Raw genomic sequence first — 52,476 nt, 5'->3', positions numbered from 1 at the left:
CAAATTCTTATTTTTCAATTATCCTTGCAATATCGTTAAAGCTTGTAAATGTTTTTTAACATGATTTTGTTTTCTTAATAGTATATTTTATATAAAAATAAATTAAAATCTTAAAGCAAATTTCAATAAAAGCCTTTATTGATTTTAGCACCCTTAATTCTTATAAAACTAGCAAAATTAAAATTTCAAATAGTGCAGGGTAAGAAGTATTGATTTTATTTCAGCCATTATGTCTTCTGAGTTGTATTTTATAATTTATATGTTGGGACTACATAACCACACCCATCTATATAATATTCTCTCTCTTCTTTTTCTTTTGTATGTGAGTTATATAACATTACTTGCATTTCATCTCCATCTATAAATTGAAATGAATTTTTATCAAAAAATCTTTTTTCAAAAAATACTAGATTATTGTTAAATTCATTAACTTCTTTAAATTCTAAATTATCTAGAGTTTTAAGAGATTTAACTTCATCAATGCTGTTATAATTTTGCACTTCATATATTTTTGCATTACTTAATTTAAAATAATTTGCAATTGCTCTTTTATATTTTTCTTCTTTTTCCAAATTACATTTATATCCGCTTTTAGAATAATCATGTTTATAATTTGTATACTCATTTTTAAAATCCCAAAATGATGTATAACCTTCTACTTCTAATTGCCTTTCAAGAGAGCAAAGCTCTTTTTTAGTTTTAAGAAATTTATCATAAGTTGAATTAAAATATTCACTATAAAAATCATTTAAAATCATAATGAGTATTGGAATGCCAACAAGGGCTAAAACCGAAAACGCCACACTCAAACCAACAAATAAAGATTTTTTTATTAATCTTTAATAAAAGAAAACATTTAAAGCCTTTTAGTGTTTTATATTTTATTTATTATATTTGATAAGGGTTATAAAATTTGTAGATATTTTAGAAGAAAGAACTTGAATTAGGTTTTTAATTCCTATTTCAAATTCTTTGAAATTATTATTGCTCCATTGCTTTAGCAACTTCTCTTGAGCTTTCTTTGATTTTATTCATGCAATCATTAGCTGTATTTGCTAGATTTACGCTTTCATTTACTTGAGCTATGCTTTTGCTAATGCTCTCAACCACGCTTGCACTTACATTTCTAATAGAATTAATAGTCATTGTAATTTCGTTAATTGATGTTGCTGTGCGTTCAGCTAGTTTTCTAACCTCATCAGCAACCACTGCAAAGCCGCGTCCATGCTCACCCGCACGAGCTGCCTCAATAGCAGCATTTAGTGCTAATAGATTTGTTTGCTCTGCAATATCTTTAATGGTTTGAATAACTGATACGATCTCATCTGATTGAATATTTAAAGAATGAACTAACTCGCTACTTTCATTCATAATCTCAGCTATTTCTTGAACGTTTTTAACACTTTTTGCTATTACTTTGCTACCTTCATCGGTGCTTTCATCGTTCTTTTGTGCTAGTTCGCTTACGATTTTGTTCTTATTCATATCTCTTATAACTTGTCTGCTAACATCGCTTGCAAACTTGATTACTTTATAAACCTTGCCTTCTTGATTATAAACAGGATTATAACTAGCTTCTAAATATACAGGGGTTTTATCCTTGCTATATCTAATGAATTGTCCTGATTGAAAAATACCATTTTTTAAGTCATCCCAGAATTTTCTATATGCACTGCTTTTTACATATTCTTCATCGCAAAACATTGAATGGTGTTTGCCTACAATTTCATTTTTTCTATAATGCATAGTATTTAAAAAGTTTTCGTTTGCATCTAGGATTTCTCCATTTGGATCAAACTCAATTAAAGCCATTGATTTGCTTGCGGCATTAATTGTATTTTTTAAATCTAAAAGCTCGTTTTCATGCTCTGTAACATCGGCTGCAAATTTTATAACCTTATAAACTTGATTATTTTCATCTGCTATTGGAAGATAGTTTGCTTCTAAATAAATTGCGTTTTTGTCTTTTGTAAATCTTTTGAATAAGCCACTTTGTGGAATATTTCTTGATAATTCTTGCCAAAACATAGGATAAGCACTTGAATTAACATAAGAGCTATCGCAAAACATTCTATGATGCTTTCCTTTAATCTCTGCTAAAGTATATTTTGTAGCCTTTAAAAAATGCTCATTTGCATCAACAATATTGCCTTTAACATCAAATTCTATAATAGCCATTTCGCCATAAATAGCTTTTAATATAGCTTGTTTATCTTTTAACTCAAGCGATAATTTTTCGGTATTATCCTTGTTATTTTTAAAAAACATATTTTTACTCCTATTTTAAGAAAAATGGGCGATTATATGTATTTTTACTTAAAGTTGTATAAAAAAATAATAATAATTTTTATTGTTTTTTAAATTTTGTTTTTATTGAATATTTTTTAATTTATTATTAGTTTTTATTGATAAATTTTTAGGAATTTGATAAAACAAATTCCTAAATTATCCTTTATAAACATCTTTGTATTTTTCTTTGATTGCGAATATTTCTTCTTTACAAGCAAAAAATGCTTCAACAACCTTAGGGTCAAACTGAAAACCTGAATTATCACTAATATATTTGCAAACTTCATCTAAAGGCCAAGCTTTTTTATAACATCTATCGCTTGCTAGAGCATCAAACACATCAGCTAATGAAACAATTCTTGCATAAATATGAATATCTTCACCTTTTTTACCCATAGGGTAGCCACCACCCGCAAATTTTTCATGGTGTTCGTGAGCTATGATTGCTGCTGCTTCCATGATTTTACCCTTAAATCTATGTAGCATTTCATAACCAATTTGAGCATGTTTTTGCATTGTTCTAAATTCTTGTTCGTCAAGTCTTCCTGGCTTATTAAGTATTGCATCAGGAATTCCTATCTTACCTATATCATGAGTAGGTGCTCCATAGCTTATAAGTGTTACTTCTTCTTCACTTAAGCCCATTTGTCTTGCTATTGCTTCGCTAATTTTTCCAACTCTTTTTACATGATTTCCTGTTTCTTCACTTTTGCTCTCTACCATTTCAGCGATTGAGTAGATTAAGTCTTTTTGAGCGTTTAGGATATCTTCTTGAAACTTCATACCTTCATAGATTTTGCCAGAATAATCAGCTGCAATTCTTAAATAATCTAAGTCATCTCTATCAAAGTTATTATTAATATTTGTTAGTTTATTTAAAGCTTGAAATACTCCTATTACTTCATGCTCGCTATTTAAAATAGGCATTGCTAGAATTGATTTAGTGCTATATTTTGTTCTTTCGTCGTTTGTGCTATCAAAATATGGATTACTCTTAGGATTATTTTCTAATATAGCTTCTTTTGTTTCAATTACACGACCAACAATACCTTTTCCAAAAGGAACTCTTATTTCATTTACGCCATCGGCGTGTAATGTGTAGTATTCTTTTCTTTCATTATCTATAAACCATACACTACATCTATCTGCTTGAATGTTTTGCTTAACCATTGTTCCTAAAGTATTTAGATTCGCTCTTGAGTCTGAATTCTTAGAAATTTGCGAAAAGCATTCAAGAATGGTTTCGAGTTTTTGTTCTTGGTCTAGATTATGTCTTTTTAATACATTGATTACGGCTTTATCGCTATTATAGTTTGTATTAAACTGCATAAACGAGCCGTTTTTAATAATCATTCCGTATTCTTTTAAAATATCTAGTTCTTTTAATTCTTCTTCAATTCTTTCTTTAAAACAATATTTAATGTGATAAACGTGGAAAATCACATCTTTTCTTGCTTCATCTTGGATTTTTTTAAGTAGCTTAGGGGTTAAATGTTTTGAATCTCTTGCTAGTTTTTCATAACTTGAATCAAAACTAACATCTGCAATAACTTGCTTAATATCTTTTCTTGAGTTAATTAATTCAACTATTCCTTCATGATAATAAGTATCTGAAGTAAAATATATACTATCATTTCCATAGCTCATAATAAAGCCATAGCTACCCTCTGAATGATAGCTCATAACAGGTTCAATATAAACATCATCTATTAATATTTTATCACCTATATTTATTTCTTTATAAGTGATTGCATATTTTCCATTAGCAAGTTTGATTTTAGAAAAATCAGGCCAAATTTTATTATTAAAAAAGTGATCTTTTAAGCTTTGTATGCTTTCTTTACTTGCATATAAACAAATACTATCTTGAAGTTTTAGAAAATAATTATCAACATATAAAGCAATAGCACAAATGTGGTCTAAATGAGTATGAGATATGAATACATGTTTTATAAAATTGTCATTTGTTGGTTTAGGTAAAAAACCTGCATCAATAACGCCACTTAAACTAAATTGAATACAAGTTAGATTATCGCTTAAATATTTACTAACAGATGAGCCTTCAAAAACTATTCTATGTGTGTTAAAAATATTCATTATTTAATCCTTATTATATACACTTGAAAACGCTATGAAAGGTTTGCAAGTAAAATTTGGTTTATTATAGTTTAATTTTTGTTTATCAAGACCTAACATAAGGCCACCACTTTGATTTATCAAAAAGTCCCCAGCAGCTAAATCCCAAGAATTAAGCATTTCATATCTTAAATATACATCAGCAAAGCCTTCAAGCAAAGCACAAAATTTTAAAGCCGAACCTATATTTAATGCTGTGTAGCCGTAGCTAAAAGGTATTTTTGCATTATTTTCGTTTTGATCTTTTCTTAAAGATACTAAAGCTTTATTAGATTCTTTTTTAATTTTATTTAAGATTTCTTGATTTTTATAAACTGGCATACCTTTAGCTGAATAATAAATATCTTTATTGCAAACATCATAAATTAAGCCTAAAATCGGTCTAGTCCCATCAATCAAACTTATGCAAATGCAAAAATTCTTTCTAGTTTTTAAATAATTAGTAGTTCCATCTAGTGGGTCTATTAGCCAAAATGGAGCTTTTTTTCTTTTTTCATAATCAAGTATTTGCTCTTCTGAACAAATACTAATTTTACTTTCTTTTAAAATATCACATATTATTTCATTTGCTTTTAAATCAGCTGAGCTTACTAAACTACCATCTGGTTTGGTTTTTATTAAAGGATGTTTTATGCTAAGCAGTTCTTCTCCTGCTAATTTTGCAGCTTTTTTTGCAAGAGTAAGTAAATCTTGCATTATTTTTCCTTAATCCAAGTTTGACTTCTTCCTATTAAAGAAAAGCCTATATATCCCCTTAAAATTAATTTATCATCTTTAAAAGTAGCATTAGCTCTATATAATTTACCGCTCTCAGGGTCAATTATATAACCACTTTTATATGTATTAGCACCTTCTTTTTTTAGTTTATATAAAAGTGGAGCACCTACAACTTTCATTTTACTAGCATCTTTTGCATGGGTAAAAAATGGATAAGTTTTCTCACAAGCATCGCAAATCTCACTATCAGGATATTCAAATAGTTTTACTACTTTACCAAATAATTCATTATTTTCTTCATAAATATGCCATCTTGCAGTTTGTTTTCCTTTTTCATCAACGCTAATGTAATAGCCATAATCTTTTGCGAATAATATTCCTATGAAACTTAAAATTAATAATAATTTTTTCATTATTTCTTATAACCTTTGAAAATTTTTTGATTTTGGATTTATTATATCATCACTTATATTTACGAAATCTTTATGTTTATATGCATTAATGGCTGCTCTTGCTATCATTAAAGCATTATCAGAACAATACTTTAATGGTGCTAAAAGTAGTTTTGAATTATGTTTTTTAGCAATTTTTTCTAATTCACTTCTAAGTAGCAAGTTTGCACTAGCACCCCCAACAACTCCTAAAGCTTTATAATGTCTTTTTGATAAAACTATATTTAATTTATTAATTATATGCTTACACGCAATTCTTTGAAATGCTGCTGCTATATTTGCCTTATCTTGCTCTAAAGTATTATTATCTATGCTATTTTGTATAGCTAATCTTACTTGGTTTTTAATACCTGAAAACGAATATTCAAGTCTATTTTTATTAGGAATTGGTAAAGAAAACTCATAAGTATTATTATTTTCAAGTTTAGCTAATTCTTCAATAAAAACTCCACCTGGATAACCTAAATTCATCATTTTTGCAACTTTATCAAAGCTTTCACCAAAACTATCATCACTTGTGCTTGCTAAAATTCCTATTTCAAATTCTTTTGAAATTTCAATTATCATAGTATGGCCACCACTTACTAATAAAACCAAAAAATCATTTTCTAATTCGCTATCTAAAAATAAAGAGCAAATATGTCCTTTTAAATGATTTACAGCTATTAAAGGTAGATTTAATGCTACACTTAAAGCCTTAGCCATAGCAACACCGCTTTGAAGTGATACTGATAAACCTGGTTCATTTGTAACTGCAATTGCTTTTAAATCATTAAAAAATAGCTTAGTTTTAGCTAGTATTTTAGGTAGGGCTTCGGTATGTAGTCTTGATGCAAGTTCAGGCACAACTCCACCAAAATCTGAATGCTCATCTTGAGAGATTTTTTCATAAAAAACACATTCATAAGTATTTACATCAATAACTGCGATGCTTGAATCATCGCAGCTACTTTCAATTGCTAATATTAGTTCTTTCATTTTGGCTTAATCATATTTGCAGGAACAACGAATTTATCAAAATCATCAGCGCTTAATAATCCTAGTTCTAAGCAAGATTCTTTTAAGCTTATTCCTTTTTTGTGAGCATTTTTTGCAACTTTTGCAGCATTTTCATAGCCTATGTGTGGATTTAGTGCAGTTACTAGCATTAAAGAATTGTTTAGATTATAAGTAATCTTATCAATATTTGGAGTAATTCCGATAGCGCAATTATCATTAAAGCTAATCATAGCGTCAGCTAATAATCTTAAGCTTTGTAAGAAATTATAAATAATTACAGGCTTAAATACATTTAGCTCAAAATTACCTTGAGAAGCTGCAAAGCCAATAGCTGCATCATTTCCCATGACTTGAACGCTAACCATTGTTAAAGCTTCGCTTTGAGTAGGATTTACTTTACCTGGCATAATTGAACTACCTGGCTCATTTTCTGGAATGCTAAGCTCACCTAAACCACATCTAGGACCACTAGCAAGCCATCTAATATCGTTTGCTATTTTCATTAAGTTTGCTGCAAGACCTTTAAATGCACCATGTAAAAATACTAAAGCATCGTGGCTTGTAAGTCCGTGGAATTTATTTGGGCTACTTATAAACTTAGTGCCTAAAAGCTCGGTTAATTTCGCTGATACTTTTTCACTCAGCTCTGGATGAGCGTTAATTCCAGTTCCAACTGCTGTTCCACCAATTGTTAGCTCTCTTACATCTTCAAGTGCTTTTAAGATATGTCTTTTTGAGCTTTGCAACATATATACATATCCGCTAAACTCTTGTCCTAAAGTAAGTGGGGTTGCATCTTGTAAATGTGTTCTTCCGATTTTGATTATATTTTCAAATTCTTTTGCTTTTTTATCTAGTGTTTTTTCTAGAATTTCTAGCGCAGGAATTAGTGTTTTTTCAGTTTCTAAGACTGCAACAATATGCATTGCTGTTGGGAATGTATCGTTTGAGCTTTGGCTCATATTCACATGATCGTTTGGATGAACGATTTTTTCTTTTGTAAAATCCATTCCATTTAGTTTAGTTGCAAGGTTTGCTATAACTTCGTTTAGGTTCATATTTGTTTGAGTGCCTGAGCCTGTTTGCCAAATAGCTAATGGAAACTCATCATTATGTTTGCCAGCAATTATTTCATCACAAGCTTTAACGATAGCATCTTTTTTAGCATTATCTAATTTACCTAAGTCGTTATTTACTAAAGCTAAAGATTTTTTAAGATACGCAAAAGATTGTATTAATTCTACTGGCATTTTTTCTGTGCCGATTTTAAAATTTTCCAAACTTCTTTGTGTTTGTGCTGCCCACAATTTATCTGCAGGAACTTTTACCTCACCCATTGTGTCGTGTTCAATACGATAACTCATTTTATTCTCCTTTTATTTGTAATTTTTAATTAAATCAAATGTTGCGTTTTTAATAACATCAATTGTGCTTATTTCGCATCTTTCATAAATACTATGTGGATTTAATATATTTGGCCCAATTGAAGCGCATAATAATTCATTTTGTTTAGTCTTTAAAACCCCACACTCAAGTCCTGCATGAATACTACTCATACTAGCTTTTGGATTATATTTTTGTAAAGAATTAAGCACTGCATAAGTAAAATCATTTGGCACAGGTTCCCAAGGCTCATCTTTTGCGATAAGCTTTACATTATCATTGTTAAAATGTGCTTTAGTTTTATAAAACACTTCATCTAAATCTGCTGAATTATCACTTCTTGCAAACATTTGCAGTTCTAATTCATCGTTATTTTGCTTGATAATTGCTAGATTTACGCTAGTTTTTACTATATTTAAATCTTTTGAATAAGACCAAACTCCGTGCTTATAGCTTGCAAGACGGCTTAAGATATCTTGTTCTATTACTTTTTCGCCTTTGCTTTCAAGCTTAATAATTTCTATATTTTCGCTTGATTTTAATTCAGCGTCGCTATAAAAAACAGCCTTTGCATTTACGCTTATGCTATTAGTTCTTTCGCCTCCATTAAAGCTTACTAATTCAGCATCATTTTTGTATAAAAATAAAGCCAAATCACTTATTGCGCTAGGAATATTTTTAACAATATCAATTCCACTATGTCCGCCTTTATAGCCTTTAGTGTGAGCTTCATATAGGTATTTTTTACTAGGATTTTTGTAGCTTAATTTGATATTTACATTCATCATTAAACTTGCCGCACAGCCTATAATAACTCTATCTACGCACTCACTATCAAGATTTAATAAATGCTTTGAGCTAATTTTTAGCTCTAAATTATTAGCTCCTATTAACCCCACTTCTTCATTAGCAGTAAATAAGCATTCAAGGTCGTTAAATTCATTCATAGCTTCCATCATAATGGCAATTCCTATTCCATTATCAGCGCCTAAGGTTGAATTATTTGCTTTAATAAAACCATCGCTTTCTATTATATTTATATTAGGTGCATCGCCTACACAAACCATATCATAATGACTTTGTAAGCATATATTAGGATTTCCTTTTTTGCATAAAATATTTTCTGCTTTATCAACTAGCACTTCAAAGCCTTTTGATTTAGCGTAATTAATTAAAAAATCTTTTAATTTCACCGCATCAAAACTACAATGCGGAATTGCTGCAATTTGCTTGAAATGTTCTAAAACACTCATTATTTCTCCTTAATTTTTTACGAAAACATTAGATTTTAAAGTTTAATAAAGAGTAAGTTTAGTGTGTAAATTAGTAATTTATTTTAAAGTGTGTAAAATAGTAATATTTTTAAAGAATTTGAAATAGGAATTTCAAATTCTTAATCTTAATATTTTTCAAAAATTATTTTGTCATTATTAGCATTAAAATAAGTATCAAATTTCACTTTAAAGCATTCTTCTAAAATATCTAATTTAAGTTCATTAACTTCTCCAAAAAAAGCACTCTTACCTTCTTTAAGCAATAAAATCTTATCAGCATATTTTAAAGCATGATTTATATTGTGAATATTAATAATTGCTGCGACATTGTAGAATTTACAATATTGCTTTATTAGTTCCATAATTTCCTTTTCTCTTGCTATATCTAAATTAGCAGTTGGTTCATCAAGGAACATTAATTTTGGCTCTTTTGCTAGCATTTGAGCAACTATTACTAATCTTTGCTGACCGCCTGAAAGTTCGTTAAAATTTCTTTTTGCTAAATGTTCAATTTTTAAATGACTTATTACATGCTCAACTCTTAATAAGTCCTTATCGCTTACTTTAAACCTTAATTCTCCTATTCTTCCTAGCAAAATAAATTCAAAAACACTCAAACAATCATTTGAAACAATATTTTGAGTCATATAGCCGATTTTTGTTGGTTTTATTCCTTCTAAATCTATTAAACCACTATGATTTAAAACACCAGCTAAGCATTTCATTAAAGTGCTTTTTCCAACTCCATTAACCCCTAAAACCATTATAATTTCGCCATCTTTTACGCTAAAATTAATATCATTTAAAATATTTTGATTTTTATAAGAAAAACTTAAATTGCTAACTATCATTTAATACCCTTTTTTAGCAAAATACTTAAGAAAAATATAGCTCCTATTAAAGAAGTAATAATTCCTATCGGAAATACTACTCCATCAATTACGCTTTTGCTAATAGAAGAAGAAATGAGTAATAACAAACTTCCAACAAGGCTAGAAAATACTAGGAAAAATCTTTGTTCTGAGCCTATTATTAATCTTGCAATATGTGCGCCCACTAAACCAACAAAACCTATAGTTCCTACAAAACATACGCAAATGGTAGTAAGAAAAGATATTAATACAAGCATTGAGATTTTTATTTTAAAAGTTTTTACTCCTAAGCTTTGAGCTTTTTCATCTCCTAATAACAAGGCATTTAATTCCCAAGATTTCATCAAAACTATTACTAAAACAATACTAAAAGCAATAAATAAAATTAAGCAATTTAAATAAGTAGCTCTTGATAATGAGCCAAAGGTCCAAAACACTATGCTAGATACTTCAATTTCATTTGCAAGATAAATTACAAAAGCTTGCAAACTTTGGTATATAAAAACCATAACAATACCTATTAAAACTATGGTTGAACCACCTAAAAATATCCTTTTACTTAAAAAATATATAGCTAGAATGCTAATGGTTGAGAATATAAAAGCAAGAGATGAAATCCCAAAAAAAGCTCCATCAAACAGCAATATTCCTAAAGCAGCACCAAAACTAGCAGCCGAGCCTATACCTAAAGTATAAGGAGAGGCTAGGGGGTTTGCTAGTATTGTTTGCATAATAGCTCCACTAAGCCCTAAAACTGCTCCAGCAATTATTGCCATTAGAGCTTGAGGAATTCTAATATCAAATAAAATAACTTTTATACTCTCATTGCTTTCATTAAAAAATATAGCATTTATTATAGTACTAGGTGAATATTTAGCAGGCCCTAAGCCTATATCTACTACTAAACAAATTAATAAAAGTCCTAAAGCAATTGCTAAATAAATTAGTCTTTTTAATACTAATTCTTTATAAAAACTACCTACTTTCAAAACTTAACCATCCAAGTTCCGCTTAGTGGTATAGGATAAAATTCATTGAAAAATAACTCTAATTCTTTTTTAGGGTCTATATCGCTAAATAATTCAGGATGAATTGCCTTAGCAAAGAATAAAATTCCTGCAAAATCAAATATATGCCTACTTAAATCATGATATAAAGCATACATATTTTTGTTTTTAACAGCATTGATTTTACTCCAGCCAAGTCTATCTTCATAAGCTTTTAGATTAAGCTTAGCTTGTTCTTCTGTTATGTTATAGCCTAATGGGATATTTTTAAAACTATTTTCAAAATAATTACCTGCAAATATTATTACATCAGGATTAGCTGATATTATTAGTTCTGGGTTTAATGGAGCGCTTGTTCCTTTTATTTTGCCTTTTGCGATATTTTCTCCACCAGCTAATTCAATAAAAGCTCCCCACATTTTATTATCCCAAGTTACGCCTATTTGCATAGCACCTGCTTTTTCACTAAATTCTGCATATACTTTAGGTCTTTTTAAATCTTTTGCATTATTAATTCTAGTTGTTACTAAATCAAACTTAGATTTATAAAAATTATTTATTTTTTCTACTCTTTCATTTTCGTTAAAAATCGCACCTAAAATTTGCATACTTTTTAAGTGATTATCTAAGTTTTCATCATGAAAATCTATAAAAACTGCAGGAATATTTGCTTTTTCTAATTTTTCTAAATTATTTTTTACATATTCATAATCTATCTTTGCAAATATTACTAAATCAGGTTGTAAAGATATTATTTTTTCAAAAGATATAGTTTTTTTAGGACCATAACCAATGTCAGGAATATCTAAAAGAGTAGGGAATTCTTTAGTAAAAGCATCCCAGCTAGCTTGTCTTCTACCATGCCAATATTTTTTAGACCAAGCAGCTATTTTTGATACACCTTGCTTACCTGTTGCGCTGAAATATTCTTCAAAATAAAAAGTTAAAGCTACTTTAGAAACATTATCTTTAATATTGACTTTGCGACCTAAAATATCTGTAACTTCTATTGAATAAGCATTAAGTAAAATAAACATTACAAATAAAACTTTTTTAAGCATAAATAACTCCTTAATAATTTAATTGATAATTTATATTAACTTAAAAATTTTAAGTAATTCTTAAACTTAATTAAGAGAAATCGTAATTCCTATTTCAAATTCTAGAAATTAATTTTATTTGTATAAACTAAAAACATTTTTTAATATTTAATAAAGGTTATTAATGAATTTTTTGCAAAAACAAGCTTTAAAATATACCTGTAATTTTTTAAATAAAGAACTAAAATCAAAATTCAAATTCCAAGAAGAAATCGTGTTAAATAATGCAAAAGACAACAAAAAGGTAATGCTTTATATTCATGTGCCGTTTTGTCACACATTTTGTCCATATTGTAGTTTTCATAAGTTTGCTTATGATGAAGAATTATGTAAGGAATATTTTAAAATTTTAAGAGTTGAATTGCAACAATTTAAAGACTTAGGATATGACTTCAATACGCTTTATGTAGGCGGTGGAACTACGCTTATAAATGAAGATGAGCTTATAAAAACTCTTAGTTTATGCAAGGATTTATTTAGTATTGAAGAAATTTCTTGTGAGAGCGATCCAAACCACATAAAACCAGAAGTTTTAAAAGATTTTAAAGGGCTTATTGACAGGCTTAGTTGTGGGGTTCAAAGCTTTGATAATGATATTTTAAGAAAGGTTAATCGCTTAGAAAAATTTGGCGAGCAAAAAGAATTAGTAAAAAAATTAGAATTAGCTAACGGAATACTTCCTACTTTTAGTATTGATTTGATTTTTAATTTTCCATCACAAACTAAGCAAATGCTAATTAAAGATATAGAATTAGCAAAAAGCATTGCTCCATCGCAAATAACCTTGTATCCATTAATGAAATCTAATTTAACAAAAGAAATAATCGCTGCAAAATTAGGAATAGATAAGCAAGACAATGAATATGAGTTTTATAAGATAATTTGTGATTATTTTAGTGATTATGAGCAAAATAATTCATGGAGTTTTTCTAAAGATAGAACTAATTTTAATGATGAATATGTAAGTACTCATCATGAGTATATTGGAGCTGGAAGTGGGGCGTTTTCTTTCACAGAAAACAAGCTTTTAGTAAATGCTTTTAAGCTTGATGATTATAAGGCAAAGGTGCTAGAAGGCAAGAATAAAAAACTAGCTCATATTGATTTTAGTAATGAAGATGTGATTAATTATATATTTTTAACAGAATTTTTTAAGGATAATTTAAATATTAATAATTTTAATCAAAATTATAATTGCGATTTAGAAAAACATTTAGGTTTTAGATTAAAAGCAATGAAAAGTGTTGGTGCAATTAACATAAATAATGGTATTATTCAAAATACTTTTTTTGGCAAATATTTAGCACTTACTTTAATGAAAGAATTTTATATAAATATGGACTTAGTAAGGGCGTTTTTTAGAAAGGATTTATGATTATGAAAAAGGGCTTTTTGCTTTTTATATCTTTATTTTTATTTGCAAGAGAAAATCCATTTGTTCCTATTGTAAATATTAATAATCCAAGTCCTATTGAAGAGATTAAAGAATTGCAAAAAATAGCCTTTAATGTCCCAAGTGATGCAAGAATTTTAAATAAAATAAAATTAATTTATACAAATGTAGATGGGACTTTAAAAGAATACGAAATAGATGTAAATCAAGGGCTTGATTGGCATAAAGTTTATATGCTACTTGATGCAAGAGAGCTTAGTATAAAAGAAGATAAAGAGCAAAAAACAGAGCTTAAAGTTGAAGATAAAATCAAATTAGCTTTAAACAAAGAAGAAGAAAAAGAGCAACCTATCAAAATACCAGAAATAGTAGAAGAAGTTAAGCAATATAAGCCTTTAGAATATACTTTTTCAAATGATTTTAATGTAATACTTGATAAAAAAAATATACATATAAAAACTCACAATAATTTACTTAGAGAATTTAGCCTAAAAAATCCAAATAGAATTGTAATGGATTTTAAAACCAATAATGTCCTACAAAACAAGCATTTTAAAATGGAAGCTGATTATGTTGATGAGATATATTCAGGGGTTCATAGAAATTTTTATAGACTTGTTATTAAATTAGATGGAATTTATGATTATGATATTCAAAAAAATGTAGGAGAATACATTATAAAATTAAAATAAAAGGAGTGTTATGAAGAAAATCATTTTTTTAGGCGCTGGATATGCGAATTTATCTTTAATCAAAAGTCTTAGTAAAGAAGATTTAAAAAAGGCTGAATTTTTATTAATAAATAATAATTCATATCACTACAAAACAACAGAATTACATAAAATTGCAGCAGATGAAAGCGAAAAAAATATTAAAATTGATTTAAAATCAATCATTCCAGAAGAAATAGTAATCATTCAAGACACAGCTATAAAAATAGAGCCTAATAAATTGTATTGCAAAAACACTGATTATGATTTTGATGAAATTTATATAGGTTTAGGAGCGAATAAAAATACTTTTGGCATTGAAGGGCTAGAAGAAACTTACGAAATAGGCGATTATGAAAACGCACTTAAAACAAAAGAAGATTTGTATAAAAACCTAGAAAAATCAGAAAGCATTTATAAAAATGTTGTAATTTGCGGAGCAGGTTTTAGCGGGGTTGAATTATGTGCTTCTATTGCTCAAGTTTGTAAGTCAAAAGATATAGACGCAAATATTTATATAATTGAGGCAATGGATGAAATTTTGCCTATGTATAACAAAGAATTAGCTAAAGTTGCTAGAAAATATTTAGAGAATTTAGGGGTAAAAGTCTTAAGCTCACATAAAATTATAAAAAAACAAGGCGATAGAATTTATTTAAATGATGAAGAAAATTATATAGATTCAAAAAACATTATTTTTACTGCCGGAGTTAAGGGAAATGCAGTTATAGGAAATAGTGTGTTTGAGAGCAAAAACAATAGAGTTTTAGTTAATGAGTATTTGCAAGCTCCAAATTATGATAATTGTTATATTTTAGGAGATTGTTCTTTGATTATGAATAATGATAGACCTTTTGCACCAACAGCACAAATTGCTTGCAAACAAGGAAATTATTTAGCAAAAAGTCTAAGCGCTAGACTAAATAATCAAAGTTTTAAAGAAAAATTTAGTTATAAAGACCAAGGAAGTGTTTGTTCTTTAAGTGAAAAATACGCAGTTGCAAGCGTGCAAGGTAGAGATTTTAGTGGCTTTTTAGCAAAAGTTTTAAAGAAATTTACCGAGATAAAATGGCAATATAAATTATTCGGCTTAAAAGGCTTATGATTTTTAGTATTCTTTAAGAATACTAAAAATTAAAACATAAATACACTAACTTTTTTTTACCTATTCTTAGTTTAAATTCCTATTTCAAATTCTTTTAAAAATTACTAGAATTTGAAATAGGAATTAGTAATTTTTATTCAAGATAATTTTAATAATTGTTTTAATTTTTGCTATGATATAAGTATTTTAAATTTAAGGCATTTAAATGTTTTTTTATAAAAAATGTGAAGTTTGTAAAAATAAAATTCCTTTACCTAAAACACATGTTTTTGATGATGATTTAGGATATATAATGAAATGTGATTATTGTGAAGCTATTTACAAACACCAAACAAGAGATATTTTAGGAATTTTGATTTTTATTTGCAATGTTTTTGCCCTTATTTTTAGTATTATTTTAATGTATGTGTTTTATTGTGTTATAGCTAACGAACTTATATGTTTTTTATCTTGTTGTTTTTGTATGGTTATTTTATGCATGTATTTCATATATTAATTATTGATAAATATGTTCTTGTTAAAAAGGATAAATAATGGCTTTTAAAAACGCAATTATTGATGATAGATTAGAGAAAAAATATTCTTTTGTAGATATTTGTATTAAGCATACTAATGATTGGTATCTCAGACAACATCATAAATTTCCTTTTGAAAAACGCATTGTAATAGATGAAGAATTAGACTGCTGGTTTATAAGATGTATGAATTTTGATGACCCTGAGCTAGACCATGCAAAGCTTAGTAAGTCTTTGTGGATTTTATATTACAAAGGCGAGCATATAAGGATAATTTTAGATTATGATATCAAACAAGAGATTGATAATGTAGTTTATAATAGAGTTTATAAAATTCTTTCTATAAGAGATAATAAAACATTAAATGAAAAAGAAATAATAGTCTTATTAAGAGAAATATTAGCTGTTTATAAATGGGACGGAAGCTTAAATAATGATAAAGAATTTAAAGCGTACATAATAGATGAAGTATTGGGGGAATACTTATAACAAAAGGAGATTTTATAATGGAAAAAATTGTGATAAAAATTGTAATTTTAATTGCAATATTGCCAATTTATTGTTTTTTGTTTATGATGGTTATTTTTGGATATTCTGCTCATGATATGTCTAATTTATCAATTCTACAAGCACCTTATGGAAGTTTGATTGGTTCAATATTTATTATACCTTTATGTTTTTTAACTCATATAATATATTTCACTGTATCAAAAGAATTATGCAAAGCGTTTTTAACTCTTGTGTTTTGCTTATCTTATATCCCTGTTTTGACCTTGTCAATAGGTGCAATAATAGCTTTGATTTTGCCATTTGTGTATTATTATTTGTTAGTAAAGTTATACAAGAAATTTTTTAAAAGTAAATCAAGCTTTATAGGTAATACTCAGCTTAAATTAGATTTTAAAAATATAGAAATTAATAACGAAATTTATGAAAAATATAAAATAAATGAAGTGCTTTCTAAATTCAATACACAAGATACTATATTTAATACAAAAACAATGCTAATTGATAAAGAGTTTGAATGTTTTTTCATAGATTGTGATTTAAATTCAAATAGGATAATTTGGATTTTAAACTATAAAACAGATATTATAAAAATAATTCTTGTTCATAAAAAACGCCTATCAAATGATAATACTATATTTGCAATCATAGATATTACCGGTAATAATTTGCTTAGCGAAAAAGAAGTGGTTCGCTTGTTAAAAGAAATCTTAGACATTTATAATCAAGATAAACAAGTAAAATACACATTATTAGATAAGAAATATTAAATGATTAAAGAGAATTTAAAATTTATAATCATACTTGCATTAACTCCTATAAATGCTGTTTTTATATATCTTGCAATTAAATCTTGTTTTATTGAAAATTATTTGTTTTTAATGTTTGTTTATATGTTTCTTCATTATTTTGTTTTATCAATGAAGTATTTTTATGATAAATCAAAACTTTTTGCTATTGTTTTGTTTAGTTTAATTTCACTTATTTTTGTAGTAGAAAATTGGCTATATTTTATGATTTTTATTGTTATTTATATCCTTGTAATTTATATATTAAGAGAAGTTGATACAAGCAATGCGATTTATGTGATTAATCCAAAAAGATTTGATTTAGCCCATATAACTTTTGGATTTTTAATGCTGCTTTCATTTATTAGTATTGTAAGCTTTTTAAAAGATGAATTAATTATTTATAAAATAATCGGCGTAGTAATTATATTATGCACTTTAATTATGTTTTGCGGTGTTAAAAGAGTGGTTTGCTATGAAGATTGCTTGGTATTTGTAAAAGGCTTAGGAGTTAGCAGAATAAAATATGATGATATTAAGGAATATTATTTTCTTAAAACAAATTTTAAAAATACTATAAGAATTTTTTTAAAGCGAAAAAGATTTAAGATTTTTTATAAATCTTATGAGCTTTCCTTTAATAAATTTAATAAAAGCGATTTAGAAAAATTAGAAGAATTAATCAATAAAAATGAAAATAAAAATAAAGGAAATATATTGAAATTAGTTTAAATAAAATTTATTCTAAAAACAATGCTATTTCATCACTTAATAAGTAGTTTTTATTAAATAATCTTCCATTTTTAATATATATTAATTCTTTTAAATCATCAAGTTTTGATAAATCCTTAATAAGTTCTAAGCTAACCCCTACATTTGATCTAAGACCTAAAAAAATGCTTTCTAATCTAATATCATCTAAGCTTAATATTTCTTTGCTTCTTTTTAATGGATTATTTATATATTCAGCAAGACTAGAGCTTGCATAATAGCGAATATTTTTGCTCGTTCCTACACTTGAAAGCCCAATGCCGATATAATCATCTTTATTCCAGTAAGCTTTATTGTGAGAGCATTCGTAATCACTTGAACTTGCAAAATTGCTTATTTCATAGGCTTTTAAGCCTATTTTATTGATTTGTTCGTAAAAATAGCAGTTTAGCTCATCATTTTTTTGTAAATAATCTATTTTATTAGCAAATGGAGTATTTTCTTCAAGTATTAAAGTATAAGCGCTTAGATGATTTAATTCTAAACTTTTTAATACATCAAGCTCATTATTTAACATAGTTAAATCGTCCATAAAAGTTCCATATATTAAATCAATACTATAATTTATCTTTTCTTTTTTAAGTAGGGCGATTTGATTTAGTGCTTCAAGTGATGAATGGCTTCTATTTAAGAATTTTAGTTTTTCATCATTAAAGCTTTGAACCCCAAGACTAATGCGATTTAGTCCATAATCTCTCATAATATTAAGCCATTCAAGACTTAAAGAATTTGGATTTGCTTCAGCACTTATTTCGCAATTTGCATTTAAAAATGGCTTTAGTAATTTAAATAAATTTTCATAATACTTTGCAGGTATAAAACTAGGCGTTCCACCCCCAAAATATATGCTTTTTATGTCTTTAGAAAAAGGCAAAAACCTTGATAAATCTAATTCTAAAGCCTTAAAATACTCATTTATTTTTTGCTTATTTGTAAAGCTAGCAAAGGAACAATAAGAACATTTGCTAGCACAAAAAGGAATGTGAATGTATATTCTCATTTTAAGCTTTTAAATTAAATATATTTTCGCCTAATTTTGCGATTTGTTCATCTATCATTTTAAAGGCATTTTCTAAGGTTTTATTAGCTAAGCTCATATAATCATCTTTAAAGCCAAACTTTTTAAACGCTTCATTAAAGCCATCTAGCAAACCATTTTTTGCTGTTTTTAATTTATCAACATCGTTATTTGCTAGTTCAAGAATACTATTTGCTATTTTTTGACCTGAGTTTTTAGCTCCAAATAAACCATTTTCGCTTATTAAGTCTTTTGCTAATTCCTGATTCAAATTCTTTAAAGTTAAATCCTTAAAATCATTTAAAAAGTTTTTGATATTTCCCCTATTGTTCGCTATTTCATGAAGATTACCTTGAATGCTAATTTCTGTAATGCTGATTTCAAAACTTAAAGCAAAAAAGCTGTCATTTTCTCCTTTTGCTGTTAGTTTTTCTAATTCTTTGTCGTTTAGTTCTACTCCGTAATTTTTTAAATTTTCTTTTATATTTTTTTGTGCTTCATCTTTACTTTTAAAGCTTCCTGCTGCTTGATAAGATAGGGTAATATTTTTTGCACTAATTTGCATTCAAACTCCTTAAATAAATTATGATTTTATATCGGATAAATTTAATTAATTCTTTAGGCAAAATGTTGCTTTCAATTAAATTTTTCTTGATAGTATCGTATGAAATTAATTTTAGGTTATTAGATGAAGAAAAATTACAGAAAAAATGTAGCAGCTATTGTTTTGTCTCAAGAATACCCACTAAATTGTAAGATTTTAGTGGCTTTAAGACTAGATATTGATGTTTGGCAGTTTCCACAAGGCGGAATTGATGAAGGAGAAAGCCCAAAAGAAGCACTTCTAAGAGAATTAGAAGAAGAATTAGGGACTAAAGAATTTGAAGTAATTGCAGAATATCCTGAATGGTTAAGCTATGAATTTCCTAATGAGGCTGTTAAGAAAAAATATAATTTTGACGGACAAACTCAAAGGTATTTTTTAGTTAAAATAAGGGATAATAACTTGATTAATTTAAATACCAATGAGCCTGAGTTTAAAGAGCATCTTTTTGTTGATTATAAGGACTTAAATCCTTATATTAATCATTTTAAAAGACCACTTTATACTAAAGTTTTAAAGTATTTTCAAAAAGAAGGATTTATAGGATGTTAGTTGTTCAAAAATATGGAGGCACAAGCGTTGGCAACCTTGAACGCATAGAAAATGTTGCAAATAGGGTGATTAAGTCAAAAAAGACTTATAAAGATATAGTTGTGGTAGTTTCTGCTATGAGTGGAAGAACTAATCAATTAATTGATAACGCTAATTTTTATTCAGAATTTCCGAATAAAAAAGAATTAGATATGTTGCTTTCTTGTGGGGAACGTGAGACTGCAGCACTTTTAGCAATTGCTTTGATTTCTAAAGGTTATAATGCAATATCGTTAAGCGGTAAAGAAGCAGGACTTTTAACTACTGATGATTATACAAATGCAAAAATTATAGATATTGATTCAACTAGAATTAAAAAAGAATTAAGTGAAGGCAAAATCGTAGTGGTTGCAGGTTTTCAAGGATATGCAGCTAATGGCAATACAACTACTTTGGGTCGTGGTGGAAGTGATTTAAGTGCGGTTGCTTTTGCAGGTGCATTAAATGCTGATTTATGTGAGATTTACACTGATGTTGATGGAGTATATACAACTGATCCTAGAATTGAACCTAAAGCTAAAAAACTTGATAAAGTTTCTTATGAAGAAATGTTAGAGCTTGCAAGTTTAGGAGCGAAAGTTCTTCAAAATAGAAGTGTTGAATTAGCAAAAAAATTAAATGTTAAATTAGTTACAAGAAGTAGCTTTAATGATAATAGTGGAACAATAATAACAAGCGAGGAAAAAATGGAACAAGCATTAGTAAGCGGAATAGCGTTAGATAAAAATCAAGCAAGAATTGTATTAAGAAGAATAGAAGATAAACCAGGAATTGCAGCAAGTATCTTTACAACTTTAGCGAAAAAAGACATAAATGTTGATATGATTATTCAAAACGTAGGTCATGATGGAACTACAAATCTAGGTTTTACCGTTCCACAAAACGAGCTAAAAAATGCTAGTGAAGCTATGAGAGAGCTTTTAGGTAGTGATGTTGTGATTGAAAGTGATAGTGATATTGTAAAGGTTTCTGTTGTTGGTGTTGGTATGAAAACTCATTCGGGTGTAGCAAGTGCTGCTTTTGAAGCATTAGCAAATGAAGGAATAAACATACAAATGATTTCAACAAGTGAGATTAAAATCTCTATGATAGTAAGCTCAAAATATGCTGAACTTGCTGTAAGAACTCTACATAAAGTTTATAAGCTGGATAATTAATGCAAGATTTTTTAGGCTTTGTAAAAGACTTTATTCAAAAAAAAGGCATTCAATATAGCTGGTTAGATAGCGAAAGGTTTAAAATAAGCCCTTTGCTATCTTCAAGGCTTAGCTCGTTATTAGATGGAAAAGCTTTTATTGTAGTTACTGATGATGAGAGAGCTTGGTTTGAAGATTATTTTTTAAGCTTAGTGAATGCTAAAAGCGCTAGACCTTTATTACCATTTTTTAGTTTAAAAGGCTTTAAGCTTGATAATTATGAGAAAAATGAAGATTTATTAGATGATGTTTTAAGCCTTTCTTATCCTAATGGATATATTTATGTTTATTTTGGTAAGGATAATTCTAAAATGGCAAAACTTGCTAAAAACAAAAAAGATAGTTTATTATTCATCTTAGATGAAGAATACGATAATTCTTTTTGTTTAAAGTCTAGCGATGAGCATTTGGATATCAAGCTAATTACGATAGCTCAATTAATTAACGCTTGTTTAGATGCAATAGTTTTTGCAAAGGTTAAGATTTGAGAAGCGAGATAATAATTACTCAAAATCCTGATGAATATATTAATGAGCTAAAACAATCGGTAAAAATTTGTAAAATTTATAAAGATGATGAGTTTTTACTAGATGATGCAAAAAGCATTATGCAAAATGCTTATTTGATAGAAGAATATGATAAGTATTTTGTATTATCTTATAAAGATTACAGCATTCAAGCTCAAAATTATATGTTAAAACTACTAGAAGAACCACCTGCTAAGGTTTATTTTAAAATCTTAGTAAGTTCAAAAAATATCTTATTACCCACTATAAAATCAAGATTAATTTCAAGAAAACTTGATAGCTATAAAAATGATTTTGAAATTAAAATTGATTTAAAAAATATGAATTATTTAGATATTGCAAATTACAATATAGATAAAGCAAATCTTAGCGATTTTATAAGTGCTTTAATAAAACAATGTTATAAAAATAATATCAAATTAAGCAAAGATTTGTTAGAAGAATTTTATAAATGTTATGAATTATCAAAGGTTAATTCAAATTCAAAAATTATTACTTCAAGGTTATTATTAGGAATAATGCGTGAAAGAAGCTAGTTTTTATATACTGGATGAAAACTCAGCTAAAGAAATTAATTCAAGTGAGTTTGCACTAGATAGGTTTTTAAAAAGAGCAAATAAACACATAATTTATATTAAAAATATAAGCACAACTGCTGCAAATATTTTAAAGCAAGACGCAATAAGCGTTGGCGCTGTGGTATTAAATCATAAAAACACTATTTTGGGTGGAGATTTTAAATACGATAGTATTTTATTAGTTGATGAAATTAATGCAAAGGATTTATCAAATAAGCTTAAATTACAGCAATTTTCTTGCAAAAGACTTGCTAAATTTTTAGATGAATTAAAAATTAGCAAAAAATATCCAAAAATTATGGGTATTATGAATATAAATGATGATAGTTTTTATGAAAGCTCAAGAATTAGTGAAAAAATATTTTTGCAAAAAGTTTATGAATTTATTGAAAATAACGCAAGTATAATTGATATTGGAGCAATGAGCTCAAGACCTAATTCAAATTACTTAGGAGCCAAATTAGAGTTAAACAGATTAAAGCCTATTTTTAAGCTTATAAAAGAACATAAATTAAATGAAAAAATTGAGTTTAGCTTGGATAGCTTTGATGAGCAATGCCATAAAAATGCACTTGATTTAGGCTTTAAATATGTAAATGATATAAGTGCAAATACTAAATTATCAAAACTAGCATTAAGCTATGATGCAACATATATTCTAATGCATTCAAAGAATAATTATATTGATAATTATATAAATAAATCAGGTTTAAAAATTTGTAATTCCGATTCTAAATTCTTTATTTTAAATAGCGTTTATGAGTTCTTTTTAGAAAAATTAAGCGAGATTGAGAGTAAGGTTATGATTGATGTTGGAATTGGCTTTGGTAAAAGCGAATATGAAAACTTAGTTTTAATAAAATATTTAAATCATTTCAAGACTTTAAATAAACCTATTTTATTAGCAGCTTCAAATAAAAAACTTTTTGGCACATATAAAGAGCCTTTAAGTCTTTTAGCACATGCAAACTCAAATGTTGATTATATTAGAGTGCATAATGTTGCCGAACAAAACGCAGTTATAAATTATCTTAAAAAAATGGATGAAATATGAAAGAATATTTAGAAAATATAAAATTAGCAAATACTTGGGCAAAAGCTTATTATTTAGGAGAAAACCCATTAGCAAGTGATGCAGAATATGATGAACTAATAAAAAAAATAAAAGAATACGAAAAGCAAAATCCAGATAAAATTGACGCTAATTCACCTACTCAAAGAGTATTTCCGATTAGCCAAATGCAAGTAAATGATGGCTTTAATAAATTAGCACATTTAAGCAAAATGTATTCTATGGAAGATGTATTTAATGAAGATGAATTAAAAGCTTGGATTAAAAGAGCAAAAGCTGAAAATGAAGAGTTTTTTATAGAGCCAAAATTTGATGGTGCAAGTCTTAATCTAATCTATGAAGATGGTAAATTAATTCATGCTATTACTCGTGGAGATGGGCAAATTGGCGATGATATAACTCAAAATGCTTTAGTAATTAACTCAATTCCAAAAACAATTTCTTATAAAGAACTCATTGAAATAAGGGGAGAAATCGTTATATTAAAAGATGATTTTGACAAATTAAATGAAATTAAACTAGCAAATAATGAAAGCTTGTTTTCTAATCCTAGAAATGCTGCAAGTGGTTCGCTAAGATTAAAAGAGCCAAGTGAAGTTGCTAAGAGAAATCTTCAATTTTATCCACATGGAATTGGTAAAAACTCATTAACATACAAAACTCATAGCGAAGCAATGGAATTTGTAAGAAATTTAGGCTTTTTAAAAGATGATTTTTGTAAGGTTGTAAGGGCAAGTTCTTTACAAAGTGAATACGAAAAATTACAAAGCGATAGAGCAAATAAAAAAATGATGTTAGATGGCTTTGTTTTAAGGATAAATGATTTAAGCAAATGCACTGAATACACTGCTAAATTTCCAAAATATATGGCAGCTTATAAGTTTGAACCATTAGAGCAAATCACAAAATTAATTGATGTTACTTATCAAGTAGGAAGAACCGGAGTAATTACTCCTGTTGGCACACTTGAGCCTGTAAATATTGATGGAGCGATAGTAAAATCAGTAACTTTACATAATTATGATGAAATTACTAGATTAAATCTTTTAATTAATGATAGCGTTAGCATTATTAGAAGTGGCGATGTTATTCCAAAATTAACTCGTGTTTATAAAGAAAGAAGAAACGGAAGCGAAATTGAAATAAAAAAACCTATAAATTGCCCGTCTTGTAATGAAAAATTATTAGATGACGGAGCTTTAATTAAATGTATTAATCTTAATTGTAAGGCAAAAATGCTAAATCAATTAATATATTTTGCAAGTAAAAAATGCTTAAATATTGAAGGATTAGGCGATAAAATCATTGAGCTTTTATTTAATTTAGGCAAAATCAGCACATTTGAATGTATTTATGAGCTAAAATATGAAGACTTTGAAGGTCTTGAAGGCTTTGCTAACAAAAAGATTTCAAATATTTTAACTTCAATTGAAAACTCAAAAGATTGTGAATTAAGTAGCTTTATAAATGCTTTAGGGATTGATAATATAGGAGAAGTTGCAGCTAGTAAAATAGCTAGTGAATTTGCTTATGAATGGTATTTAAAAGATGAGGCAGAGTTTTTAAAACTTGATGGATTTGGCGAAGAAATGGCTAAATCACTTGCTAGATTTTGTAGTGTTAATAAGGATTTGATTGTAAGATTTTATGAGATTTTAAGGCTTAAAAATACTAATATTAAATCAAGTGATAAATTTGCAAATACAACATTCGTAATCACAGGAACACTAAGTAATGCAAGAGAATATTACGAAAAAATAATAAAAGAAAACGGCGGAAAAGTAAGCTCAAGTGTTAGTAAAAAAACAAGCTATCTTTTATGTGGAAGTGATGCAGGAAGTAAGCTAAATAAAGCACTTGAATTAGGTGTAAAAGTAATTAATGAAGATGAGTTTAATAGTTTATGAGAGCTGATTTATTTGTTGCAAACGAGCTTAATATTAGCAGAAACAAAGCTAGCGAACTTTTATTAGAAGGTAAAGTTTTAATAGATGATGAGATAAAAAAACCAAGCGCAAACATTAACGAATTTGCAAAATGCACTTTGCTTAGTGATGTTTATGTAAGTAGGGCTGCATATAAATTAAAGGGATTTTTGCAAGAATTTGAATTAGGAATTTGCGGTGAAGATTGCTTAGATGTAGGTTCAAGCACAGGAGGATTTACTCAAGTTTTATTAGAAAATAACGCTAGAAGTGTTACTTGCGTTGATGTTGGTAGCAATCAATTGCATGAGAGTTTAAGGCAAGATTTAAGAGTAAAAGTATATGAAAACACTGATATAAGAGATTTTAATCACGAAAGCTTTAAAATAGTTGTTTGCGATGTTAGTTTTATATCAATTAATCTAATAATTAAAGATTTAATAAGACTTAGTAGTGAGTATTTAATACTTTTATTTAAACCTCAATTTGAAGTAGGCAAGGCTGCAAAACGAAGTAAAACTGGCGTAGTAAAAGATGAAAAAGCTATTAATAAGGCTTGTTTAGAGTTTGAAACTAATTTAGCTAGACTAGGCTTAAGATTGCTTAAAAAAGCTAAATCAAACTTAAGTGGAAAAGATGGAAATTATGAATATTTTTACGCTTACACAAAATAAGATTTTAAAAGCTACAAAAGAAGATTTAAGTTCGGTTACAAGTCTTGCAATAGGGTGTTTTGATGCGCTTCATTTAGGTCATTTTGAGCTTATAAAAAGACTTGATGAAAATGGAGCTTTGCTTATAATTTATAAAAAAACTAAAGAAATAGTTCCTATTTTTTACAAGCAAGAATTATTAAATTGTAAGGTATTTTTTGTAAATCTTGATGAGATAAAAGAAGAAAGTGCGTATAATTTTACACAAAATATTATGTATAATTTTACACAACTTAAGTATTTTGTAGCAGGATATGATTTTCATTTTGGCAAAAATAGAGCAGCTCATGCAAAAGAATTAAAGAGCTTTTCAGGACTTGATTGCATTGTTGTAGATGAATATAAAATTAATGGTGTTAGCGTTCATTCAAGCTTAATTAGAGAATGTTTATTAAATGCTAATTTAAAAGATGTGAAAACTTATCTAGGAAGAAACTACTATATAAAAGGCAAACAAATCAAAGGTCAAGGCTTAGGGGCTAAATTTTTCGTGCCAACTATCAATGTAGATTATGAGAATTATTTTTTACCAAAAGCTGGGGTTTATTATGCAAAAGTATTTTTGGATGAAAATGAATACTTAGGGGCTGTATTTTTAGGCAAACGCTCAACCGATGAAAAAGAAGCTTTAGAAGTTCATATTTTAAATAATTCAAATTCCTATTTCAAATTCCAGCAAATTAAAATAGAATTTTTAGAGTTTTTTAGAGAAAATAAAAAGTTTGATGATTTTAATAGCTTAAAGGCTCAAATTGATTTGGATATTAAAGCATTAAGCTTAAAGGCAAAAAATGAGAGATGAAGTTTTTAATGATAATTTAGTTAAACAATTTGAATTTGATGAAAAAGTTGTAAGGGTTTTTGATGATATGGTTACTCGCAGTGTGCCGTATTATTTGCAAAATCAAGAATTAATTTTTAGTATTTTGAGTGCAATTTTGCCAAAGAATGCAAAGGTTTTAGATTTAGGATGTTCTACTGCAAATACTCTTTTAGCACTTTCTAAAAGAGATGATTTAGAATTATTTGGGCTTGATAATTCAGAAGAGATGCTTAAACGTGCTAAAATTAAAGCCGATGATTTAGGCGTAAAAATTAATTTTTATAATCAAAATATAGAAGATATTTTAAGCCTTAATGAGAGTTTTGATGCGATAATTTGCTCTTATACTCTTCATTTTATAAGACCTCTTTTAAGACAAGAATTGCTAAATAAAATCCATAAAAAGCTTAATAAAAACGGAGTTTTTATATTATGCGAAAAGCTTTTATATGATAATAAAGTCTTACAAAAAAACATAATAGATATTTACGAAAATTATAAAGAAAATCAAGGATATTCAAGATATGAAATAGCTCAAAAAAGAGCAGCTTTAGAAAATGTTTTGATACCTTTTACTTATGATGAGAATGTAAATATTTTAAAAAATGCTAATTTTAAGCAAATTGATTGCTTTTTTAGGTGGGCGAATTTTTGCTCTTTTATTGCTTTTAAAGAATAATGTTACTAAATGTAACAAATTTAATGCAAATATCTAATTTTTTCCTTGACATAAAAAATATTTTTTGCTTTAATCAAAAAATATTTTAAAAAAAGGATTATAAATGATGATGCAGATGCGATAGCGTCTGGCTTAAAAAACTTTCTTTTTTAGCTAGACGCAAATAATTTCATACCAAAAGCAAGCAGCTAAAAAAGAAAGATAAAACATTTTTGCTTCTTTAACTTAAAAATCAAAAATTTTTATTTTTCTTTAAAATTTAATTTTAAGGAAAGTTATGATTGAGATAAAAAATCTTAAGAAATATTATGGTAATACTTGTGTTATAAATGATGTTAGCCTTACTATTAATCAAGGCGAAATCTACGCAATTGTAGGACAAAGTGGAGCAGGTAAAAGCACGCTTTTAAGATGTATAAACGCACTTGAAAGTTATCAGGCAGGCTCGCTAAAAGTTTATGGAAACGAAATAAAAGACCTTAAAGAAAAAGAGTTAAGAGAATTAAGAAGTGAAGTTGGAATGATATTTCAGCATTTTGCTTTAATGGGAAGAAAAACAGCTTATGAAAATATAGCAATGCCTTTAATCTTACATAAAAAGGACAATATTGATAAAAGGGTTAAAGAATTGCTTGATTTAGTAGGCTTAAGTGATAAGGCTAATTCATATCCAAGCAATCTTAGTGGTGGTCAAAAGCAACGCATTGCAATAGCAAGAGCACTTGCACTTAATCCTAAGATTTTATTAAGTGATGAGGCAACGAGCGCGCTTGATCCTGCTACAACTAATCAAATCTTAGATTTATTAAAACAAATTAATAAAGATTTAGGAATTAGCGTTGTTTTAGTAACTCACGAAATGGACGCGGTAAAAAGAGTGGCAAATAAAGCTTGTTTATTAAGTGGTGGAGAGATTATTGGAAACGGAGAAATTAGCGAAATATTCTTAAAGCCTAGTAAGAAAATGAGAGAGTTTTTAGATGAGGCAGATTGTGTGCCTGAAAGTGGCCTTAATATTAGGTTAATTTTTCCTAAAGAAGTGGCTCAAGATGGAGTAATTTCTAAAATGGCTAGAGAACTTGATATTGATTTTTCAATAGTTTGGGGAAAGATAGAGAAATTAAACGATATTGCATTAGGCTCTTTAATTATTAATATTAATCCAAACGATAAGCAAAGAGTATGCGAATACATTAATAAAAGCGGTGTTTTATGGGAGGAAGTATGAATTATTTTGATAATTTTTTAAAACATTTTGACAAGATTTTATATCCTGCTTTAAAAGAGACTTTATATATGAGTATAAGTGCAACTATCGTTGGTTTTGTTTTAGGGCTTATTTTAGGGATTTTTCTTTTTGTTAGTAAAAAGGGTGGTTTATATGAAAATCTTACATTTTATAGAGTGCTTGATTTTTTAGTAAATATTTTCCGTTCTTTTCCGTTTTTAGTGCTAATAATTGCTCTAATTCCTTTTACAAAGCTTTTAATTGGAAAAAGCATAGGAACAACAGCTGCAATTGTGCCACTTACAATAGGAATTGCTCCATTTATTGCAAAATTAGTTCAAAACGCTTTAAATGAAGTTGATTACGGAATAATTGAAGCTGCTAAGAGTTATGGAGCTAGTAGGGTGCAAATTATTTTTAAAGTTGTTTTATATGAAGCATTACCAGCTTTAATAAACGCTGCAACGCTTACCTTAATAGTTGTGATTGGTTATAGTGCAATGGCAGGTATTGTTGGCGGTGGCGGACTTGGAGATGTCGCTAATCGCTATGGTTATCAAAGATTTAAAACAGATATTATGATAGAAACTGTTATAGTTTTGATTGTCCTAGTTCAAATAGTTCAGATTTGGGGCGATTTAGTAGAAAAGGCTTTAAGGAAAGGTAAGGATAAATATCTTTATATTTCAATATTAGCTTTAATTTTATTGTTTGTTTATTCAGGTAATTTTATTTAAGGAGAAAAAATGAAAAAGTTGTTTAGTTTAGCTGCTTGTGTGGCTTTAGGTGCAAATTTATTTGCTGATGTTATTAGTGTTGGTGCAACACCTGTGCCACATGCAGAGATTTTAGAAGAAGTTGCAAAGATTGTAAAAGAAAAAGGTCATGAGTTAAAAATCGTTGAGTTTAATGACTATGTATTGCCTAATCTTGCCGTAGATGATGATGAATTAGATGCGAACTTTTTTCAGCATAAACCATATTTAGATGAGTTTAATAAACAAAAAGGAACAAAATTAAGTGCAGTTGCACCTGTTCATCTTGAGCCTATGGGAGCATATTCTAAAAAGATAAAAGATATTAAGGATTTAAGCGATAAGGCATTAATTTATATTCCAAACGATCCTACAAATGAAAGTAGAGCGCTTGATATATTAGAACAAGCTGGTTTAATTGAACTTGATAAAAATGTTGAGCTAAAAACTCCACTTGATGTTGTAAAAAATCCTAAAAATCTTGAGATAAAAGAGCTTGAAGCTGCACAATTACCAAGAGTTTTAGATGAATGTGATTTAGCCGTAATTAACTCAAATTACGCATTAGCAGCAAAGCTAAATCCTACAAAAGATGCAGTAATTATTGAGAGCAAAGATAGTCCTTATACTAATAATCTAGTTGTAAAAACTAGCAATATTGATAGTGAAAAGACTAAAGTTTTGGTTGAGTCTATAAATGATGCAAGAATTAAGACTTTTATAGAAGAGAAATATAAGGGCGAAATAATCCCTAGTTTTTAAGGAGAAAAAATGAAAAAATTAGCTTTAAGTTTAGCGTTTTGTTTGTATGCAAGTGCGCAAGTTTTAAGAGTAGGAATTACTCCTTATCCAAATGCAACTATTTTAGAAAATATTAAAGATGATTTAAAAGAATTAGGTTATGAATTAAAAATCGTTGAATTTAATGATTATATCTTGCCAAATCTAGCATTAAACGATGGCGAATTAGATGCTAATATGTATCAACATAAGCCTTTTTTAGAAGACTTTAACGAAAGTAAAGGCACTGATTTAGTAGCAGTTGCAAATGTATTTTTGCCTCCAATGGCAGCATATTCAAAAAAGATTAAGGATTTAAAAGAGCTAAAAAATGGCGCTTTAGTTTATATTCCAAATGATCCTACGAATGAAAGTAGGGCTTTAGATATTCTTGAAGCAGCTGGGCTTATTAAGACAAATAAAGAAGTAAAGTTTAGAAGTGTTATTGATATTACTGAAAATCCTTTAAATCTTGATATAAAAGAGCTTGAAGCTGCACAAGTGCCAAGAGTTTTAGATGAATGTGATTTAGCTGTGATTAATACAAATTACGCATTAGCTGCAAAACTAAATCCTACAAAGGATTCTATTTATTTAGAAGATTTAAATAGCCCTTATGTAAATGTTATTGCAGTTAAAAAAGGCAATGAAAATAATGAAGAAGTAAAAGCTTTAATTAAAGTTATAAAAACTCCAAAAATTAAAAACTTACTTGAAGAGCAATTTAAAGGTGCTATAATCCCTGCATTTTAATTGAATGGAATTTGCAAAAGCAAATTCCTATTTCAAATTCTTTAATTTAAAGGGGATGTATTGAGATTTATTTTACTTATTTTATTTTCTCTTAGCATTTTTGCTAAAGAAATCACTTTTAAAGATGTAGTTGGTAATGAAATTACCTTAAATACTCCAGTTAAAAAAATTGCTTTAGGATTTTATTATACTGATTATTTAGCAGTTGGTGGTGTGAAGGCTTTTGATAAAGTAGTTGGATTTTCTAAGGCTGTTTGGAGTGAATGGAGTCCGATTTCTTGGCAAATGTATTTAAATGCAATGCCTAACTTAGATAAGATAACTGATTTTGGAGAAGCTGAAGCTGGGACTTTATCGGTTGAAAAGATTTTAGCGCTTGAGCCTGATGTTTTAGTGTTAGCAAAATGGCAATACGATACTTTAAAAGATACTCTAAATCCTATAAAAATCGCAAATATTCCTATCATTGTGGTAGATTATCATGAAGGAAAACTTGAAAATCACGAGATTAGCACAAAGATTTTTGGTATTTTATCAGGTGAAGAAAAAAGAGCTTTAGAAATTATGAATGATTATAAAAAGCGTTTAGAATTAATTCAAACAAGAACAAAAGATATCAAAAATAAAGCTAAAGTATATATTGAATACGGAATAAATGGACCTGCTGATAATGGAGTTACATATTCACATTATATGTGGGGAGCATTGATTGATAAGGCAAATGCTAAAAGCGTAGCCGATGGGTTTATTAAGACTTGGGGCGCAATTAATCCTGAAGAAGTATTGTTGCAAGATCCTGAGATTATAATAATTGCAGGTCGTGAAAGTGAGCTTAAGAAAAATAAAACTTCTATGGTAATGGGAAATGAAATTACTTATGAAGAAGCAAATACTAGATTAAGAGGTTTTGCTGCAAGAACTACTTGGCAAGATTTAAATGCAGTTAAAAATAAAAGAATTTTCGGTGGTTATCATAGTATGCTTAGAACTCTAAGCGATATTTTTATGCTTGAATTTATTGCAAAAGCAGCTTATCCTGAATTATTCAGTGATATTAATCCAAGTGATGATTATATAAATTATCATAAAAAATACTTACCTATTATTCCTGATGGAACATTTATGTTAAAGCTTGATGATGAGAAATTTTAACGAAGAAATTCTTGCATACAAGCTAATAATCAAAAAGAGATTAAGCTTTTTATTAATCTCTTTTATTTTATGTATATTATTTTTTATTATAGATATTTCTACAGGTCCTGCTCAGCTTGATTTAATCGTAGTTTGTAAAGCTTTATTGTCAAAAATATTTGATATTGATATTCAAAAAATCCATGTTAATATTGTTTATAATTTAAGATTACCTATGGCTTTAATGGCTGTTGTAGTTGGTGCTGCACTAGGTCTTGGTGGAGCATTAATGCAAACTATTTTAAATAATCCTTTAGCAAGTCCATATACCTTAGGACTTAGTGCTGCTGCTGGTTTTGGAGCGTCTTTAATGATTGCTTTTAATGTAAGTATTATTAGCTCGTTTTTTAGCATTCCATTAGGTGCATTTTTGGCAAGCTTGTTAAGTTCAAGTGTATTATTTATGTTTGCTAAAAACAATAATTATAACACCCAAAGCCTTGTGTTGGTCGGAATAGCTTTATTGTTCTTATTTCAATCTTTTTTATCTTTAGTTCAGTATTTATCAAGCCCTGAAGTATCACAGCAGATTTTGTTTTGGTTATTTGGTAGTTTATCAAAAGCAACTTACTTAAATATTTTAATAGTATTTGCTGTAACTATATTTGTTTATTTGTTTTTATTAAAGGATAATTGGGCTTTAAGCGTATTTAGATTAGGCGAAAAGAATGCTAAGGTTTTAGGTGTTAATTTGGTTTATCTTAGAATAAAGGTATTATTTTGCGTTTGTTTGGTTAGCTCGGTTGCAATATCTTTTGTAGGGGTTATTGGCTTTATCGGACTTGTTGCACCACATATTGCAAGAATAATAATAGGAGAAGATCAAAGATTTTTCCTACCCGCATCTATGATAATAGGAGCTTTATTTTTAAGTCTTGCTTCAAGTGTATCAAAAATAATAGTTCCGGGAGCATTGTTTCCGATAGGTATAGTAACTTCTTTTATAGGAGTTCCGTTTTTCTTCTTTATAATTCTAAGGAATAAAAATGCTTAAAATAAATAATCTTTATGTAAAAAAGGCAAATAAAGTAATATTAGATAATTTAAACCTAGAATTTGAATTAGGAAAAATATATGCAATTTTGGGAGCAAATGGGGTTGGAAAAAGCACTTTGCTTGATAGCATATTTGAACTAGATAATAAATTTGATATGACCTATAAGGATACTAATTCAAAAGATATTAAGGCTTGGCAAAGCAATATCGGCTATATGCTTCAAAGCTTTCATACTCATACAAATCTTAGTGCTTTAGAAGTAGTTTTATTAGGCGCTTATAATGATTTAGGTTTAAAAATAAGCGATGAGATTTTAGCTAAAGCTACTAAGATTTTAGAGCAGTTTAAGATTTCTCATCTAGCTAATTTAAACATAAAAGAACTTTCGGGCGGACAAAGGCAAATGATTGCTTTTGCACAAGTTTTACTTAAAAATCCAAAGATTTTATTACTTGATGAGCCTGTAAGTGCGCTAGATTTAAAACATCAATGTATTTTATTAGAAGCTTTAAGAAAAATAACTTTAGAAAATAATCTAATAAGCATAGTGGTTTTACATGATTTAAATTTAGCAAGTTTGTTTTGTGATGAAGCAGTGTTTTTACATAATCAAAAAGTATATAAAAAAGGCAAGATTGATGAAATTATAAATCTTGATTTAATTAAAGAAATTTATGAAGTAAAAGCGAGCGTTAATAAAATAGATGATAAAACTTTTATTCAGGTATTAGGCTCATTAAACAAGGAAAAATATGAAGAAAATATATAATATTTTAGTTGATAGAATTGTAGATGATTATGGTTATTTTATAATACTTTTAGCATTTATTTTACATCTATCGTTTATAGGAATTTTTTATTTTATAGGCATTACTGAGCTATTTGTAATAAATATTTTTTCAACCCTAACTTATGCTTTTTTAGCTACTACCTTTCAAAGTCATAGGTCTGATTTTTATTATTCAATAGCTTATTTAGAAATTTTATTACATCAATTAGCAGGTATTTATTATACTGGTGCTTCTAGTGGGTTTGACTTATTGTTGTGCTGTTTAATGTTAGCTCAGTTTTTATTCTTTAGAAAAAGCACTTGCATTATTTCTACTTTAGTTATTATTACGATAATTTATATTAGTTATTTTGATGCAAATTCGCCTATTTTACATAGTGAAAAATTATTTAATAACGATATTTACAAAAGCTCTAATGTTATTTTATATCCTATTAATATAGGTATTTTATTTACATTCTTAATAGGTTATGGTTTGTTAGTAACGGTAATTCCTAGTAAAAAAATTAATGATTTAAAGAAACTAATTTATAAAGACTTTTTAACAGGTCTTAATAATAGAAAATATATTGAAGATGTAGTATTGCCTAAATATAATCAAGAAAATATTTTAGTAGCAATTGCGGATATTGATAATTTTAAGCATATTAACGACACTTACGGACATCAAACCGGTGATATTGTTTTAAAAATGTTAGCGATTGTGCTAATTAATAAAAATAAAAAATATGCTAAATATAATGTTGATATTTGCAGATGGGGTGGGGAAGAATTTTTAATTATTGCTGATATTGACGATACTGATATTGCTAGCATGTTTTTAAATGAAATAAGAGAAGATATTTTTAGATTAAAAATAAGTGATTTACATGAAACAATAAGTGTTACGATAGGAGCTAGCATATCTAGTTTTAATCCAAAAGAATATAAGCAAATGTTTGAAATAGCTGATAAAAACTTATATGTAGGTAAAAATACAGGTAAAAATAAATGTGTGATTACAAAAGCTTAAACTAAATTCTTAGCTTTTGCTAATCTTAAAGCTTTTGTAAATTCGTGTAATTCATCAATATTACCTATGCTAATTCTATTTAATAATGGGAAATTATCTATATTTCTTCCTACTATTATTCCTTGCTCTTTCATATAATTTGCATAATTAATATCTTTGATTTTATGTAATATAAAATTAGCTTGTGATTTATAATAAAATATATCAAGCTCTTTAAAAACTTCTTCTAAATATTTTTTATTTTCATTAATTATATTTTTAGTAGTATTTGCAAAATCTTTTTGCTTTAGTGTATAAATAGCACAATTTAGAGCAATAGAATTAATCGCATCTATACTAAAATAAGGCTTAATAATATTTATAAAATCACTATGCGATATTCCATATCCTATTCTAATTCCTGCTAAAGAATACATTTTAGAAAAAGTTCTAATATGTAAAATATTTGGATTTTTAGCTAATTCTAAGCCTTCATAATCATTAGCAAACTCAAAATAAGCTTCATCAAATAGCATATAAGTATTATCTTTGCAAATTGAGTTTAAGTATTCTAATTTTTCTTTATTTAAGGTTAAACCTGTTGGGTTATTAGGATTTGCAATATATATAACATTAGTTTTATTTGAATCCAAATTAATTTTGCTAATTCCTATTTCAAATTCTTCATAAAATGTATCAATGCTATAACCTATATTTCTTGCATATTCTATTGTAAGCTCAAAAGTTGGAAGTGGAGCTATTAGTTTAATATTTGCATTAGCTTTTTTATAAAGAGCTAAAAGGCTCATATAAATAACATTACTAGAGCCATTACCTAAAACAAAATTATCATTATTTAAATTATAAAAACTTGCTAATTCATCAAGTAATTTATAATTTTCATCAAACGAATACCTATTAAAATCAATTTTATTTACAATGTCTTTTACATCTAAAATATTGCAAGTATTTTCGTTTTTGCTTAAATCAATCATATATTTTTAAATAGATTTTCAAGATTTGCTTTAGCTTCAACTGAGCTTATATGGTTTTCTGCTTCAGTGCCAACTTCAATTAATTCAATACTAAGACCTGTTAGCATATTGCAAAGTCTAATATTTATACCTTGTTTTCCTATTGCTTTGCTTTTTTGATCGTGATTAATTACAACTTTTGCTACATCATTATCAATTGTAACTGAGTTTATAATAGCAGGAGCTAAAGCACGAGAAACCACAATAGCTTGTTCGTTAGAATATTCTATACAATCTATATTTTCTCCATTTAATTCTTTGCTAATTGCATTAATTCTAACGCCCTTTGTTCCAACACTTGCACCTACTGCATCTATATTTATAGAATTTGCTCTTAATAAAACCTTTGCTCTTTCACCTGGAATTCTAGCGCTATTTATAATTTCAATAGCCCCATCTTTAATCTCAGGTACTTCAAGGGTTAAAAGTGCATTTAAAAATTTTGGAGATGTTCTTGAAATTTCTACTTTAAGACCTAATTTTTTATCAACGCTGACTTTTTTAATAACAGCTTTTAAAACATCGCCTACTTTAAATTTTTCACCTTTTATACGATTTTTTCTAGGTAAAACTGCTCTAATTTCATCAAATTCTATGAAAGTATTTTCTTCATGGTCAATAAATACAACCGTTCCAAAGATTAGTTTATCAATCATACTTTGATATTTTTCAAATAATTTTTCTTCAACAAGTCTTTGAACATTATATTCAAGCTCTTTATAAAGCCAATTGATTGCAGTTCTATCAAGGTTAGCAAAAGATATTTCATATTTTAGAGTATCTCCGATTTCTACTTCGCTTGATTCTAGTTTTGCTTTGCTTAAACTTATATATTTACTATCATCATTTGCTAATTCATCTTTATCAGCAACTACTAAAAGATTTTGATAAACACAAAGTGTTTTTTTAACATCTACGCTAAATTCTTTATCATCACCAAAAATTCTTTTTGCAGTGTTAGTTATAGCCTTTACAACTTTGTCGCTAACTTCTTCTATTGGCAATGATTTTTCATTCGCTATTGATTCTATTATATCTACTATTCTTTCCAAGATTTTACCTTTAATTGAAGTTTGAAGATTATTATAATACAAAAAATAACTTTTAATAAGTTTAATGAAAGAACTTTTTGTTATGATTTATTTTTTTAATTTAAAAAAGGATATGAAATGAAATTTAAATTAGCAAAACAAACTTTAAATTCAAAACCAAAAGAAATTAGTGTTGAAGAAGTTATTAAAACACTTGAAGAAAAAAAGGTAATATTTTTAGATCATTCAAATTCAAGCGAAGATATTACTAAATTAGTAGAAAAATTAAATAATTATAAAGTTTATGTAAATACTGTTAAATATGGTCTTGTAGAAGATGAATTTATTTACGAGGTACATATACTTTGAGTAAAAAATTATATATAGAAACTCTTGGCTGTGCAATGAACGTTCGTGATAGCGAGCGTATGATTGCAGAGCTTACTACTAAAGAAGGTTATGAAGTTACTACGAATAAAGCTGAAGCTGATTTAATTTTAATAAACACTTGCAGTGTTCGTGAAAAGCCGGTTCATAAATTATTTAGCGAAGTAGGGGGCTTTTTAAAAGAGAAAAAAGAAGGTGCAAAAATAGGCGTTTGTGGTTGCACGGCTTCGCATTTGGGTAGCGAAATATTTAAGCGTGCTCCACAAGTTGATTTTGTATTAGGTGCAAGAAATATAAGCCGTATAACAGAAGCGATTAAAACTCCTAAATTTATAAGTAATGATATAAATTATGATGAGAGCGATTATGCTTTTGCTGATTTTAGAAATAGTATTTATAAAAGCTATGTAAATATTATGATAGGTTGTGATAAGCATTGTGCTTATTGTATAGTTCCACATACTAGAGGAGATGAGCTTAGTATTCCTAAAAATATTATTTTAAATGAAGTAAAAAAGGCAGTAGATAATGGTGCTAAAGAAGTATTTTTGCTAGGTCAAAATGTAAATAATTATGGTAAAAGATTTTCAAGCAATCATTCTAAAATGGATTTTTCAGACCTTTTAAATGAGATTAGCGAAGTTAATGGCTTAGAAAGAATTAGATTTACTAGCCCACATCCATTGCATATGGATGATAAATTTTTAGATACTTTTGCAAATAATCCTAAAGTGTGTAAAAGTATGCATATGCCACTTCAAAGTGGAAGCACAACAATACTTAAAGCAATGAAGCGTGGATATACTAGAGAATGGTTTTTAAATAGAGCATTAAGATTAAGAGAATTAGTTCCAAATGCTAGTATTTCAACAGATATTATCGTAGCATTTCCGGGTGAGAGCGATGAAGATTTTGAACTTACACTTGATATGATGAGACAGGTTAGGTTTGAGCAAATATTTTCTTTTAAATATTCAAAAAGACCATTAACACCAGCTGCAACTATGCCAAATCAAATTCCAGAAGATATTGCAAGTGCAAGGCTTACTAGATTACAAAGTTTATATAATGAAATTTTAGATGAGATTAGTGCTGCTCAATTTAATAAAACTTATAAAGTTTATTTTGAAGAATTAAGAGAAAATCAAACAATAGCAGGAAGAAGCGATAATAATTTCTTAGTAGTTGTAAATGGTAGTGAAGAATTGTTAGGAAAAATGGTTGATGTAAAAATCACCAAAACTTCTAGGACAACCCTTTATGGCGAAATTTAAAATTAAGCTTTTGGCTTTTTTTATATATTTAGTTTTAAATTTAATTTATTTTACTTGTAAGAAAAAATTTTATGGTGAAAAAACCTTGCCAAAAGAGCCTTGTGTAGTGCTTTTTTGGCATGGAAAACTTACTATGATGGCATTTATCTTTGCTTATATTAAAAAAAATGGCTATACAAAAACTCCTTATGTATTAATTAGCAAACATAAAGATGGAGAGCTAATTTCTAGTGTTATGGAGTTTTTTGGCATTAAATCCGTTCGTGGAAGCACTTATGATTCAGCCTTAGAAGCCTTAAGGCAAATTAAAATCTTATTAAAAGAAGGTCATGATGTATTTATAACCCCAGATGGCCCTAGAGGACCTTATCATAGTATTTCGGTAGGCTCTTATAAAATAGCTAGCAAATATAACATTCCTACCATTATTTTTGATAATGCTGCAAGTAGGGTTTATAGAGCTAAGAGTTGGGATAAAATGATATTAGCAAAGCCATTTTCAACCATAGCTTATATTATTTCAAAACCTATTAATTTAAGCGTTGAAAATCCTGAAGATGAATTAAGTAAAAATTTTGCTATATTAGAAGAAAAATTACAGCAAGAAGGATATTATGTTTAGCATTAGAAAATATCTATCAAGTGTATTTATAAATGTAGTTTTAAAAGATAAAGCCTTTGTGATTGAATCGTATTCGGTTAAGAAGGAAAAAATCATAAAAACTCAGCAAAGAACTTTCAGTGATGAAGAAAAGCAAAAAGCATTAAAATATATAAAAGATTTAATAGATAATCATTATTTTACTTATGTGTCTTTATTATTTACTAGTATTGGACAAGGAATGATTCCTACTATAAATAAAAATGAACTACAAAGATACGGAGTAGATGATAGTGCTATAACTTTAAAAACTTTTGATAATTCATTTTTATATGCTTCAAAAGTTGAGCTTGAAAATTCAAATGTAATTATTGATAATTTACATGTTGATTTAATATTTTCTCCATTTGTAATATTAAGTAAATTGATAAAAGATAAAAGAGCTGATGGCTTTGTTTATGAAGGAATAAATTTATTTGTTTTAAAATACAATGAATTTATAACTTTAATGATTTATGAAAATAATAAGTTTAAGTTTGGAAGTTATTTTGAACTTAAAATAAATAAAGAAAATGAAGAAGAAGAAAATATTGAGCTAGAAGAAGAATTAGAAATAGAAAACGATGATGATGCTTTAGAAGAGCTTGATTTTGATGAACTTGATAATATAAAGCTTGATGATGATTTTAATTTAGATGAGAATTTGAATACGGAAGTTAATGATGAAAGTTTAAATACTTTTAGTCTTGATATGCAGATATTTGAATACATAAATAGCGCTATTAAAGAGTTTTATGACAATGAAGTTTATGAGAGCGATTTTATAAATAATATTATTATGTTTGAGCATGAGAAAAGCTCAAAAGCTATGCATTCATATATAGAAAGTGAATTATTGTTAAAACCTATTGTTTATAAGATAGATGTATTTAAAGAAATGCTTAAATTAAGCTGCTTAGATTTAGGAGTGAAAATTGACTTATAGTTTTAAAAAAGCCGAATTAAAACCTATATTAAACAAATTTAACAAATTATGTTTTTATTTTTTAATATTCATAATTGTTGTTATTTTATTTTTTGCTGTTTATATAAAAATAAAGCAAGGCTTAGCATATAATGAAGCTGAAGAAGCTAGAATTAATAGTGAAAAAACAATAGAATTAATGCTAAAGCATAAAAACGAACTAGCTTTAAATAAAGAATATATAGCTTTAGTTGATGATATAAGTGCTTCAAATATTAATCTTAAAAAAAGTATAAAAAATCTATTTGATTTAGTTCCTGATAGCATTGTTTTAAATGAAGTTTTGATGGAGCAAAAAAGTTTATTAATTAAGGGAATTACACCTACTAAAGAAATTTATAATAATCTTTTGCAAACTCCATTACAAAGTATTTTTGAAACTACAAAAACAAATTTTATTCAACTAAAATCAGGTTGGTATAATTTTGTAAGCATAAATACTATTGAAAATTCAGAGGGTTTTAATGAATAAAGATAATAGCACGAATAAAATTGATATAGTAAAATTATTATTATGGCTTAGTGTATTTTTAATAGCTATTTTTAGCCTTAGTGCTTTATTAATAATTCCTAGTGTCAATAAATTAAAAATCGCAAATGAAGTTCTAAGCTCTTCTAATTCTAAACTAAACCAAAATAAGGGCAAATTAGATAATATAGATAGACAATTAAATGAATATTTAGCAGAAAATAAAACTAATTTAGACAAAATTCATAATGAATTTGATATTGAGAAATTTAAAAATCATTGTAAAACTTTCTTTGATGATGTAAAGCTTGATAAAAATGTAGATTTTAATGAAGAATATGTAAGTTATCAATTATTTGTAAGCACAAAGATTACAAGTCCAGCGATTTTTTATAATTTCATAGATTCATTAGAAAACTATCCTAATATTTTAAGAGTTCATTTTCCTATAATTTTAAAATCTGAAAAAGATTTAATAAAAGCTCAATTTAATTTACAAGTTTATAAAAGATAAGCCCAAATAAATGGGCTTAATATTATTTATGAAGTTCGTTAGCGTAGAATTTAACTGAATTAAAGCCTTCTTTTAAAGCCCATTCATAAGCTTTACTTACGAAATCCCAGTTAATATGCTTATAAAACTCTTCTAAATAAGCAGCTCTTGCGTTTCTGTGGTCAATATAATAAGCGTGTTCCCAAACATCAACTACTAATAATGGAACTTTATTTTCTGTAATAGGAGTTTGAGCATTGCTAGTTTTAACTAATTCTAATTTTTTAGTATCAAGATTTAGCACAAGCCAAAACCAACCACTACCAAATAAAGCAGTAGCACCTTTAACAAACTCATCTTTAAAATTACTACAGGTATTAAAGTTTTCTTCAATAGCTTTTTGTAATTCTTCGCTCATTTTGCTTTCTACTGGGCTAATGCAATCAAAATAAAAATCGTGATTATAAACTTGAGCAGCATTGTTAAAAATACCATCTTTAGAACTTAGAATAATTTCAACTAAATCTTTTTTCTCATAATCAGTTCCTGCGATTAGATTATTTAGATTATTTACATAAGTTTGATGGTGTTTGCCATAGTGAAAATTAAAAGTTTCTTCACTCAAAAATCCAGAAAATGCATTTGTTGCATAATTTAATGTTCTTAGTTTAAACATTTCTATCTCCTTAAATTAATTTGCATAGATAATATAACATAAAAAGATAATATTTATCCTATTTTATTTTCAAATTCCTATTTCAAATTCTTTTACATTTTTATATTTAATAGTAAATATTAAAATTACAATCATTTTAAGCTAAAATTTATTTAGAATTTATATAATAATCACTATCAAATTAAAATTAAAGGATAAACTATGAAATTAAGTAAAATCGCATTCGCAAGTTTATTTGTTGCAAGCACAGCATTTGCTCATCAATTTTTTCCTATGAAAACAGATAATGGCTATAAAGTAGGCTTTTGGGCTGATGATCACTGGGGTCAATATCAAAGCGATAGAGTATTTGGAATTAGTGCATATGATGCAAATGGTAAGAGATTAAAAGCTGGATATGATTATTTAAATAATAAGATTTTTATAGAAGGAAATCCATCAGTTGCTACTATGAATTATGATTTTGGTTATTATACTTTTACAAAAGATGGCAAGCATTATGCTTTTGCTAGAAATGAAATCACAGATATTACTGGAGCAAACGAAGTAACCCAAACTAGAAAAATCTATAAACTAGGTAAAAGTATTTATGAATGGAATGAAGCTTCTAGTAAAGCTCTTGGCTTAAAATTTGAAATTGTTCCTTTAGAAAATCCACTAGTAAAAAAGGTTGGAGATAAACTAAAAGTTTTAGTTTTACTTGATGGCAAACCTGTTAGTGGTGTAGAATTTGAAGATCAAAATGATGATATTGATGGTGTAGTAACTGATAAAAATGGTCAAGCTACATTAACTCTTACAAAACCACAAGATGGACTTCAAATAATTGCAGCAGGAATTAAAATACCATATAACCTTGATAGATACGGCGATACATTACAACTTACTGCAACTCTTAGCTTTAAATCTAAGTAATTTGTAAAGTTAGTTAAACCTTTTGCCTTAAAATAGATTAAAAATATTTTAAGGCAAGGAATGAAACTAAAAATTTTATTAATTATTTTAATACTTTCATCTCTTTTATTTGTATATAAGGATATTATAAATAATCATAAAGAAGTTAATACTTTTGAACTATCTTATATAGATTTAGATATGATTAAGGACTTAAAGGCTTATACTTTAGTTAATTTTTGTAGCAGTAATAATTCTATATGCAATAAATTTCAACCAACTTTAAAAATTTTATTTAATGAATTAAGTGGAAATGATATTAAAATTTTTAATATTAATATCTTTGAAAATACAGAATTATTAAATAATTTTCCTATTAATTTAATACCTATTCAATTCTTTTTTACAAAAGATGGTAAAAGCTACAAGCCTAGCGAGGCTTTAGGTTTAGATTTTCAAAATACTATTATGAATGAGAAGGAATTTTACTATCACATAGGCGTTTTAAGCAAAGAAGAGATAATAAAAATCCTTAATGAAATGCAATTAAATCAACTCTAATTGATTTAATGCGTTTTCTACAATATCGCCTATCGGAGCATCTATACTTATATTTATAACAAGCTCTTCATCTTTAGGAAATTCTAGCGTTGCAAATTGTGAATCAATCATATTTTCTTTCATATAATGACCACTTCTTTTACTCATTCTTTGCATTATTAAATCTTTATCACCATATAAATGTATAAAAATGATTTTGCCTGATTTTCTTATTTCATCTCTATATTTTTTCTTAAGAGCTGAGCATGCAATAACACATGAGCGTTCTCTTCTTGAAATTGAGAAAAACACATCAGAAATTCTTTCAAGCCAAGGCTTTCTATCTTCATCATTTAAAGGTGTTCCGCTTTGCATTTTTTCTATATTTGCTCTTGGGTGTAAATCATCTCCATCAATAAAACTAGCTCCTAAATTATTAGCAAGCATAGCTCCTACCGTGCTTTTACCACAGCCACAAACACCCATTACTACAATGTTATAATGTTTCATTTTAATCCTTTGTTAAAAATCTTGCTATTTTTAACTTATTTTTCTTAATATTACATAAATTTCTAAAAAGGAGAAGTAATGGAGCTTAGTGCCTCTTATTTATTATGTGTCGCTGCTATTGCAGTTGTTTTATTATTATTTATGATTATGAAGCTTAAAATTCATGCTTTTATATCATTAATAATCGTAAGTTTTTTAACTGCTCTTGCAGCTAATACTCCACTAGATAAGATTTTAGGAGTAATGTTAGGTGGTTTTGGTTCAACTTTAGCAAGTGTTGCTTTATTAGTTGGTGTTGGTGCAATGATAGGCAAAATATTAGAAGTATCAGGTGGAGCTCAAGTTTTAGCAGATACTTTGATTGAATATTTTGGCATAAATAAAGCTCCTTTTGCTTTAGGTTTAGCGTCATTAATATTTGCATTTCCTATATTTTTTGATGCTGGTCTTATTGTAATGCTACCTGTTATTTTAAGTGTTGCTCATAAGCTAAAAGGCTCAATTTTAACCTATGCACTTCCTTCTGTTGGTGCGTTTTCTGTAATGCACGTATTTTTACCACCACACCCTGGACCTGTTGCTGCAGCTGCAACTATTGATGCGAATGTTGGTTGGGTATTAATATTAGGTCTTGTAATAGGTTTGCCTACATGGTATTTTAGTTCTTATTTATTTGGACTTTATTCAGGTAAGAAAATGTATTTTAAAGCACCTGACTTATTTGAAGATGAAAAAATTGAAATCAAGAAAAAGCCTAAGTTCTTAACCGTTTTAATGATTTTATTAACTCCTGTTGTTTTAATTTTCATTAGTGCAATAATCTCATCTATGCAAAAACTTGATGTGCTTTCAAAAAGCAGCGTTTTATTTAATTCTTTAAATCTTTTAGGACAAACTCCTATTGCTTTAATGATTACATTAATAATTTGTATTATTACATTTTATAATACTTTAGGTGCAAAAAATATTGAAAAATACTGCGAAAAATCACTTCCTGCAATTTGCTCTGTTGTTTTAGTTACAGGAGCAGGTGGAATGTTTGGTGGGGTTTTAAGAGCTAGCGGAATAGGCGATGCTTTAGCCGGAACTTTAGCTAATTTAGGTGTTCCGGTAATTTTAGCAGGATTTATAATAGCTGCTGCAATTAGAATAGCTCAAGGCTCAGCAACCGTTGCTTTAACAACTGCAGCAGGTTTAATGGCACCTGTAATTGCTTCTTATACAGGCTTAGAAGAATTTGATAAAGTTGCAATTGTTTTAGCTATTGCTTGCGGTAGTGTAGTTTGCTCTCACTTTAATGATTCAGGTTTTTGGCTTGTTAAAGGATTGTTTGGACTTGATGAAAAAACAACTCTTAAAACATGGACTATGCTAGAAACTTTAATCGGAGTTATAGGTTTTATTTTTATTCTAATTATTTTAGCTATTTATAAATTTATTTTCTAATTTCAAATTCCTATTTCAAATTCTTTTTGAAATAGGGATATTTTATTCTTTTTTATATTATTTCTTAAAATTTTCTTATGGGGGGGGGTAAGCCCTATAAAATAGATAAATTTTAATTATTCTATTAATTAAATTTAAGCAAAATTATTTATAATATCTATTAACTTAAAAAATTAAGTTTAAATTAAAGTAAGGAGAAAATATGGAAAAGTTATCTCGTAGAAGCTTTTTAAAAGGTGCAGCAGGAGTAGCTGCAAGTGCTTCAAGCCTTGGTGCTGTTGATTTTATCGGTGAAGACGCAATGCCAAAAATCGATGAAAGTCTAATAACGGCTTCGCACTGGGGAGCTTATCATCCAGTTATTAGAAGTGAAAAAGTTGAAGGATTTGAAGCTTTTAAAGGTGATAAAAACCCAACAATTATGCTTAATGGTCTTGTAAATAGAGTTTATACTCAAGATAGGATAAAAAATCCAAGTGTTAGAAAAAGTGTTTTAGAAAAAGGCTTTGCAAAAGCTCCTAAAAACTTAAGAGGTAAAGAAGAATTTGTAGAGATTAGCTGGGAAAAAGCTTACGAATTAGTGGCTAATGAATTAAAAAGAGTTTATAAAGATTATGGACACCATTCTGTATATGGTGGAAGCTATGGTTGGTTTTGCGTAGGAAATATCAATAACCCACAAAGCTTATTAGGAAGAATGTTAAATATTGCAGGTGGTTTTACAACAAGAACATTAAACTATTCTTGCCACTGCATTAGTGCTATAACTCCACATATAACAGGATATGATGAAGCAAATGCTAAGCACACTCCTTGGGATAATGTATTAAAGCATTCAAAAGTTATTGTAATGTGGTCTGCTGACATACTTACAACAAATCAAATCGCTTGGGGCGTTGCAACTCATGAAACCTATGAATATGTAGAAAAATTAAAAGAACTAGTTAAACAAGGCAAAATTAAAGTAGTTAATATTGACCCTGTTTATAACGATACAGCAAGATATTTAGGAGCTGAGCAAGTATTTATAAATCCTACAACCGACGTTGCAATGGTTGAGGCAATGTGTTATCACTTAATTAAAAATAATCTTCATGATGAAAAATTCCTTAAAAAATACACAGTAGGATTTGCAAAATTAAAAGAAAGATTATTTGATGAGAAAAATCCTAAAACTCCTGAATGGGCAGAAAAAATTACAGGAGTAAGTGCTGCTAAGATTAAAGAATTAGCTGAACTAATGGCAAAAAATAGAACAATGATTATGGCTGGCTGGGGTTTTCAAAGAGCTCATCATGGAGAGCAAACTCACTGGGCTATGATTACTCTAGCATCAGTTTTAGGACAAATTGGACTTGATGGTGGTGGATATGGCTTTAGCTATCATTATTCAGATGGTGGGGTTCCAACTCCAGGCGGATTAACAATGAATGCAAACAGCCAAACTTTAGATGATAGTAAAAATGCATTTGGAGGCTTCCCTGGTCTTGGCGCTATTGGTGTAAGCACTAGTTATAAAGGTGAGTGGAATAATAGAGAAAACGAAGTAATTCCGGTTTCAAGAATTGTAGACATGCTTGAAAACCCAGGTAAAGAATATGATTTTAACGGAAAGAAAAAAGTATTCCCTAATATAAAATGTATTTATTGGGCAGGCGGAAACCCTATGCATCATCACCAAGATAGAAATAGACAGCTTAAAGCATTTGCTAAGGTTGATAGCTTTATCGTTCAAGATTGTTTTTGGACTGCTAGTGCAAGACATGCTGATTTAGTTTTACCTGCTACAACTGAAATTGAAAGAAATGATATTACAAAAGCACACACAAATAAATATATTTTCGCAATGAAAGAGTGTGTAAAACCTATGTATAATTCAAAAAATGATTACGATATCTTTTGTGGAATTATTAAGCATTTTGGCGAAGAAAAATATCAAGCATTTACAGAAGGTAAAACAGCCGATGAGTGGATAAAATATTTTTACAACGAAGCTCGTGAAAAAGCAGCAGCAACAGGTTTAAAAATGCCAAGTTTTGAAGATTTTTGGGCTAAAGGTTATGTGGAATTTAAAGCTCCTGAAGAAGCAAAAAATTTCGTAAAAATGAAAGATTTTAGAGATGACCCTATTACAAATCGTTTAGGAACTCCAAGTGGTAAGATTGAGATATTCTCTAAAAAAATAGAAAAATTTGGCTATGATGATTGTGAAGGTTTAGTTCAATTCTATGAACCAGCAGAGTATTTAGGCAATGCTAAAAAATATAAATTAAATATGGTTACACCACATCCAAAATATCGCTTACACTCACAACTTAATAATACTTATTTAAGAGACTTTGAAGAAGTTGATGGTAAAGAAGGATTATGGATGAATCCAGTTGATGCAAAAGCTCGTGGTATTAAAAATGGCGATATTGTTAGAATTTATAATGATAGGGGCGAGATTTTAGGTGGTGTTTTAGTTACAGAATATGTTAAACCTGGTGTAATTAGAATGCAAGAAGGCTCATGGTATAACCCTGATAAAAAAGGCTTATGCTTACACGGAGATGTGAATGTGCTTATAGCTGATATTCCTAGTTCTAAGCTTGCATGCGGTAACCAAGCTACTGCTTTAGTAGAAGTTGAAAAATATACTAAAGATATACCAGCTCTTGATTTATTTAGACAACCAAAATTTAAAGCATAATTTAAACTCACTGCTTTTTGCAGTGAGTAATTTTTATAAAGGAAATGAATGAAAAAATTAATAATTATGAGTTTAGTTGCAAGCTCACTTTTAGCAAATACTTATGTAATGCAAAACTCATCAATAAGTCAAAAAAATAAAGAAATAGGAACAATAATTATTGGAACAAAAGTTGATGTTGTTAAAAAAGATAATAAAAATAGTGAAGTTAAGCTTAAAGGCTATCGTCCTAAAGGTGGAAAAATTATTTATGATACCTTAGGGGTTTTATCATCTAGTGTAAATCTTAATGACATTAATACCGTAAAAGTTTTAGGAGTAGAAACTGACGAATACGAAAACGAGTGGGAAGTAGTAGAATTAGTTGCAAATATTGATAATGCTAATTTAGGTGAAAAAGATGTGATAAATGAAGGTAAAGAGCTTTTTGAAGAACGCTGTGGCACCTGCCATGCCTTGCATTCTTATGATGAATTTAGCAAAAACGTATGGCCAAGCACAATAAAATCAATGCAAGATAATGCAAGTTTAGATGAAAATGAATATTATCAAATGGTAAAATACTTACAAAGAGTTGCTCCTGGTGATGAATAAAAATTAAGGAATTTGAAATAGGAATTAGTTTGAAAACTAAATTCCGAATTCAAATTCTTTTTGATTTTTTATAAAAAATACACAAAATAAAAAGAATTTAAAATAGGAAATATAAATTACAAAGAGCTATTATAATTAAGCTATGCAAAGTAATTTTAAGTTTATGTTAATTATCGTATCTTTAGGCTCATTTTTAAGCACTTTAGCAATGAATCAAATCCTACCTTTATTACCTTTTATAATGCAAGAATACGGAGTTAGCAAAGACAAAATCAGTCTTTATAGTGGTTTAGCCTATGCAGGTAGCACACTTATGATGGCATTATTTGCACCTATTTGGGGAATATTAGCTGATAAATATGGTCGCAAAAAAATGCTACTTCGTGCAAGTCTTGGAATGGGATTATGTTTATTGGTTAGTGTATTTTTAAAAACAGCAGAATCATTTATAATTTTAAGATTCATAATGGGCTTTTTCTCAGGCTTTAATTCAGCTTGCATAGCCTTAATAGCAGTTAGTGCTCCTAAAGATGAAGTTAATTATTCTTTAGCAAAACTAAGCTCATCTCAAATTACAGGCTCATTACTTGGACCTTTGTTTGGTGGGGTTTTAATGCACTTTTTTGATTTTAGAGTGCAGTTTGCAATATCGGGATTTTTATTAATTAGCATATTTTTACTTATATTATTTTTTGTAAAAGAAGAATTTAGCCCTATTAAAAAAGAAGAAAAAATAAGCCTTGATCGTAATTTATATTTTTTCGTAATTATTTTATGTATAGCTTCATTTTTGGTTCAATATTCTCAGACTTTCATAGGACCAATAATCGGACTTTTTGTATCAAATTTGGTTGAAAATAAAGAGCTTGCAACTGGTTTTTGCTTTAGCCTTGCAGGAATTGCAAGTGCAATATTTGCTCCAAGGCTTTCAAAATTAGCAAAAATCTATGGAGAAATCAATCTTATTTTAATAAGTGTTTTTTGCTTGTTAATTTGCCTAATTTTGCATTATTTTACTTGTAATAATTATGTTTTATTTTGTATTACTCGTTTTATTACAGGCATTAGTTTTTGTTCAATAATGCCTAGTATCTATTCTCTAATTCGCAAAAATATCCCAAAGCAAATTAATTCAAGAATATTTGGAATTAATCAAAGTTTTTTTGGAATAGGAGCTTTTTTAGGGAGCTTAAGCGGTGGATATTTTTATAATATTTATGAAGCAAAAGTCTTTTTTATCTGCTCAGCTTTTATGTTTGTATGCTTACTTTTAATATATTTTTACAAAAAAACTAAAAGCTAATTCCTAATTCAAATTCTTACCAAATAATTATTTAATAATGCTAAAGTTTTAGCCATTAATTTATTAGGATTTGCATTGAAAAAGATTATATTTTTATTAATTAGTGCTTTTGTTTTTTCAAAGGAATTAAGTGATGAAAAGGTGTTTAAACTAGCAGAAACAATAAGCGGAAGAAATGTTGAATGCAATGGACATGATTATTTTGTAATTTTAGATAATTATGTAAATGATTTAAACAAAGCTTACAATGATAAAAATCTTGAACCTATAAAAGATTATGATAAATATTATGATTATTTTAAATACTGGGCTTATCAGAGTTTAGGGAATAAAAGACTATTTGATGAGTTTAATAAGCAAGCGAATAATTTTTGTAAATTGCATAAAGAGCATTTCATAAAATTATCAAAAACAAATTATGAAAAATCATGCGAAAACTTCATTCAAAGATTTGGAATGAGAGCATTTGGTTCAATAAATAAATTTATTAAACTAGATGATATTTATACAGAATTTTTAAAAATTGATAATGCTGAAGATAGTATCGCTTATCTTAACGAAATTAGCCCTAATTATTATCAATTAGACTTTTTATTAAAACTAGCATTGCTTGATAAAAAAGATATGAAAATAATTGAGTTTTTAGCAAAAAATAATACTAATATAAATTCAGGCTATGAGAGTGCGATTTTTTATGCGCTTGATTATTACGAAGCTTTAGAATATTTATTAGAACATAATGCGAATGTAAATTATTTGAATGGTTTTGGAAAAAGTGCGATTTTTTATGCAGTAGAAATAAGCGATATTAAAACCATAAAATTATTAATCAAATATGGAGCAAATCTTAATTTACAGCAAATTGAAAGCGAAGAAGAATTAAAAACTAATCTTCCTTATTATATTTCTTTTTGCTCGTATATTCATCCATCAAAAACCTTAGTAATTCATGCAGCATCTTTGGCTGATTTAAAAACCCTAAAATTATTAATTGAAAATAATGCAGATTATAAAGTTAGCGATAATTTTGGTTTAAATGCTCTTGATTACGCAATTATTTACGATAATAAAGAAAATATAAAATATTTAAAAGAACTAGGATTAAAGGAGAAAGAAGAATGAAAACAGCTTTTGTAACTGGTGCAAGCAGTGGCTTTGGTAAGGCATGTGCTATAAAACTTTTAGAAAATAATTATAAAGTAGTTATTCTTGCAAGACGCAAAGAAAAATTAGTTGAATTAGAAAAAACTTATAAAGATAATGTTTGTGTTATCGCTTGTGATGTAAGAGATTACAAAGCTATTAAAAAAGCTGTTGATAATTTGCCTGATGATTTTAAAACAATAGATGTTTTAATTAACTCAGCAGGACTAGCGCTTGGTCTTGGAGAATTTCATAATTTAAGTATAGAAGATATGGAAACTATGGTAGATACTAATATCAAAGGTCTTTTATATGTAACTCATGAGATTTTACCTAGAATGCTTGAAAACGGCGGACATATATTTAATTTTGGTTCAGTTGCTGCTAATAACCCTTATTTTGGTGGAAATGTTTATGCAGGAACTAAGGCTTTCGTAGGACAATTTTCTCACGCATTAAGAAATGATGTAAGAAAAAATAATATAAAAATTACCGATATTGCGCCAGGTTTATGTAAAACTGAATTTAGCGAAGTTCGTTTTAAAGGCGATAAGATTGCAGCAGATAAGGTTTATGAAAATACAAAATACTTAAGTGCTGATGATATAGCCGATACTATTATGAGTATAATTAATCTAAAAGATCATGTAAATATAAATAGAATAGAACTAATGCCTGTTACTCAAACTTGGGCTGGATTTTATATACAAAAGGATAAAGAATGAAATATTTAAAAATAAAAGGCAATGCAAAACTTAGCGGAAGTGTAGAGATTAGCGGAGCTAAAAACGCTGCTTTACCGTTACTTGCTGCTGCTTTGCTTATTAAAGGAAAATGCACTTTAACAAATCTTCCTTTAGTATCAGATATTAAAACAATGTTAAGATTACTTGAGAATTTAGGTGCAACCTATGAATTAAATAATCATAGCGTTACAATTGATTCAAGCAATGTTTTTAATACTAAAGCTCTTTATGATATTGTTCGCAAAATGCGTGCAAGTATTTTAGTGCTTGGACCATTGCTTAGTAGATTTAATACTTGCGAAGTATCACTTCCAGGTGGTTGTGCGATAGGTCAGCGTCCGATTGATTTGCATTTAAGTGCTTTAGAAAAAATGGGGGCTAAGATTGAAT

At 27.9% G+C, this 52,476-nt stretch carries 55 protein-coding genes and 3 pseudogenes (1 of these 58 cut by a window edge); 40 read left to right on the top strand and 18 right to left on the bottom strand.

Annotated elements, in window-relative coordinates; genetic code table 11:
• Positions 1–248 precede the first annotated feature (248 nt).
• The 12 genes and pseudogenes from AVANS14531_RS02200 to AVANS14531_RS02150 all read right to left on the bottom strand — a co-directional run bounded on the left by AVANS14531_RS02200 (position 249) and on the right by AVANS14531_RS02150 (position 12,190).
• Positions 249–803 carry a hypothetical protein gene (locus AVANS14531_RS02200; RefSeq protein ID WP_336611162.1) on the bottom strand — a complete coding sequence of 185 codons (555 nt, stop codon included), beginning with the start codon at positions 801–803 and terminating at the stop codon, positions 249–251.
• Positions 804–981: 178 nt separating this feature from the next.
• A pseudogene (cetZ, locus tag AVANS14531_RS09200) lies at positions 982–1,404 on the bottom strand (energy taxis response protein CetZ); the annotation flags it as partial.
• A 105-nt stretch (positions 1,405–1,509) separates the two neighbouring features.
• Positions 1,510–2,268, bottom strand: a pseudogene (locus AVANS14531_RS09195) (PAS domain-containing protein); the annotation flags it as partial.
• A 177-nt stretch (positions 2,269–2,445) separates the two neighbouring features.
• The gene (locus AVANS14531_RS02190; RefSeq protein WP_336611160.1) at positions 2,446–4,386 is read right to left on the bottom strand and encodes an HD domain-containing phosphohydrolase; all 1,941 of its coding nucleotides are present in this window, start codon (positions 4,384–4,386) and stop codon (positions 2,446–2,448) included.
• A 3-nt stretch (positions 4,387–4,389) separates the two neighbouring features.
• Entirely contained in the window at positions 4,390–5,121 is a 732-nt protein-coding gene (locus AVANS14531_RS02185; RefSeq protein WP_336611159.1) for a 3'(2'),5'-bisphosphate nucleotidase CysQ family protein, read from the bottom strand.
• Positions 5,121–5,555 carry a DUF2147 domain-containing protein gene (locus tag AVANS14531_RS02180; RefSeq protein WP_336611158.1) on the bottom strand — a complete coding sequence of 145 codons (435 nt, stop codon included), beginning with the start codon at positions 5,553–5,555 and terminating at the stop codon, positions 5,121–5,123. Before AVANS14531_RS02180 ends, AVANS14531_RS02185 begins: the two co-directional genes overlap by 1 nt.
• Before the next feature lie 6 nt (positions 5,556–5,561).
• The gene (gene tsaD, locus AVANS14531_RS02175) at positions 5,562–6,572 is read right to left on the bottom strand and encodes a tRNA (adenosine(37)-N6)-threonylcarbamoyltransferase complex transferase subunit TsaD (protein WP_336611157.1); all 1,011 of its coding nucleotides are present in this window, start codon (positions 6,570–6,572) and stop codon (positions 5,562–5,564) included.
• Positions 6,569–7,957 carry a class II fumarate hydratase gene (gene fumC / locus AVANS14531_RS02170; RefSeq protein ID WP_336611156.1) on the bottom strand — a complete coding sequence of 463 codons (1,389 nt, stop codon included), beginning with the start codon at positions 7,955–7,957 and terminating at the stop codon, positions 6,569–6,571. The genes tsaD and fumC overlap by 4 nt, the downstream gene beginning before the upstream one ends.
• Positions 7,958–7,969: 12 nt before the next feature.
• Entirely contained in the window at positions 7,970–9,229 is a 1,260-nt protein-coding gene (locus AVANS14531_RS02165; protein ID WP_336611155.1) for a M28 family peptidase, read from the bottom strand.
• Positions 9,230–9,375: 146 nt separating this feature from the next.
• Positions 9,376–10,101 (bottom strand): ABC transporter ATP-binding protein, encoded by a 726-nt coding sequence (locus tag AVANS14531_RS02160; RefSeq protein WP_336611154.1) that lies wholly within the window; start codon positions 10,099–10,101, stop codon positions 9,376–9,378.
• Positions 10,098–11,111, bottom strand: a complete 1,014-nt coding sequence (locus tag AVANS14531_RS02155) for a FecCD family ABC transporter permease (protein WP_336611153.1) — start codon at positions 11,109–11,111, stop codon at positions 10,098–10,100. The genes AVANS14531_RS02160 and AVANS14531_RS02155 overlap by 4 nt, the downstream gene beginning before the upstream one ends.
• Positions 11,108–12,190, bottom strand: coding sequence for an ABC transporter substrate-binding protein (locus tag AVANS14531_RS02150; RefSeq protein WP_239818488.1), 1,083 nt, complete (start codon positions 12,188–12,190; stop codon positions 11,108–11,110). Before AVANS14531_RS02150 ends, AVANS14531_RS02155 begins: the two co-directional genes overlap by 4 nt.
• A gap of 163 nt (positions 12,191–12,353) precedes the next feature.
• Between AVANS14531_RS02150 and AVANS14531_RS02145 the strand changes: the two genes are divergently transcribed.
• The 7 genes from AVANS14531_RS02145 to AVANS14531_RS02115 all read left to right on the top strand — a co-directional run bounded on the left by AVANS14531_RS02145 (position 12,354) and on the right by AVANS14531_RS02115 (position 17,979).
• The gene (locus AVANS14531_RS02145) at positions 12,354–13,604 is read left to right on the top strand and encodes a coproporphyrinogen III oxidase family protein (protein ID WP_336611152.1); all 1,251 of its coding nucleotides are present in this window, start codon (positions 12,354–12,356) and stop codon (positions 13,602–13,604) included.
• 2 nt (positions 13,605–13,606) lie between these two features.
• Positions 13,607–14,314: an AMIN domain-containing protein gene (locus AVANS14531_RS02140; protein WP_336611151.1), complete on the top strand. Its 708-nt coding sequence runs from the start codon at positions 13,607–13,609 to the stop codon at positions 14,312–14,314.
• 10 nt (positions 14,315–14,324) lie between these two features.
• Positions 14,325–15,437, top strand: coding sequence for an NAD(P)/FAD-dependent oxidoreductase (locus AVANS14531_RS02135; RefSeq protein ID WP_336611150.1), 1,113 nt, complete (start codon positions 14,325–14,327; stop codon positions 15,435–15,437).
• Between the two features lie 205 nt (positions 15,438–15,642).
• On the top strand, positions 15,643–15,933 hold the full coding sequence (locus tag AVANS14531_RS02130; RefSeq protein WP_336611149.1) for a hypothetical protein: 291 nt from the start codon (positions 15,643–15,645) through the stop codon (positions 15,931–15,933).
• 37 nt (positions 15,934–15,970) lie between these two features.
• Positions 15,971–16,441, top strand: coding sequence for a hypothetical protein (locus AVANS14531_RS02125; protein WP_336611148.1), 471 nt, complete (start codon positions 15,971–15,973; stop codon positions 16,439–16,441).
• A gap of 17 nt (positions 16,442–16,458) precedes the next feature.
• Positions 16,459–17,229 carry a hypothetical protein gene (locus AVANS14531_RS02120; RefSeq protein ID WP_336611147.1) on the top strand — a complete coding sequence of 257 codons (771 nt, stop codon included), beginning with the start codon at positions 16,459–16,461 and terminating at the stop codon, positions 17,227–17,229.
• Entirely contained in the window at positions 17,230–17,979 is a 750-nt protein-coding gene (locus AVANS14531_RS02115) for a hypothetical protein (protein WP_336611146.1), read from the top strand. It begins immediately after the preceding gene.
• A 7-nt stretch (positions 17,980–17,986) separates the two neighbouring features.
• Here AVANS14531_RS02115 and hemW read toward each other — a convergent pair whose 3' ends face one another.
• Both hemW and AVANS14531_RS02105 read right to left on the bottom strand, forming a co-directional pair.
• Entirely contained in the window at positions 17,987–19,018 is a 1,032-nt protein-coding gene (gene hemW, locus AVANS14531_RS02110; protein WP_336611145.1) for a radical SAM family heme chaperone HemW, read from the bottom strand.
• 1 nt (position 19,019) lies between these two features.
• On the bottom strand, positions 19,020–19,601 hold the full coding sequence (locus AVANS14531_RS02105) for a hypothetical protein (RefSeq protein WP_239818504.1): 582 nt from the start codon (positions 19,599–19,601) through the stop codon (positions 19,020–19,022).
• 123 nt (positions 19,602–19,724) lie between these two features.
• Between AVANS14531_RS02105 and AVANS14531_RS02100 the strand changes: the two genes are divergently transcribed.
• The 18 genes and pseudogenes from AVANS14531_RS02100 (at position 19,725) to AVANS14531_RS02020 (ending at position 35,250) form a co-directional block, all read left to right on the top strand.
• Positions 19,725–20,192 (top strand): RNA pyrophosphohydrolase, encoded by a 468-nt coding sequence (locus tag AVANS14531_RS02100; protein ID WP_239818505.1) that lies wholly within the window; start codon positions 19,725–19,727, stop codon positions 20,190–20,192.
• On the top strand, positions 20,186–21,388 hold the full coding sequence (locus AVANS14531_RS02095; RefSeq protein ID WP_336611144.1) for an aspartate kinase: 1,203 nt from the start codon (positions 20,186–20,188) through the stop codon (positions 21,386–21,388). Before AVANS14531_RS02100 ends, AVANS14531_RS02095 begins: the two co-directional genes overlap by 7 nt.
• The gene (locus AVANS14531_RS02090; protein ID WP_336611143.1) at positions 21,388–21,915 is read left to right on the top strand and encodes a HobA family DNA replication regulator; all 528 of its coding nucleotides are present in this window, start codon (positions 21,388–21,390) and stop codon (positions 21,913–21,915) included. The genes AVANS14531_RS02095 and AVANS14531_RS02090 overlap by 1 nt, the downstream gene beginning before the upstream one ends.
• The gene (locus tag AVANS14531_RS02085) at positions 21,912–22,490 is read left to right on the top strand and encodes a DNA polymerase III subunit delta' (protein ID WP_336611142.1); all 579 of its coding nucleotides are present in this window, start codon (positions 21,912–21,914) and stop codon (positions 22,488–22,490) included. The genes AVANS14531_RS02090 and AVANS14531_RS02085 overlap by 4 nt, the downstream gene beginning before the upstream one ends.
• Positions 22,477–23,586 (top strand): dihydropteroate synthase, encoded by a 1,110-nt coding sequence (gene folP, locus AVANS14531_RS02080; protein ID WP_336611141.1) that lies wholly within the window; start codon positions 22,477–22,479, stop codon positions 23,584–23,586. The genes AVANS14531_RS02085 and folP overlap by 14 nt, the downstream gene beginning before the upstream one ends.
• On the top strand, positions 23,583–25,511 hold the full coding sequence (gene ligA / locus AVANS14531_RS02075; RefSeq protein ID WP_336611140.1) for an NAD-dependent DNA ligase LigA: 1,929 nt from the start codon (positions 23,583–23,585) through the stop codon (positions 25,509–25,511). The genes folP and ligA overlap by 4 nt, the downstream gene beginning before the upstream one ends.
• Positions 25,508–26,203: a 23S rRNA (cytidine-2'-O)-methyltransferase TlyA gene (gene tlyA / locus AVANS14531_RS02070; protein WP_336611139.1), complete on the top strand. Its 696-nt coding sequence runs from the start codon at positions 25,508–25,510 to the stop codon at positions 26,201–26,203. Before ligA ends, tlyA begins: the two co-directional genes overlap by 4 nt.
• Positions 26,175–27,044: a bifunctional riboflavin kinase/FAD synthetase gene (locus AVANS14531_RS02065; protein ID WP_336611138.1), complete on the top strand. Its 870-nt coding sequence runs from the start codon at positions 26,175–26,177 to the stop codon at positions 27,042–27,044. The genes tlyA and AVANS14531_RS02065 overlap by 29 nt, the downstream gene beginning before the upstream one ends.
• The gene (gene cmoA, locus AVANS14531_RS02060) at positions 27,034–27,744 is read left to right on the top strand and encodes a carboxy-S-adenosyl-L-methionine synthase CmoA (RefSeq protein WP_336611137.1); all 711 of its coding nucleotides are present in this window, start codon (positions 27,034–27,036) and stop codon (positions 27,742–27,744) included. The genes AVANS14531_RS02065 and cmoA overlap by 11 nt, the downstream gene beginning before the upstream one ends.
• Before the next feature lie 277 nt (positions 27,745–28,021).
• Positions 28,022–28,546 (top strand): annotated as a pseudogene (locus AVANS14531_RS09190) (methionine ABC transporter ATP-binding protein); the annotation flags it as partial.
• Between the two features lie 57 nt (positions 28,547–28,603).
• Entirely contained in the window at positions 28,604–28,972 is a 369-nt protein-coding gene (locus tag AVANS14531_RS09185; protein WP_442862387.1) for an NIL domain-containing protein, read from the top strand.
• Complete coding sequence (locus tag AVANS14531_RS02050; protein WP_239818515.1) at positions 28,969–29,709, top strand: methionine ABC transporter permease; 741 nt, start codon at positions 28,969–28,971, stop codon at positions 29,707–29,709. The genes AVANS14531_RS09185 and AVANS14531_RS02050 overlap by 4 nt, the downstream gene beginning before the upstream one ends.
• A 9-nt stretch (positions 29,710–29,718) precedes the next feature.
• Positions 29,719–30,489, top strand: a complete 771-nt coding sequence (locus AVANS14531_RS02045; protein ID WP_336611135.1) for a MetQ/NlpA family ABC transporter substrate-binding protein — start codon at positions 29,719–29,721, stop codon at positions 30,487–30,489.
• Positions 30,490–30,498: 9 nt separating this feature from the next.
• Positions 30,499–31,260 (top strand): MetQ/NlpA family ABC transporter substrate-binding protein, encoded by a 762-nt coding sequence (locus AVANS14531_RS02040; RefSeq protein WP_336611134.1) that lies wholly within the window; start codon positions 30,499–30,501, stop codon positions 31,258–31,260.
• A gap of 60 nt (positions 31,261–31,320) precedes the next feature.
• Positions 31,321–32,412, top strand: coding sequence for an ABC transporter substrate-binding protein (locus AVANS14531_RS02035; RefSeq protein ID WP_336611133.1), 1,092 nt, complete (start codon positions 31,321–31,323; stop codon positions 32,410–32,412).
• Complete coding sequence (locus tag AVANS14531_RS02030; RefSeq protein ID WP_336611132.1) at positions 32,399–33,445, top strand: FecCD family ABC transporter permease; 1,047 nt, start codon at positions 32,399–32,401, stop codon at positions 33,443–33,445. The genes AVANS14531_RS02035 and AVANS14531_RS02030 overlap by 14 nt, the downstream gene beginning before the upstream one ends.
• On the top strand, positions 33,438–34,217 hold the full coding sequence (locus AVANS14531_RS02025; RefSeq protein WP_336611131.1) for an ABC transporter ATP-binding protein: 780 nt from the start codon (positions 33,438–33,440) through the stop codon (positions 34,215–34,217). The genes AVANS14531_RS02030 and AVANS14531_RS02025 overlap by 8 nt, the downstream gene beginning before the upstream one ends.
• Positions 34,201–35,250 carry a GGDEF domain-containing protein gene (locus tag AVANS14531_RS02020; RefSeq protein ID WP_336611130.1) on the top strand — a complete coding sequence of 350 codons (1,050 nt, stop codon included), beginning with the start codon at positions 34,201–34,203 and terminating at the stop codon, positions 35,248–35,250. Before AVANS14531_RS02025 ends, AVANS14531_RS02020 begins: the two co-directional genes overlap by 17 nt.
• Here the strand turns inward: AVANS14531_RS02020 and AVANS14531_RS02015 are convergent.
• Together AVANS14531_RS02015 and nusA are read right to left on the bottom strand one after the other, a co-directional pair.
• Complete coding sequence (locus tag AVANS14531_RS02015; RefSeq protein ID WP_336611129.1) at positions 35,247–36,224, bottom strand: pyridoxal phosphate-dependent aminotransferase; 978 nt, start codon at positions 36,222–36,224, stop codon at positions 35,247–35,249. The two genes, AVANS14531_RS02020 and AVANS14531_RS02015, sit on opposite strands and share 4 nt — an antisense overlap.
• Positions 36,221–37,315, bottom strand: coding sequence for a transcription termination factor NusA (gene nusA / locus AVANS14531_RS02010; protein WP_239816751.1), 1,095 nt, complete (start codon positions 37,313–37,315; stop codon positions 36,221–36,223). Before nusA ends, AVANS14531_RS02015 begins: the two co-directional genes overlap by 4 nt.
• Before the next feature lie 117 nt (positions 37,316–37,432).
• Between nusA and AVANS14531_RS02005 the strand changes: the two genes are divergently transcribed.
• The 6 genes from AVANS14531_RS02005 to AVANS14531_RS01980 are packed head-to-tail and all read left to right on the top strand — an operon-like array spanning position 37,433 to position 41,563.
• Positions 37,433–37,663, top strand: a complete 231-nt coding sequence (locus AVANS14531_RS02005) for an HP0268 family nuclease (RefSeq protein ID WP_239816752.1) — start codon at positions 37,433–37,435, stop codon at positions 37,661–37,663.
• On the top strand, positions 37,660–38,955 hold the full coding sequence (gene miaB / locus AVANS14531_RS02000) for a tRNA (N6-isopentenyl adenosine(37)-C2)-methylthiotransferase MiaB (RefSeq protein WP_336611128.1): 1,296 nt from the start codon (positions 37,660–37,662) through the stop codon (positions 38,953–38,955). Before AVANS14531_RS02005 ends, miaB begins: the two co-directional genes overlap by 4 nt.
• Entirely contained in the window at positions 38,942–39,577 is a 636-nt protein-coding gene (locus AVANS14531_RS01995; RefSeq protein WP_336611127.1) for a lysophospholipid acyltransferase family protein, read from the top strand. Before miaB ends, AVANS14531_RS01995 begins: the two co-directional genes overlap by 14 nt.
• The gene (locus AVANS14531_RS01990; protein WP_336611126.1) at positions 39,570–40,541 is read left to right on the top strand and encodes a hypothetical protein; all 972 of its coding nucleotides are present in this window, start codon (positions 39,570–39,572) and stop codon (positions 40,539–40,541) included. Before AVANS14531_RS01995 ends, AVANS14531_RS01990 begins: the two co-directional genes overlap by 8 nt.
• Positions 40,531–41,052: a hypothetical protein gene (locus tag AVANS14531_RS01985; protein WP_239816755.1), complete on the top strand. Its 522-nt coding sequence runs from the start codon at positions 40,531–40,533 to the stop codon at positions 41,050–41,052. Before AVANS14531_RS01990 ends, AVANS14531_RS01985 begins: the two co-directional genes overlap by 11 nt.
• On the top strand, positions 41,045–41,563 hold the full coding sequence (locus AVANS14531_RS01980; protein WP_336611125.1) for a hypothetical protein: 519 nt from the start codon (positions 41,045–41,047) through the stop codon (positions 41,561–41,563). The genes AVANS14531_RS01985 and AVANS14531_RS01980 overlap by 8 nt, the downstream gene beginning before the upstream one ends.
• A gap of 22 nt (positions 41,564–41,585) precedes the next feature.
• On the opposite strand, the gene AVANS14531_RS01975 is transcribed toward AVANS14531_RS01980, so the two are convergent.
• Positions 41,586–42,218 (bottom strand): superoxide dismutase, encoded by a 633-nt coding sequence (locus AVANS14531_RS01975; RefSeq protein WP_239816757.1) that lies wholly within the window; start codon positions 42,216–42,218, stop codon positions 41,586–41,588.
• Between the two features lie 201 nt (positions 42,219–42,419).
• Here AVANS14531_RS01975 and AVANS14531_RS01970 point away from each other — a divergent pair, with 201 nt between their 5' ends.
• Together AVANS14531_RS01970 and AVANS14531_RS01965 are read left to right on the top strand one after the other, a co-directional pair.
• Complete coding sequence (locus AVANS14531_RS01970) at positions 42,420–43,133, top strand: DUF4198 domain-containing protein (protein WP_239816758.1); 714 nt, start codon at positions 42,420–42,422, stop codon at positions 43,131–43,133.
• A gap of 60 nt (positions 43,134–43,193) precedes the next feature.
• Positions 43,194–43,673 carry a thioredoxin domain-containing protein gene (locus AVANS14531_RS01965; RefSeq protein WP_239816759.1) on the top strand — a complete coding sequence of 160 codons (480 nt, stop codon included), beginning with the start codon at positions 43,194–43,196 and terminating at the stop codon, positions 43,671–43,673.
• On the opposite strand, the gene AVANS14531_RS01960 is transcribed toward AVANS14531_RS01965, so the two are convergent.
• Positions 43,659–44,162 (bottom strand): gluconokinase, encoded by a 504-nt coding sequence (locus tag AVANS14531_RS01960; protein ID WP_239816760.1) that lies wholly within the window; start codon positions 44,160–44,162, stop codon positions 43,659–43,661. The two genes, AVANS14531_RS01965 and AVANS14531_RS01960, sit on opposite strands and share 15 nt — an antisense overlap.
• A gap of 78 nt (positions 44,163–44,240) precedes the next feature.
• On the opposite strand from AVANS14531_RS01960, the gene AVANS14531_RS01955 reads away from it, so the two are divergent.
• The 7 genes from AVANS14531_RS01955 to murA form a co-directional block, all read left to right on the top strand.
• Positions 44,241–45,608, top strand: a complete 1,368-nt coding sequence (locus AVANS14531_RS01955) for a GntP family permease (RefSeq protein WP_336611124.1) — start codon at positions 44,241–44,243, stop codon at positions 45,606–45,608.
• Between the two features lie 202 nt (positions 45,609–45,810).
• Entirely contained in the window at positions 45,811–48,300 is a 2,490-nt protein-coding gene (locus AVANS14531_RS01950) for a molybdopterin-dependent oxidoreductase (RefSeq protein ID WP_336611123.1), read from the top strand.
• Positions 48,301–48,348: 48 nt separating this feature from the next.
• Positions 48,349–48,894: a hypothetical protein gene (locus AVANS14531_RS01945; RefSeq protein ID WP_336611122.1), complete on the top strand. Its 546-nt coding sequence runs from the start codon at positions 48,349–48,351 to the stop codon at positions 48,892–48,894.
• A gap of 163 nt (positions 48,895–49,057) precedes the next feature.
• On the top strand, positions 49,058–50,197 hold the full coding sequence (locus AVANS14531_RS01940) for an MFS transporter (RefSeq protein ID WP_336611121.1): 1,140 nt from the start codon (positions 49,058–49,060) through the stop codon (positions 50,195–50,197).
• 75 nt (positions 50,198–50,272) lie between these two features.
• Positions 50,273–51,319 (top strand): ankyrin repeat domain-containing protein, encoded by a 1,047-nt coding sequence (locus AVANS14531_RS01935; protein WP_336611120.1) that lies wholly within the window; start codon positions 50,273–50,275, stop codon positions 51,317–51,319.
• Positions 51,316–52,065 (top strand): SDR family NAD(P)-dependent oxidoreductase, encoded by a 750-nt coding sequence (locus tag AVANS14531_RS01930; protein ID WP_336611119.1) that lies wholly within the window; start codon positions 51,316–51,318, stop codon positions 52,063–52,065. Before AVANS14531_RS01935 ends, AVANS14531_RS01930 begins: the two co-directional genes overlap by 4 nt.
• Positions 52,062–52,476, top strand: the beginning of a protein-coding gene (gene murA / locus AVANS14531_RS01925) for a UDP-N-acetylglucosamine 1-carboxyvinyltransferase (protein WP_336611118.1). Its footprint extends 839 nt past the window's final position; 415 of the gene's 1,254 nt are visible here — the first part of the coding sequence; its start codon is at positions 52,062–52,064; its stop codon lies off the right edge, out of view. Before AVANS14531_RS01930 ends, murA begins: the two co-directional genes overlap by 4 nt.

Source organism: Campylobacter sp. Cr9, assembly GCF_020138295.1.
Classification (GTDB): Bacteria; Campylobacterota; Campylobacteria; order Campylobacterales; family Campylobacteraceae; genus Campylobacter_E.
This window is presented reverse-complemented; position numbering and strand designations above follow the sequence as displayed.

What these genes read in the sequence shown, in the direction of transcription:
- AVANS14531_RS02185 (WP_336611159.1), bottom strand. Translation starts at nt 5,121, where the DNA reads ATGCAAGATTTACTTACTCTTGCAAAAAAAGCTGCAAAATTAGCAGGA.
- AVANS14531_RS02120 (WP_336611147.1), top strand. Translation starts at nt 16,459, where the DNA reads ATGGAAAAAATTGTGATAAAAATTGTAATTTTAATTGCAATATTGCCA.
- AVANS14531_RS01990 (WP_336611126.1), top strand. Translation starts at nt 39,570, where the DNA reads ATGTTTAGCATTAGAAAATATCTATCAAGTGTATTTATAAATGTAGTT.
- AVANS14531_RS01965 (WP_239816759.1), top strand. Translation starts at nt 43,194, where the DNA reads ATGAAACTAAAAATTTTATTAATTATTTTAATACTTTCATCTCTTTTA.
- tlyA (WP_336611139.1), top strand. Translation starts at nt 25,508, where the DNA reads ATGAGAGCTGATTTATTTGTTGCAAACGAGCTTAATATTAGCAGAAAC.
- AVANS14531_RS02125 (WP_336611148.1), top strand. Translation starts at nt 15,971, where the DNA reads ATGGCTTTTAAAAACGCAATTATTGATGATAGATTAGAGAAAAAATAT.
- AVANS14531_RS02165 (WP_336611155.1), bottom strand. Translation starts at nt 9,229, where the DNA reads ATGAGTGTTTTAGAACATTTCAAGCAAATTGCAGCAATTCCGCATTGT.
- AVANS14531_RS02025 (WP_336611131.1), top strand. Translation starts at nt 33,438, where the DNA reads ATGCTTAAAATAAATAATCTTTATGTAAAAAAGGCAAATAAAGTAATA.
- AVANS14531_RS01980 (WP_336611125.1), top strand. Translation starts at nt 41,045, where the DNA reads ATGAATAAAGATAATAGCACGAATAAAATTGATATAGTAAAATTATTA.
- hemW (WP_336611145.1), bottom strand. Translation starts at nt 19,018, where the DNA reads ATGAGAATATACATTCACATTCCTTTTTGTGCTAGCAAATGTTCTTAT.
- AVANS14531_RS02040 (WP_336611134.1), top strand. Translation starts at nt 30,499, where the DNA reads ATGAAAAAATTAGCTTTAAGTTTAGCGTTTTGTTTGTATGCAAGTGCG.
- AVANS14531_RS02030 (WP_336611132.1), top strand. Translation starts at nt 32,399, where the DNA reads ATGAGAAATTTTAACGAAGAAATTCTTGCATACAAGCTAATAATCAAA.
- AVANS14531_RS02020 (WP_336611130.1), top strand. Translation starts at nt 34,201, where the DNA reads ATGAAGAAAATATATAATATTTTAGTTGATAGAATTGTAGATGATTAT.
- AVANS14531_RS02090 (WP_336611143.1), top strand. Translation starts at nt 21,388, where the DNA reads ATGCAAGATTTTTTAGGCTTTGTAAAAGACTTTATTCAAAAAAAAGGC.
- AVANS14531_RS02160 (WP_336611154.1), bottom strand. Translation starts at nt 10,101, where the DNA reads ATGATAGTTAGCAATTTAAGTTTTTCTTATAAAAATCAAAATATTTTA.
- AVANS14531_RS02135 (WP_336611150.1), top strand. Translation starts at nt 14,325, where the DNA reads ATGAAGAAAATCATTTTTTTAGGCGCTGGATATGCGAATTTATCTTTA.
- fumC (WP_336611156.1), bottom strand. Translation starts at nt 7,957, where the DNA reads ATGAGTTATCGTATTGAACACGACACAATGGGTGAGGTAAAAGTTCCT.
- AVANS14531_RS02005 (WP_239816752.1), top strand. Translation starts at nt 37,433, where the DNA reads ATGAAATTTAAATTAGCAAAACAAACTTTAAATTCAAAACCAAAAGAA.
- AVANS14531_RS01975 (WP_239816757.1), bottom strand. Translation starts at nt 42,218, where the DNA reads ATGTTTAAACTAAGAACATTAAATTATGCAACAAATGCATTTTCTGGA.
- AVANS14531_RS02100 (WP_239818505.1), top strand. Translation starts at nt 19,725, where the DNA reads ATGAAGAAAAATTACAGAAAAAATGTAGCAGCTATTGTTTTGTCTCAA.
- AVANS14531_RS02105 (WP_239818504.1), bottom strand. Translation starts at nt 19,601, where the DNA reads ATGCAAATTAGTGCAAAAAATATTACCCTATCTTATCAAGCAGCAGGA.
- AVANS14531_RS02130 (WP_336611149.1), top strand. Translation starts at nt 15,643, where the DNA reads ATGTTTTTTTATAAAAAATGTGAAGTTTGTAAAAATAAAATTCCTTTA.
- AVANS14531_RS02115 (WP_336611146.1), top strand. Translation starts at nt 17,230, where the DNA reads ATGATTAAAGAGAATTTAAAATTTATAATCATACTTGCATTAACTCCT.
- cmoA (WP_336611137.1), top strand. Translation starts at nt 27,034, where the DNA reads ATGAGAGATGAAGTTTTTAATGATAATTTAGTTAAACAATTTGAATTT.
- AVANS14531_RS02150 (WP_239818488.1), bottom strand. Translation starts at nt 12,190, where the DNA reads ATGCTTAAAAAAGTTTTATTTGTAATGTTTATTTTACTTAATGCTTAT.
- AVANS14531_RS02095 (WP_336611144.1), top strand. Translation starts at nt 20,186, where the DNA reads ATGTTAGTTGTTCAAAAATATGGAGGCACAAGCGTTGGCAACCTTGAA.
- AVANS14531_RS02145 (WP_336611152.1), top strand. Translation starts at nt 12,354, where the DNA reads ATGAATTTTTTGCAAAAACAAGCTTTAAAATATACCTGTAATTTTTTA.
- AVANS14531_RS02140 (WP_336611151.1), top strand. Translation starts at nt 13,607, where the DNA reads ATGAAAAAGGGCTTTTTGCTTTTTATATCTTTATTTTTATTTGCAAGA.
- AVANS14531_RS01930 (WP_336611119.1), top strand. Translation starts at nt 51,316, where the DNA reads ATGAAAACAGCTTTTGTAACTGGTGCAAGCAGTGGCTTTGGTAAGGCA.
- AVANS14531_RS02050 (WP_239818515.1), top strand. Translation starts at nt 28,969, where the DNA reads ATGAATTATTTTGATAATTTTTTAAAACATTTTGACAAGATTTTATAT.
- AVANS14531_RS01970 (WP_239816758.1), top strand. Translation starts at nt 42,420, where the DNA reads ATGAAATTAAGTAAAATCGCATTCGCAAGTTTATTTGTTGCAAGCACA.
- AVANS14531_RS01960 (WP_239816760.1), bottom strand. Translation starts at nt 44,162, where the DNA reads ATGAAACATTATAACATTGTAGTAATGGGTGTTTGTGGCTGTGGTAAA.
- AVANS14531_RS02065 (WP_336611138.1), top strand. Translation starts at nt 26,175, where the DNA reads ATGAATATTTTTACGCTTACACAAAATAAGATTTTAAAAGCTACAAAA.
- AVANS14531_RS02190 (WP_336611160.1), bottom strand. Translation starts at nt 4,386, where the DNA reads ATGAATATTTTTAACACACATAGAATAGTTTTTGAAGGCTCATCTGTT.
- AVANS14531_RS09185 (WP_442862387.1), top strand. Translation starts at nt 28,604, where the DNA reads ATGGACGCGGTAAAAAGAGTGGCAAATAAAGCTTGTTTATTAAGTGGT.
- AVANS14531_RS02045 (WP_336611135.1), top strand. Translation starts at nt 29,719, where the DNA reads ATGAAAAAGTTGTTTAGTTTAGCTGCTTGTGTGGCTTTAGGTGCAAAT.
- AVANS14531_RS01940 (WP_336611121.1), top strand. Translation starts at nt 49,058, where the DNA reads ATGTTAATTATCGTATCTTTAGGCTCATTTTTAAGCACTTTAGCAATG.
- AVANS14531_RS02015 (WP_336611129.1), bottom strand. Translation starts at nt 36,224, where the DNA reads ATGATTGATTTAAGCAAAAACGAAAATACTTGCAATATTTTAGATGTA.
- AVANS14531_RS01995 (WP_336611127.1), top strand. Translation starts at nt 38,942, where the DNA reads ATGGCGAAATTTAAAATTAAGCTTTTGGCTTTTTTTATATATTTAGTT.
- AVANS14531_RS01950 (WP_336611123.1), top strand. Translation starts at nt 45,811, where the DNA reads ATGGAAAAGTTATCTCGTAGAAGCTTTTTAAAAGGTGCAGCAGGAGTA.
- ligA (WP_336611140.1), top strand. Translation starts at nt 23,583, where the DNA reads ATGAAAGAATATTTAGAAAATATAAAATTAGCAAATACTTGGGCAAAA.
- AVANS14531_RS01955 (WP_336611124.1), top strand. Translation starts at nt 44,241, where the DNA reads ATGGAGCTTAGTGCCTCTTATTTATTATGTGTCGCTGCTATTGCAGTT.
- AVANS14531_RS02180 (WP_336611158.1), bottom strand. Translation starts at nt 5,555, where the DNA reads ATGAAAAAATTATTATTAATTTTAAGTTTCATAGGAATATTATTCGCA.
- tsaD (WP_336611157.1), bottom strand. Translation starts at nt 6,572, where the DNA reads ATGAAAGAACTAATATTAGCAATTGAAAGTAGCTGCGATGATTCAAGC.
- AVANS14531_RS01945 (WP_336611122.1), top strand. Translation starts at nt 48,349, where the DNA reads ATGAAAAAATTAATAATTATGAGTTTAGTTGCAAGCTCACTTTTAGCA.